This is a genomic window from Aliivibrio fischeri, from assembly GCF_009727955.1.
Taxonomy (GTDB): Bacteria; Pseudomonadota; Gammaproteobacteria; order Enterobacterales; family Vibrionaceae; genus Aliivibrio; species Aliivibrio fischeri_A.
Genome location: NZ_WOBR01000018.1, coordinates 1 through 47258 on the forward strand (window position 1 = coordinate 1; position 47258 = coordinate 47258).

At 39.0% G+C, this 47258-nt stretch carries 32 protein-coding genes; 21 read left to right on the forward strand and 11 right to left on the reverse strand.

What is annotated here, in order from left to right; all coding sequences use genetic code 11:
• The first annotated feature begins 282 nt into the window (after window positions 1-282).
• From mtnN to GNP81_RS18925, 4 genes are all read left to right on the forward strand, one after another.
• Complete coding sequence (gene mtnN, locus GNP81_RS18910; protein WP_155658488.1) at window positions 283-978, forward strand: 5'-methylthioadenosine/S-adenosylhomocysteine nucleosidase; 696 nt, start codon at window positions 283-285, stop codon at window positions 976-978.
• 66 nt (window positions 979-1044) lie between these two features.
• The gene (locus GNP81_RS18915) at window positions 1045-1998 is read left to right on the forward strand and encodes a cobalamin biosynthesis family protein (RefSeq protein WP_155658487.1); all 954 of its coding nucleotides are present in this window, start codon (window positions 1045-1047) and stop codon (window positions 1996-1998) included.
• Window positions 1999-2040: 42 nt separating this feature from the next.
• Entirely contained in the window at window positions 2041-2652 is a 612-nt protein-coding gene (locus tag GNP81_RS18920) for a TRIC cation channel family protein (RefSeq protein ID WP_012534152.1), read from the forward strand.
• A gap of 185 nt (window positions 2653-2837) precedes the next feature.
• Complete coding sequence (locus GNP81_RS18925) at window positions 2838-4148, forward strand: peptidoglycan DD-metalloendopeptidase family protein (RefSeq protein WP_336495342.1); 1311 nt, start codon at window positions 2838-2840, stop codon at window positions 4146-4148.
• Between the two features lie 41 nt (window positions 4149-4189).
• On the opposite strand, the gene GNP81_RS18930 is transcribed toward GNP81_RS18925, so the two are convergent.
• The 3 genes from GNP81_RS18930 to erpA all read right to left on the reverse strand — a co-directional run bounded on the left by GNP81_RS18930 (window position 4190) and on the right by erpA (window position 8886).
• Complete coding sequence (locus GNP81_RS18930) at window positions 4190-7288, reverse strand: efflux RND transporter permease subunit (RefSeq protein ID WP_155658485.1); 3099 nt, start codon at window positions 7286-7288, stop codon at window positions 4190-4192.
• Between the two features lie 9 nt (window positions 7289-7297).
• A complete protein-coding gene (locus tag GNP81_RS18935; protein WP_155658484.1) occupies window positions 7298-8410 on the reverse strand; it encodes an efflux RND transporter periplasmic adaptor subunit in 1113 nt (370 codons plus the stop codon).
• A 134-nt stretch (window positions 8411-8544) separates the two neighbouring features.
• Window positions 8545-8886, reverse strand: coding sequence for an iron-sulfur cluster insertion protein ErpA (gene erpA, locus GNP81_RS18940; RefSeq protein WP_005420796.1), 342 nt, complete (start codon window positions 8884-8886; stop codon window positions 8545-8547).
• Between the two features lie 226 nt (window positions 8887-9112).
• Between erpA and hemL the strand changes: the two genes are divergently transcribed.
• From hemL to GNP81_RS19010, 14 genes are all read left to right on the forward strand, one after another.
• Window positions 9113-10408: a glutamate-1-semialdehyde 2,1-aminomutase gene (gene hemL / locus GNP81_RS18945; protein ID WP_155658483.1), complete on the forward strand. Its 1296-nt coding sequence runs from the start codon at window positions 9113-9115 to the stop codon at window positions 10406-10408.
• A gap of 339 nt (window positions 10409-10747) precedes the next feature.
• Complete coding sequence (locus tag GNP81_RS18950; RefSeq protein ID WP_012533785.1) at window positions 10748-11833, forward strand: AI-2E family transporter; 1086 nt, start codon at window positions 10748-10750, stop codon at window positions 11831-11833.
• A 117-nt stretch (window positions 11834-11950) separates the two neighbouring features.
• Window positions 11951-12970, forward strand: a complete 1020-nt coding sequence (gene rsmC, locus GNP81_RS18955; RefSeq protein WP_155674937.1) for a 16S rRNA (guanine(1207)-N(2))-methyltransferase RsmC — start codon at window positions 11951-11953, stop codon at window positions 12968-12970.
• Window positions 12971-13135: 165 nt separating this feature from the next.
• The gene (locus GNP81_RS18960; protein WP_155674936.1) at window positions 13136-16516 is read left to right on the forward strand and encodes a hybrid sensor histidine kinase/response regulator; all 3381 of its coding nucleotides are present in this window, start codon (window positions 13136-13138) and stop codon (window positions 16514-16516) included.
• Between the two features lie 621 nt (window positions 16517-17137).
• Window positions 17138-18811 carry an ABC transporter substrate-binding protein gene (locus tag GNP81_RS18965; RefSeq protein ID WP_155672875.1) on the forward strand — a complete coding sequence of 558 codons (1674 nt, stop codon included), beginning with the start codon at window positions 17138-17140 and terminating at the stop codon, window positions 18809-18811.
• A gap of 148 nt (window positions 18812-18959) precedes the next feature.
• Window positions 18960-19946 carry an ABC transporter permease gene (locus GNP81_RS18970; protein ID WP_012534180.1) on the forward strand — a complete coding sequence of 329 codons (987 nt, stop codon included), beginning with the start codon at window positions 18960-18962 and terminating at the stop codon, window positions 19944-19946.
• 2 nt (window positions 19947-19948) lie between these two features.
• Window positions 19949-20974, forward strand: a complete 1026-nt coding sequence (locus tag GNP81_RS18975; RefSeq protein ID WP_012533828.1) for an ABC transporter permease — start codon at window positions 19949-19951, stop codon at window positions 20972-20974.
• Window position 20975: 1 nt separating this feature from the next.
• Window positions 20976-21959, forward strand: a complete 984-nt coding sequence (locus tag GNP81_RS18980) for an ABC transporter ATP-binding protein (protein ID WP_005420813.1) — start codon at window positions 20976-20978, stop codon at window positions 21957-21959.
• Between the two features lie 22 nt (window positions 21960-21981).
• Window positions 21982-22977, forward strand: a complete 996-nt coding sequence (locus tag GNP81_RS18985; protein ID WP_005420816.1) for an ABC transporter ATP-binding protein — start codon at window positions 21982-21984, stop codon at window positions 22975-22977.
• 48 nt (window positions 22978-23025) lie between these two features.
• Window positions 23026-24744: a glycoside hydrolase family 9 protein gene (locus tag GNP81_RS18990; RefSeq protein ID WP_155674934.1), complete on the forward strand. Its 1719-nt coding sequence runs from the start codon at window positions 23026-23028 to the stop codon at window positions 24742-24744.
• A gap of 2 nt (window positions 24745-24746) precedes the next feature.
• Window positions 24747-25622 (forward strand): glucosamine kinase nucleotide-binding domain-containing protein, encoded by an 876-nt coding sequence (locus tag GNP81_RS18995; protein ID WP_155674932.1) that lies wholly within the window; start codon window positions 24747-24749, stop codon window positions 25620-25622.
• 20 nt (window positions 25623-25642) lie between these two features.
• The gene (locus GNP81_RS19000) at window positions 25643-27547 is read left to right on the forward strand and encodes a beta-N-acetylhexosaminidase (RefSeq protein ID WP_196587443.1); all 1905 of its coding nucleotides are present in this window, start codon (window positions 25643-25645) and stop codon (window positions 27545-27547) included.
• 38 nt (window positions 27548-27585) lie between these two features.
• Window positions 27586-29991 (forward strand): glycoside hydrolase family 94 protein, encoded by a 2406-nt coding sequence (locus GNP81_RS19005; RefSeq protein WP_155674929.1) that lies wholly within the window; start codon window positions 27586-27588, stop codon window positions 29989-29991.
• Between the two features lie 80 nt (window positions 29992-30071).
• Window positions 30072-31484, forward strand: coding sequence for a phosphoglucomutase/phosphomannomutase family protein (locus GNP81_RS19010; protein ID WP_005420824.1), 1413 nt, complete (start codon window positions 30072-30074; stop codon window positions 31482-31484).
• An 84-nt stretch (window positions 31485-31568) separates the two neighbouring features.
• On the opposite strand, the gene GNP81_RS19015 is transcribed toward GNP81_RS19010, so the two are convergent.
• From GNP81_RS19015 to GNP81_RS19040, 6 genes are all read right to left on the reverse strand, one after another.
• Window positions 31569-32603, reverse strand: coding sequence for an ABC transporter ATP-binding protein (locus GNP81_RS19015; RefSeq protein ID WP_155674927.1), 1035 nt, complete (start codon window positions 32601-32603; stop codon window positions 31569-31571).
• Window positions 32603-34234, reverse strand: a complete 1632-nt coding sequence (locus tag GNP81_RS19020; protein ID WP_155674925.1) for an ABC transporter permease — start codon at window positions 34232-34234, stop codon at window positions 32603-32605. Before GNP81_RS19020 ends, GNP81_RS19015 begins: the two co-directional genes overlap by 1 nt.
• 67 nt (window positions 34235-34301) lie before the next feature.
• On the reverse strand, window positions 34302-35315 hold the full coding sequence (locus GNP81_RS19025) for a Fe(3+) ABC transporter substrate-binding protein (RefSeq protein WP_005420827.1): 1014 nt from the start codon (window positions 35313-35315) through the stop codon (window positions 34302-34304).
• A gap of 167 nt (window positions 35316-35482) precedes the next feature.
• Window positions 35483-36712, reverse strand: a complete 1230-nt coding sequence (locus GNP81_RS19030; protein WP_155674923.1) for an ammonium transporter — start codon at window positions 36710-36712, stop codon at window positions 35483-35485.
• 17 nt (window positions 36713-36729) lie between these two features.
• The gene (locus GNP81_RS19035; RefSeq protein ID WP_005420830.1) at window positions 36730-37068 is read right to left on the reverse strand and encodes a P-II family nitrogen regulator; all 339 of its coding nucleotides are present in this window, start codon (window positions 37066-37068) and stop codon (window positions 36730-36732) included.
• A gap of 162 nt (window positions 37069-37230) precedes the next feature.
• The gene (locus GNP81_RS19040) at window positions 37231-37599 is read right to left on the reverse strand and encodes a YacL family protein (RefSeq protein ID WP_155674921.1); all 369 of its coding nucleotides are present in this window, start codon (window positions 37597-37599) and stop codon (window positions 37231-37233) included.
• A 143-nt stretch (window positions 37600-37742) separates the two neighbouring features.
• Between GNP81_RS19040 and GNP81_RS19045 the strand changes: the two genes are divergently transcribed.
• The 3 genes from GNP81_RS19045 to GNP81_RS19055 all read left to right on the forward strand — a co-directional run bounded on the left by GNP81_RS19045 (window position 37743) and on the right by GNP81_RS19055 (window position 41424).
• A complete protein-coding gene (locus GNP81_RS19045) occupies window positions 37743-38888 on the forward strand; it encodes a sugar diacid recognition domain-containing protein (protein WP_155674919.1) in 1146 nt (381 codons plus the stop codon).
• Between the two features lie 127 nt (window positions 38889-39015).
• Window positions 39016-40281 (forward strand): GntP family permease, encoded by a 1266-nt coding sequence (locus tag GNP81_RS19050; protein WP_012533727.1) that lies wholly within the window; start codon window positions 39016-39018, stop codon window positions 40279-40281.
• 12 nt (window positions 40282-40293) lie between these two features.
• Window positions 40294-41424: a glycerate kinase gene (locus GNP81_RS19055; protein WP_155674918.1), complete on the forward strand. Its 1131-nt coding sequence runs from the start codon at window positions 40294-40296 to the stop codon at window positions 41422-41424.
• A 67-nt stretch (window positions 41425-41491) separates the two neighbouring features.
• Here GNP81_RS19055 and acnB read toward each other — a convergent pair whose 3' ends face one another.
• Entirely contained in the window at window positions 41492-44080 is a 2589-nt protein-coding gene (acnB, locus tag GNP81_RS19060) for a bifunctional aconitate hydratase 2/2-methylisocitrate dehydratase (protein ID WP_336495494.1), read from the reverse strand.
• 219 nt (window positions 44081-44299) lie between these two features.
• The gene (locus tag GNP81_RS19065) at window positions 44300-46570 is read right to left on the reverse strand and encodes a patatin-like phospholipase family protein (RefSeq protein WP_155674916.1); all 2271 of its coding nucleotides are present in this window, start codon (window positions 46568-46570) and stop codon (window positions 44300-44302) included.
• Between the last annotated feature and the right edge of the window lie 688 nt (window positions 46571-47258).

The following is a 47258-nucleotide window of genomic DNA, read 5'->3' on the forward strand; positions in this document are numbered from 1 at the left end:
CAGATTAATAGGTTTCTAATTTTTAAAGAGCTTACTAACAAAGTAGATTGTGATGCGAATCACTCTCTCCGTGTCAGTGGATGCGCAGTATAGGCGTATCAGATTTTGATGCAAGCATTTTTATTAAAAAAATAACCAACCGAACAATAAATAAACATAACGTTCAAAATACAAACAGAAACTCTTATTTATTTAAGAATAAACATCAAATTCCATATCTCCTAAGAACTATATACCTATGTTACAATCATCCACCACTCTAACTTTTATTGAGATATAAACATGAAAATTGGCATTATTGGCGCTATGGAACAAGAAGTTGCCATTCTTAAAGACAAAATTGAAGGTCTATCAACAGTAACTAAAGCTGGTTGTACTTTTTATACTGGTACATTAAATGGCGCTGACGTTGTTTTATTACAATCAGGGATTGGTAAAGTTGCAGCAGCAGTTGGAACAACTCTTCTTATTGCTGAACATAATGTTGATGTGGTTCTTAATACAGGTTCTGCTGGTGGCTTTGATTCATCATTAAATCTTGGTGACGTGGTAATTTCAACAGAGGTTCGCCACCACGATGCTGACGTAACTGCTTTTGGTTACGAAATGGGCCAAATGGCTCAACAGCCAGCTGCATTTATTGCTGACGAAAAGCTAATCACAACTGCTGAGCAAGCGTTAACTGAAATGAGTAATAAGCACGCTGTTCGCGGATTAATTTGTACTGGTGATGTTTTTGTTTGTACTCCTGAGCGCCAAGAGTTTATCCGCACTCACTTCCCTTCAGTAATTGCTGTAGAAATGGAAGCCTCAGCTATCGCGCAAACATGTCACCAATTCAATACCCCTTTTGTTGTGGTTCGCGCTATTTCTGATGTAGCAGATAAAGAATCACCAATGAGTTTTGATGAATTCCTTCCTCTTGCAGCGCAAAGCTCATCAGAAATGGTATTAAACATGGTTACTTTATTAAAGTAATCTTATTTTATTGAGCCAGTTCCTCTGGCTCAATTTTATCTTCTTTTATATATAAAGAATCACCTCATGCTAGATAAATTAACTCTCTTTATTTCAGATTACTCATTACTAGTTTTATGGGGGGCTTTAATTTTTCACCTCATTATTCCTATTTCAGCTCAGTTTCATCCAATGTCTTTCTGGCATAAATTTGCTTTAATCCTAGCTGAAAAGGTAAATACCTCTCGCCCTTATCAGCAACGACTACTTTCTGGCTCCCTTGCATGGGCATTGATGATTATTCCTGTAATCATTGTATATATTGCAGCAGTGCCTCTTATTTGGAACATTCCTCTTTTTAATCTTGGGTTATTATTGTTGTCATTAGAATGGCGCGGTGTTGAAAAACTATGCAAAGAGACCATTCATGCCCTAAATAAAGAGGATAAAAGCAAAGCAAAAGAAACCCTCAAACATTGGGTAAATAGAGATGTTGAACCTTTATCATTGTTAGGGTTAGGTAAAGCATCAAGTGAAACGATTATTTTGGCTTATGCGAGAACCGTAATTGGGGTCTTATTTTGGTATGGTATTGCTGGCGGTATTGGCGCTTTTGTTTATCGATTATCATTAGAATTAGCAAGAGCGTGGTCTCCATCTAGAGATTCATTTCGACCTTTTGGTATCACGGCTCTACGTATTCAGTATATTTTAGATTTTCTCCCACTTAAGCTTTTCACTCTCCTTTGTTTCATTGGCAAAAATATTCGTCATTCTTTTCAACAGTTACAATTACAGAAAAAAAGCTGGGCTAATAAAAATAATGCAGGGCTACTTATTATTATTGGAAAAAAGTTTGAGCTTTCTTTAGGTGGACCTGTTATTTATCAAGGGAAGAAAATCAACCGAGCAAAACTAGGTGGAAAAATAGCCCCATCAGCAATTCATTTAGCACAAATTCATCGCTTTTTAAGCTGGAGAATAGCCATTTGGCTTATGCTTCAAAGCACGATAATGGTCATATTAAAACAAGGTTTATAACCTTCTTTCTACAACATCATGCAGTAAGTCATAGAGGACAAGATGTTAATCTATACAATTGATATGTTTGGTACTGCCATTTTTGCCATTTCAGGAGTTTTATTGGCTGGACGGTTAAAAATGGACCCATTTGGCGTCACGGTTTTAGCAAGTGTTACCGCAATAGGCGGAGGCACTATTAGAGATATGGCCTTAGGTGCCACCCCTGTTTTCTGGATTAACGATACCAATTATTTATTGGTCATTTTCATTACTTGCATTTTAACTATGTTAATCATTAGAAAACCCAAACGCTTACCTTGGTATGTACTGCCAGTTTCCGATGCTATTGGATTGGCTGTCTTTGTTGGCATTGGTGTAGAGAAAGCACTTAATTACAACGCAGACCCAATGGTAGCCGTCATTATGGGAGTAATTACTGGTTGCGGTGGCGGTATTATTCGAGATGTATTGGCTCGAGAAGTCCCTATGGTGTTAAGAAGTGAAGTGTATGCTACTGCCTGTATCCTTGGTGGTATTGTTCATACTTCAGCTCTTGAATTTAATGTTCAAAGCTCGACCGCAATGCTACTCGGTGTCACTGCTACATTAATCATTAGATTAGCCGCTATTCGATGGCATTTATCATTACCAACCTTTGCTCTTAATAAATAATTTGTTAATAGGCCATAGCTATAAATCTTATGCTTGGCCTATTTTTTATTTATTTCTTTAAATTAATGAACTTTTTTTTATAAAAAGGTGACCAAACTACAAGTTCCTCACATAGTAGTTAACTTCAAAACACGATACACTTCTAGGTTGTTATTTTTATTCACTCTTTACTAACTAATCGAATGATATTATCTAAATTAACTCGCATTCCTGTAATCCATCGCATTCTGATTGGTCTTTGCAGCGCAGGGATTGTTGTAGCTATTGCAACAATCCCAGACTCTGTCGCCCCTGATTCAGGTTTTTATAAATTAGCAGTAGGTCAAACATACCCAATTGAGATAAGAAAAGAAGCGCTTGTTTCTCATGAAAAAAACGCTCAAAACCAGCAATTATCTTGGGAAACCTATACCGTAAAATCAGGGGAAAGTGCCTCTGTTTTGTTTAGTCGCATCGGTTTGGGATACAGCCAACTTCTAAAACTCACCAGTAGCGATAAAGAGATTGAAAACCAACTCACTCGCTTACGTCCTGGTGACAAATTAAAATTTGGTTTTAACCAAGATCAAGACATCGTTCAACTTATACGCCCTATCAGTAAATTTGAAACTTACCGTATTAGTAAAGTTGGTGACAGCTATATTGGTTTGTTTGAAAAACAAGATATTGAAACTCAGCTTAATTATACCAAAGCAACTATCACTTCAAACTTTTGGAATGCTTCAATTGGCGCGGGACTGAACCCTAATCAAATTATGGAGCTCGCAGGTATTTTTGGATGGGATATCGACTTTGCTTTAGATATTCGAGAAGGTGACAATTTTAAAGTTCTTTATGAAGAGAAGTATGTTGAAGGTGAATATGCTGGAAAAGGCAATATTATCGCCGCTTCTTTTACTAACCGTGGCGATACTTTCACCGCCATAAGAAACGATAAAAACGGCAACTTTTACGAACCAAATGGCCGAGCGATGAAAAAAGCTTTCTTACGCTCACCAATCAATTTTCGTTACGTTAGCTCTAATTTTAATCCTCGTCGTCTGCACCCAGTAACAGGACAAAGAAAAGCCCATAGAGGAACGGATTATGTTGCACCAGTTGGTACTCCTATTTGGGCTGCCGGTGATGGTGTAGTAGATAAAGCCGGTTATAACCAATTTAATGGTAATTATGTATTTATTCGACATAGCAATACTTATATAACGAAATACCTACACATGACTAAACGTTATGTACGTTCAGGCCAAAGAGTTAAGCAAGGTGAAACTATTGGTACTCTTGGTGGAACAGGTCGAGTAACAGGTCCACATCTTCATTATGAATTCTTAGTAAATGGTGTTCATAAAGATGCTCGAACAGTATCGTTACCACAGTCAAAATCCTTAACAGGTAAAGACAAAAAAGAGTTTGAAGTTGTGGCTAAAGAACGCTTAAAACAATTAGATCAATATAGTCAGTTTATTGTTGGTAATCATCCAGTAATTAATCATGAATAACTAAAATTAAAGCCCTAATTAGAGATAATTAGGGCTTTTTTTTAATCAAGTAATTCTTTTACTTTTTTATCTCTTCCAAGCATTAACAAGCAAGGTGTCAGTACTAATGTTAGAACGGTTGCAAAGGCTAATCCTCCAGCAACAGCAGTGGCTAATTGTGACCACCACTGAGTACTTGGTGCACCAAACTCCACTTTTTGATTAACTAAATCAATATTCATCTCTAACACCATTGGCATCAATCCCAAAATGGTTGTTACCGTCGTTAGCATAACAGGACGTAAGCGCTGCACGCCTGTTCGCAAGATAGCATCTACTTTTTCAATGCCTTCTTTACGTAAAGTGTTATAGGTATCAATCAGTACAATATTATTATTAACAACGATTCCTGCTAACGAAATCACACCAATGCCTGACATAATAATTCCAAACGGACGCTGGAAAATAAGTAAACCAGCAAACACCCCTACGGTTGAAAAAAGAACTGCACTTAAGATTAAGAATGCCTGATAAAAACTATTAAATTGAGTAACTAAAATAATTGCCATAACAGCAAGTGCTACAAGAAAAGCATTCTGCAAAAATGCGGCTGAGTTATTTTGCTCTTCATTTTGCCCTCTTAATTTAAATTCAACGCCCTTAGGTAATTCTAAATTTTTTAGTGCCTCCTCAACTTTAGGAAGCTCAATACTCAGGTTATACCCTTCACTCATGTCGGCTTTTACCGATAAAATTCGGTGTCCATCTATTCGGTGAATAGTATCTTGTTTGTGCGTAGGAATAATGCGCGCAAAATTAGTAATTGGAACAAGTCCATTATTCGTCTTCACTCTAAGCTCATCAAACCGCCCGATATCTCGATGTTCTTCAGGAAAACGAACAAGAATATCGACCTGTTCATCATTATCATCAGGTAGATAGTCACCAATTTTTAAACCATTAGTGACAAACTGAACGGTATTACCAACTAATGTAGCATCTGCACCAAACCTTGCAGCATCATCTCGTCGAATATCAATTTTCCAATCAATACCCTGTTTATTAGAGGTATCACTGACATTAGTAAATGCTGCATTTGAATCCACCCACTTACGCACCTGAGTGATGGATTGATTTAACAGTTCTCCATTTTTTGCACTGAGTTCGACAATCAAATCATGCTCGCTAGGAGGCCCTGCATTTGGTGTACTGAACTCCAATTCGACGCCTGCAATATCTTTCGTTTTCACTCGAAGCTCTTCAATTATCTCTTTTACAGGTCTTCTGTTTTGCCAATCAATTGGAGTAATCTGGATACGTCCTATTTCATCATCGCCACCCGTTCGAGTATAAATACTGTCTAGCTCTTGCATTCCTAATATTTGGTTTTGAACCTGAACCATAATTTTATCTTTCTCATCAATAGAAAGATCACCATGAGAACGAACTTTTACGGTTAAAAATGGAGGATCGACATCAGGAAAGAAAACAACACCAAGTCCCGCTTTTGCGTAAGTAAACCCAATACCAACAGCAAGCGATATTGCTAATAATAAAATCTTAAAGGGGTGCTTTAATGAAAATGAAAGCGTTTGATAATACAGCTTAGTGAACCCTTCTGCTTGAGTATAGTCACCTCTACTTAGCGCCTGTAATTTCACTCTTTTTTTAGGAAGGACTTGTTGCGGTTTACCAAACAAACTCCCTAGAACGGGAACAAATAGCAGAGCCATAACTAAAGATGCACTTAACGTCGCTATCAAAGTTAATGGCAGATACTTCATAAATTCTCCCGTAATATCAGGCCAGAATAATAATGGAGCAAATGCCGCTAATGTTGTCGCGGTTGATGCAATAATTGGCCATGCCATTCGTTGTGCAGCCTCTCTATAAGCTTCCACACGATGTGCCCCCTCTTGCATTCGACGATCAGCGTATTCAGTTACAACAATGGCGCCATCAACTAACATACCTACCGCCATAATTAATGAAAATAGTACGACAATATTGATGGTGAGCCCTGAAACAGCAAGTAAAAGTAGACCAGTAAGAAAAGAGCCAGGAATTGATATTCCAACTAAAAGTGCAGTTCTTGCTCCTAAAATTGCAATAATAACGATAACAACCAATAAAATAGCAGAAAGAATATTATTCTGAAGATCATTAAGCATGATCTTTACATCTTTAGATTCATCCCACGTGTATTTAACTAATAAATTATTTGGCCAATCCTCAAGTTGCTGAGCCCCTGATAATACCGCTTTTACAATCTCAACGGTTTCAATGATATTTTCACCTGAACGTTTTTTTATATCGAGAACAATGGCTTTTTCACCATTTAATCGCGCATAACTATTAGGGTCTCTAAATGCTTTACGAACCGTCGCAATATCACCAAAAGTGACTACCTGTTTTCCATCGACTTTGATTGGTAGCTCCAGTACATCTTTTAACGATTCAAAAACAGAAGGGACTTTTACTGAAAATCGGCCATAACCTGTATCAACAAAACCAGCAGCCACGACACGATTATTTAATGCAATTAGATTATAGATGGCCGCCTGATCTAATCCATAACTCTCAAGTAAAAGAGGGTCGACAATAATTTCAACCACATCTTCCCTATCTCCCGCAATATCAACTTCAAGTATCTGTTTGTAACTTTCGAGTTTATCTTGCAGCTTTCTTGCAATTTGAACCGCGGTTCGCTCAGGGACGGTACCATATAAAACAACGGATAATACGGCTTGCTCAGCCGCTAATGTAACCTCATGAACCGTTGGCTCATCACTCTCTTCTGGAAGGTTTGGCTTAACTAAATCAACCGCCTCTCTCACATCCGTTAATGCTTTATCTAGATCGACACCAACACTAAACTCTAATGTCACCGAACCATGTCCTTCCCCTGCAACCGCAGTCATTTCCTTTATCCCTTCAATAGAGCGTAATTCTTGCTCCATTGGGCGCACGAGCAAACGCTCAGAATCTTCAGGAGAAATACCTTGGTGACTCATAGAGACATAAATAATAGGGATCGTTATATCTGGATTTGATTCTTTTGGTATAACGAGATACGTCGACACACCAGCAATAAGTAATAAAACCAACAGCATCAACATGGTACGAGAGCGACCCAATGCCGCATTAATAATAGCTAGCATATAATGTCCCTATTTACGCTGAATATGAATGAAGTCACCATCACGAACAAATCCTTGTCCAACAGTAATAATATCCACTTCATTCCCAAGTCCTGTTAACCAAACACCATCATCTTCAGCCTTAACTAACTGAATAGGAACAAACTTAACTTTATGATCCGTCTCACTATGTCCTTCAGCTTCTATCGCTGTTTTTACTCCTAAATCCCCACTTTCATTTAATGCGAGCATTGCAGGTGTCACTTTTATTGCTGGTTGAAGCGCTAAATTAATAGCGACTTCAGAACTCACACCTGCTGGGATCTTTCCACCAATATTGGGAATTTCAATTTCTACTGAAAATGTATTGGTTGATGAGGATGATATTTTCGAAATATAACGAACATAACCTTCAATTGAAGCGCCATTAATAAAACTAACATCTGCTTTTTGTTGTTTTGTTATTTGACTTATATGTCTTTCACTTACATTAACATCAATAACCAGTGGATCGAGAACAACTACTTTAGCAACAGGATCACCGCGACTAACAAAGTCACCGACTTCAATAAATAAATGTTCAACAATGCCATCAAATGGTGCTGTGATCGTAGTATTTTCTAATATCAACTCAGCATTACGAACTCTTGCTTTTGCTTCAGCAAGTGAGGCTTGTGACTGGCTAAACGCAACTTCTCCTTGTAAGCCTTTACGTTTTAATTCTTTTGCTGCATTAAACTCTTTCATTCGAACTGAGTAGATGGCTTTAGCTTGGCTTAATTGCAAATCAAGATCGGCCATATCCAAACGAGCGATGGGTTGCTCTTTTTTGACTCTAACGCCTTTATTTACTAACAGTTCTTCAATCTGAGCTGCAACTTGAGCTCCTAATATGGCTTGTTTATCAGGACTAGTTCGTCCATACAAAGAAATGGATTTATGAGTAGGGATAGATTCAAAACGTTCAACAACCACGTTAGCTAATGGTATGGTAAGAGGCGAGTTCTCTGTTTCTGTTGATGATTCTTCAGCATTTGAAGGTCCACTCATGACCCATAAAAACAAACTTAAGAATAAAAAAGAAGAGATAATCCAAGGTCTATGGATAAGATAAGAAAAAAAAACAGATGTAAATTTACCCATAGCAACAATCCTTAGCGCTTAGGAGATAGGAACTAACAGTAATACATCTGAACTTACTGTTACTCAAAAATTATGATTTTTTTAGAATATAAAAGGTAAGTAAACTCCTCTACTTACCTTAAAATATTCAGGGCTTATACACTGAATGATGCACCACAACCACACGTTGTCGTTGCATTTGGGTTATCAATGAAGAAACGTGAACCTTCTAAACCTTCGGTATAATCAACTTTACCGCCAATCAAATATTGTAAGCTCATTGGATCAACAACTAATGTAACGCCATCGTTTTCAATTGTCATATCACCTTCATTTACGTCTTCATCAAACGTAAAGCCGTATTGGAAACCACTACAACCACCACCAGTAATATAAACTCGTAGCTTTAGATTTGGGTTTTCTTCTTCTGCAATTAACGTTTTTACTTTTGCTGCTGCAACATCAGAAAACGTTAACGGCACAGATACATCACTCATTTAAACCTCTCAGGATTGGTTTCCAATTCTATTTTATAGGCGATTATCTAATACCTGACTGTTTCATTCAAGTATTCAATCGCTCTTCTCTGCGTTCTCATAAAATGAAGATCGCATTTATCAGTACTATTTTACTATTAGATGGGGATTAATACGATCAACTCAAGCTTTTTTAGGTACAATAGCGCCCAACTGGTCCAAATTAATTACTATGAGGATATAAGTAATGACCAAATCAGCAGAACTATTTGCAAAAGCGCAAGATAAAATCCCTGGCGGTGTAAACTCTCCTGTTCGTGCTTTTGCTGGCGTTGGTGGCTCACCAATTTTCGTTGAGCGTGCCGATGGCCCTTTAATTTTTGATGCCGATGGCAAAGCTTATATTGATTATGTTGGTTCTTGGGGTCCAATGATCCTTGGTCATAACCATGCTGCAATTCGCGAAGCAGTTATCTCTGCAGCACAACGTGGTTTAAGTTTTGGTGCACCAACTGAAACTGAAATTACTATGGCTGAATTCGTTTCTGAGCTCGTTCCATCTATGGAGCAAGTTCGTATGGTTAGTTCTGGTACAGAAGCAACAATGAGCGCAATTCGCCTTGCTCGTGGTTACACTGGTCGTGATAAAATCATGAAGTTTGAAGGTTGTTACCATGGTCATGCCGATAGCTTACTTGTTAAAGCCGGCTCTGGCGCATTAACTCTGGGTCAACCAAGTTCTCCAGGTGTTCCTGCTGATTTTGCTAAATACACATTAACAGCAACATTTAATGATTTAGATTCTGTTCGTGAACTATTCGCTGCAAATAAAGGCGAAATCGCTTGTATTATCGTAGAGCCAGTTGCAGGTAACATGAACTGTATTCCACCAGTAGAAGGGTTCCACGAAGGACTTCGTCAAATTTGTGATGAAGAAGGTGCTCTATTAATTTTTGATGAAGTAATGACAGGTTTCCGCGTGGCTGAAAACTGTGCTCAAGGGTACTACAACATCAAACCAGATCTAACAACATTAGGTAAAGTAATCGGCGGTGGTATGCCTGTTGGTGCATTTGGTGGTCGTAAAGATGTAATGCAATACATTGCACCTACTGGCCCGGTTTACCAAGCTGGCACACTTTCTGGTAACCCTGTAGCGATGGCTGCTGGTTTTGCATGTTTAAAAGTATTAACTGAAGAAGGCAATGAAAAACGCCTTGCAGATACAACGAAACATCTAGCTAATGGTTTTAAAGAGTTAGCTAATAAACACGGTATCCCAATGGTTGTGAACCAAGTTGGTGGTATGTTCGGTTTCTTCTTTACCGATCAAGAAACAGTAACTAGCTACGCTGATGTTGCTAAGTGTGATATTGAAAGATTTAAACGCTTCTTCCACCTAATGCTAAAGAAAGGGGTATACCTAGCACCTTCTGCATTTGAAGCAAGTTTCACTTCTTTGGCTCATGGGCCAAAAGAAATTGAAGCTACATTAGAAGCAGCTGATCAGTGTTTCGCTATCATTGCTTCTGAAGCTAAATAAGATCTATTTTAATGAGATAAAGGCTTTCATTATTGAGAGCCTTTTTTCATATAATATAGCCATAATAACTCAGTAACAGTTTAATCACTCCACATGAAAAAGTGATAATACTTAATTAGTAGTTATTGCCAAAAATACACAACGGCCACCAATAACCCGATAACTATCACAGGAATAATTGGAAAACTTTTTTTCTTACTTACCGTGCATGTCTCTTTATCACAACAGCCCATCGTTACTCTCCATTAATCTTGCTATGATGATCAACTAGCTATATAACTATCTAAATTGCTATCATCTTAATTTTATAAACCGACAATCGCATCATAAGGGAATAATGTGTCTCATTTCAATAAACTGAACTCCAGTCATTGGGTTTTAATTGCTGCTTTGCTTGCTGCTGGTTACGCATGCTTCCTTTTAATTGAACCCTACTTAAACCCAATCATTCTTGCTTTTATTATGTCGTTATTATTTGCGCCTTTACATAATAAAATCAGTGATCGACTCCCTAACAGCCCAAATAGTGCAGCAATACTTTCTTGTATGGCATTAACTTTTATTATCGCTATTCCTCTATTCTTTGTTTTTATTGCTATTGTTCAACAAGGTGCAACATTCTCAAAAGACGCTTACCACTGGGTTATTGATGGTGGAATACAAACTTTATTCCAACACCCGTTTGTCGCAAAAGCATTATCTTTTATTAATAAATACCTGCCTTTTGATGCCATAGACCCTGCAGAGGTCACTCAAAAAGTAGCGCAACTCGCATCGCAGATAGGTACTCGAATTGTTGGAATGAGCGCTCAAATTGTTGGTGATGTAACTAATGTTCTAATGAACTTCTTTTTAATGTTATTTGTTTTGTTCTTTTTACTTCGTGACCAAGACAAAATCATCTCAGCATTTCGCCATGTATTGCCTCTTTCACGCAGCCAAGAAGATCGTTTATTAGATGAAATTGAACAAGTATCGAAATCAGCTGTTCTTGGTTCATTTTTGACAGCAATAGCACAGGGTATTGCCGGTGGTTTTGCTATGTGGCTTGCAGGTTTCCCAGGTCTATTTTGGGGAACAATGATGGGGTTTGCTTCTTTTATTCCAGTTGTAGGAACCGCTTTAATTTGGGTTCCGGCAACCATTTATCTATTACTTACTAATCAATGGGAATGGGCTATCTTCTTAACAGCATGGGGTGTATTAGTTGTAGGTTCTATCGATAACATCGTACGACCACTCTTAATGCAAGGAAACTCTGGTATGAATACCTTACTGATTTTCTTCTCATTATTAGGCGGCATACAGCTTTATGGTTTAATTGGATTAATTTATGGTCCAATCATTTTTGCTCTAACATTGGTTTTATTTAATATGTACGAAACTGAATTTAAGACTTTTTTAGATCAACAAGATAAGAACTAAACCAATTTAAAACCATTTAAGGCCACTGATTTTTCATCATCTTCAGTGGCCTTTTCTTTTCCTTCCTATCACTTTGTGGGACAATCCTGCCAGTTTTTATATTATTTCGAGGCCATAATGTCTTACTCTGCACCAAGTCAAATTACTCAACGCCAACTTGCTTATTTTGAAGGCAAGCATGTTCTCATTGCTGGTGAGTTAATCGATGACTTTCCTTTTGAGCTAGCAAAGCATTGTAAATCGACCTCAATTTTCACGACCAACTATTCATACTACAAGCAATTTGCTGATCATGATCCTATTCACTGCTATTTTGGTTCTGAATTAACAGAAACAATCAATGCCGATATGATCTTACTCTACTGGCCTAAAGCGAAAGCAGAAGCTGAGTACTTACTAACAATGCTGCTAGCAAAACTTGGCAAAAACACCGAAATTGTTGTTGTTGGTGAAAATCGAAGCGGCGTAAAAAGCATTGAAAAAATGTTTGCTGATTTTGGCCCGATAAATAAATTTGATTCAGCTCGTCGTTGTAGCTTTTATTGGGGTCAGTGCACTGAAGAAGTGCCAGCATTCAATCAGCAAGATTGGTTTAAAGAATACCAAGTTGAATTTGAAAACCACACTATCGAAGTAAGAAGCTTACCTGGTGTATTCAGCCATGGCGAATTTGATAAAGGTTCTGAGCTTTTACTACAAACTTTACCAGCACTACGAGGCCATGTACTTGATTTTGGGTGTGGGGCTGGTGTTATTGGTTCGGTAATGAAAACAATCAACCCTAAAATTCACTTAGATATGGTTGATATCAGTGCACTTGCTATAGCCTCTTCTATTGAAACATTAAAAGCCAATAACCTTGAAGGTAATGTATTTGCGAGTGATGTGTATTCTGATACTAAAGAGAATTACCAATTTATTGTCAGTAATCCTCCTTTCCATGCAGGTCTAAAAACACATTACTCTTCAACAGAAGAACTATTAGAAAAAGCACCACAAAATCTAACTCATGAAGGGCAATTAATTTTAGTAGCCAATAGTTTTTTACAGTACCCACCAATCATTGAAAAAGCCTTTGGTGAGTGTTTAACGTTAGCTAAAAATAACAAATTTAAGATCTATTCAGCTCAAAAATAATTCTTGCCTCCCGCCGCACTTTATTACTCTGCTGCTTGATTTTTAACATGAATTAAGTATAAGAAGCAGCAGAGTTTCTCGTTAAAATCAAACTCAATAAAACTTACTGACACGTTAAATATGTCAATTTCGCTGAATGGATAACAGTGTGGACTAGGCCTTCAAATGGATAAAAAACAACACTTTAAACGTCTACAAAATACGTTGATGATTGCGTTTCTTGTTTTAAGCATAACGCCATTGTCACTTATTGCAATTTTCTTTCTTCACTCTCACAGCCAAGATCTTGCAACACAAAGTACCGCGCATCTTGTGTCATTACGAGATAACAAAGAACAACAAATTACAAACTACTTTAAAGGGCGTAAGTCCGAAGTATTAGGGTTTGCTCGTTCTGAGCTAGCTAATGCAAGTGGTGGTCGATTTTATGGTTTAGTTAGTGCGTTTCCACACTTAGGTATATCCATAGAAGACGCACGTAAAAATGCGCAACTGCGATATATCACAGGCTCTGGTGATAAAATTAGAACCAGCGTCCTTCCCGAATCAGACTCTTATATTGGTAGTGAACGCTATCGCCTTCTACATAAACGTTATCATTGGGCATATTTAGAACTCTTAAAACGTTCCGACTTTAGTGATGTTCTATTAGTTGATATTAATGGCAACGTCGTGTATTCCAAAGCCAAAGAAGACAATTACGGTACAAATTTATTAACAGGTAAGTACAAAGACAGCACATTAGCGGATACATATAAAAAAATCAGAACATTGATGAAAAAGCCTGAAAGTGAAGATAATATTCCTATCATTTTTTCTGATTTCAATACCATAAATAACGAAACAGTAGCATGGTTTGCCGCTCCAATAGTACAACAGGGTTACTTACATAGTTTTGCCCTATTCAAATTACCAAACACTGGTCTAATTGAATTGATTGGAGGTAATACCAATACGAGTTCCATCAAAACCTACTTTGTAGGCCAAGACTCTTATTCCCGTATCAGTAATGAAGACATTGAAAAAAATCTCTCTGAAAATATGAAATTGGCGCTATCTGGTGAATCAAGCGTCGGTAGCTTTGTTGATAAGCACGGAGAAAAAGTACTTGCCGCATTTACTTCTATTAATGTTGATGGACATTTATGGGGGCTATCACTTGAACTGCCAGAAAAGGAGGCTTTTGCTCGCATTCAACAACTTGAGCAAATCTTTGTTATTGCAATGATAATAGCCATTGTCTGTGTTGTTATTGCTTCGCATTTCTTATCTAACTCAATTACAGCACCACTTTTACGTTTAACATGGGCGGCAGAACGAGTATCTGCAGGTGATCTTGATCAAGAGATGATCAGCACGGATAGAAAAGATGAGATAGGTCGCTTAGCGGTTAGTTTTGCACGAATGCAACGCTCAATAAGAGAAAAAATCCAACTAATTAAAGATCAAAATGAAGCGCTTGAAGCTAACTTAGCAACCATTCAATTAAAGAATAGCGAATTGGAAGCCGCTGATAAATTAAAGGATGAATTCTTAGCAACCACATCACATGAGTTAAGAACACCATTACATGGAATGGTTGGCATCGCAGAAGCCTTATATACAGGAGCCAACGGCCCAATATCGGCATCTCACCGCCATCAATTAGAGATCATTATTAACAGTGGCCAACGATTAACAAGCCTAGTTAACGATTTACTTGATTACCATAAAATGCGTCATGGTAACCTTGATATAAATAAGCATGTTACTGATTTATCCTCAGCAACCAGCTTAGTTCTTGAATTATCACAGCATCTCCTTGGAAATAAATCTATTCGTATTATTAACCAAGTAGATAAATCTCTTCCTGCCGTTTATGTGGATGAGCAGCGTCTTGAACAAGTTCTCTATAACCTTATTGGTAACGCAATTAAATACACCTCAGAAGGTAAAATTGTCATATCTGCAAGTGTTGTGGACCAATTCTTACGAGTACAAGTTGTCGATACAGGACATGGAATCCCCGCAGATGAATTAGAACATATTTTCGAACCATTAATTCAGGCAGGCCATGATTCAAACCGCTACCGTCAAGGCTCAGGTCTTGGTTTATCAATCAGTCGACAATTAATTGAATTAATGGGTGGCTCTTTATATGTAAGTAGCCAACCAATGGTAGGAGCGACATTTAGCTTTACCCTTCCTCTTGCAACTAAAGAACAAATTCAACAACACAAATTGCTTGCTCAAGAAGGTATTACTCACTATCAAACACCTGAAAAACTTGAATATAATTTAGATGAGATTGATGAGGAATTACCAGAAAACCCTGAGGGCCCACTTTTATTAGTTGCGGATGATGAGCCCGTCAATCTACAAGTACTTACTAGTTTCTTAAAACTTGAAGGGTACCGAGTGAAAGTGGCTAATGATGGACCTGAAACATTAAAAGTATTTGAAGAAGAAAAGCCTGAATTATTATTGCTTGATGTCATGATGCCAGGAATGAGCGGCTATGAAGTATGCCAATCACTAAGAGAGACTTATAGCCACTCTGAACTACCTATTATTATGTTAACAGCCTTAAATCAAACTCAAGATAGAATTCGAGGTTTTGAGTCAGGCGCTAACGACTATTTAAGTAAGCCTTTTAATAAACAAGAGCTAGCAGCTCGAATAAAAGCGCACCTTAAAGCAAGTAAGGCTGAATTATTCTTAAGTGAAAATGATCGCCTACAGCAGGAAATTCGCCATAGAGAAAAAGTAGAAGCCAGTTTACTTGAGACACAGGCTCATATATTAGAGCAACTTAATCATGCACAAGAAGCCATTATATGCGCAAAGAGTGATGGAAAAATTAAGTATGTAAATAACTCTGCTGCAAAACTATTTCAAAGAACAGAAGAACAACTTTCACGTTATTCTATTGATGAGCTAATAGCTAAACGTAGCCTTATTGAAAGTAAACAAAACCACCGTGGCAATATTGATGTTTATATTGATGGCGAAATAACACAAATAAACGCTGATTTATTACATCTTCCTGCAGAGTCCGGGCTATCCCTTATTCTTGTGGTTAGCCATAAACACGAGGCAAGCGAACAACGAATTCATGACTTAGAAAGTGCAGTAGAAGCACTATCTGCATTTGCATTCGAAGGCGATAAACAAAAGCTAAACTCGCTATCGCTAGTTGGTGGGGATATTGCTCAACTAGCCACTAAGGCCAATGAAAATAAAGAAGACAAAGGCACTATCATGCGAGAACTCATTGTTGACGGCATGATCTCAGGCCTTTCTTATTGGGAAGAGTCTACAGGGCAAACCAAATACACTCTCGCAGAAGAGAGTGGATTATGGCGAGTGTATTTAGATAGAAGCACACTACAAACACGTACACTTGATAAATACTTACGAGTAGAAACTCTGCCAAAAACACCACGCTGGAGAACCGTAATTAGTACTTTAGAGTACATTTTAGAACATTGTGAACAATACAATGACCAACGTGACAAACTGGTTAGAATTAAAGATAGACTACAAATGCTAATATCCAGCAATTAATATTTACCATCATAATTCAACCTAAAAGCCCGTAATAATTGCGGGCTTTTTTTTCATCACAACCAAATTCACGATTCAAAAAAAGCGCTTAATAAACACAATAATTAGTCTGTATTTAGCTATTTTTTAGCGGTAAAAACTCATCTATTATATATTTGTCATAATAATGAGAAGCGACTCACAACAAACCTTGTTCAATAATTTTAGCAATAAAATTAACGATAGAGATCACAGGTGATCAAAATCACCACTATAGAAATATGAAAAACAACTCATAAAATAAAAGCGCCAAAGAGTAAGTAGTCACTAACTTAGTATTATATAGAACAGCGTATATGAGACAAGTATCACACAAGCGAAATAGAGTAAAAAATACACACAATTACAGAAAATAACGTTTTTGACGTTAAAAAAAGTTATTTTGCCGTTTTTAACGGTAATGCAAATTGACGTTTTAAGCCGAAAACGGTTTCCTATACATGCCCAAGGCCTACAGACCACTCAAAAACCATTAGAAAGGCAATTTGGAAAAATGGATTTGAGGTAAGCCTTTAATGTGTGTTTATCAAGTTGATAAAGACGTATATATCGTGAAACTAAAGCAAAGAGTAAGGAACAGCTATGCTTGCCAATATTAAAAAAACTACATTAGCTGCTGCAGTACTTGCAGCAACAACGGGTTTTGCTGCTACAGATGCAGCGGCACGAAGTGAGCTAACAGTGGTACCAGATTTCTACCCTACAATGATCCAAAACTTTAACCCATACCTTGCAACTAACCTTCGTACAACAACAGATTTTGTGTACGAACCACTAGTTATCTTCAATGAAATGCATGGTAACAAACCAGTTATGCGTCTTGCGGAAGATTTCCGTATGTCTGATGACCTTATGAGTGTAACTTTTGACATTCGTAAAGGTGTTAAATGGTCTGATGGTGAGAAATTCACAGCTGACGACGTAATTTACTCTTATAAACTACTAAAAGATAAGCCAGAGCTTGATCAACGTGGTATCAATAAGTGGGTTACAAACGTTGAACGCGTAAATGAATATCAAGTTAAATTCAGCTTATCTGAAGCTAACTCAAACGTTCCATACGAAATTTCATTAGTACCAATCGTTGCTGAGCACATTTGGTCAAAAGTGAAAGATCCAACAACGTTTACTAACGAAAACCCAGTAGGTACAGGTCCATTTACTGAGATCGATACTTTTACACCTCAACTTTACATTCAGTGTCGTAACCCTAATTACTGGGATAACGATAACCTAGATGTGGACTGTTTACGTGTACCTCAAATCGCGAACAACGACCAATTACTAGGTAAGATTGTTAACTCTGAACTAGACTGGACATCTTCTTTCGTTCCAGATATCGATCGTACATACGCTTCAGCAAATCCTAACCACCAATACTGGTACCCGCCATCAGGTACACAAGCATTCATGGTTAACTTCAAAAACCCTGATGCAGCTAAAAACGAAGCACTAACAAATGTTGAGTTCCGTCGTGCTATGGGTATGGCTCTTGACCGTCAAACAATCATTGATATCGCATTCTACGGCGGCGGTACAGTGAATGACTTCGCATCTGGTCTTGGTTATGCATTTGAAGCATGGTCTGATGAAGGTACTCATAACAAGTATAAGAAATTCAACACATACAACGTTGAAGGCGCTAAAAAGCAACTAGCTAAAGCTGGCTTTAAAGACGTAAACGGCGATGGATATGTTGATACTCCATCTGGTAAGCCTTTCGAGCTTCTTATCCAATCTCCAAACGGCTGGACTGACTTTAACAACACAGTTCAACTTGCTGTAGAGCAATTAGATGAAGTTGGTATCAAAGCGAAAGCTCGTACTCCTGAGTTCGCGGTATACAACCAAGCAATGCTAGAAGGTACTTATGATGTAGCTTACACAAACTACTTCCACGGTGCCGATCCACACCTATACTGGAACAGTGCTTACAACTCAGCACTTCAAGAAGGTGATGGTATGCCTCGTTTCGCAATGCACTACTTTAAAGATGCGAAACTGGATGCTCTACTTGATAGCTTCTACAAAACAGCTGACCGTGATGAGCAATTAGAAATCGCTCATGGCATTCAGAAAATCATCGCTGAAAACCAAGTAACACTTCCTGTGATGTCTGGTGCTTACATGTACCAATACAACACAAAACGCTTCAGCGGTTGGTGGAACGAGAAGAATCCTAAGGGCCGTCCAAACATCTGGGCTGGTATCCCTGAGCGTCTTCTACACGTTCTTGACCTAAAACCTGTTAAGTAATATGTAACTGTCTTTGCGGTGCACCCTTTGTGCACCGCCTATTCCCCCCCTTCCCTACTAGCTAAAGGAATGGCGCTCGTCGTCAGGGGATTTTATGTCCTGATTTCCAGGTCAGGCAAACAATATCTGGATGAGTAAGGTGTGAGTTATGGGATTTTTTCTAAGACGTTTATCGTTCTATTTTATTGCGTTGGTCGTTGCTGCAACGATTAACTTTATCATTCCGCGAGCAATGCCAGGTGACCCTGTTGTCATGATGTTCGCTAATGCAACCACTCAGGTAACTCCTGAGCGTATTGAAGCAATGAAACAATTGCTTGGCTTTGTTGATGGCCCTCTATATGAGCAATACTTTATCTACATCAAAAACATCCTAACTTGGGAATTAGGTACTTCTATCAAATTCTATCCGCTAAGTGTAAATGATTTACTTGGTGGTGCATTTGGTTGGTCATTATTCCTAGCAGGTACTGCGGTAATTTTATCATTCTCTCTAGGTTCTATTCTTGGCATCTTTGCAGCATGGAAACGCGGTAGTGCTTACGATACATTCATCTCTCCAGGGATGTTGGTTATCCAAGCTGTACCTCAGGTCGTTATTGCAATGTTAGCTATGTTTACCTTTGCTGTCGGTTTGAAATGGTTCCCTACTGGCTACGCCTATACTCCAGGTACAATTCCTGACTGGACAAGCTGGGCATTCATTAAAGATGTTGCTTATCACGCTATTCTTCCACTGTTCTGTGCGGCTATCGTTCAAATTGGTGGCTTCCTAATTAACATGCGTAACAACATGATTAACCTACTTGGTGAAGACTACATCACCATGGCTAAAGGTAAAGGCCTAAGCGAAAACCGCGTTGTATTTAACTATGCAGCACGAAACGCAATGCTTCCAAGTGTTACCGCTCTATCAATGTCATTAGGTATGGCAATTGGTGGTCAGTTAATCGTTGAAATTATCTTCAACTACCCAGGTCTTGGTTCTGTACTATTTAACGCAATCACTTCTCGTGATTACCAAGTTCTTCAAGGTCAGCTACTTATCATGACTCTGTTCATGCTGTTCTTTAACCTTCTTGCTGACATGTTATACGTTGTTCTAGACCCTCGCCTACGCAAGGGAGGAAAATAATAATGAAAGGCTTAATTAAACTACTTTCAGGTAACCCTAAATCTCTGTTTGGTTTAGGCATCCTATTCATGTTTATCTTTATTGCTGTATTCGCTCCATTTCTTAGCGACCATGCTCCAGATAAACGCACAGGTAAACCACATGAATACCCAGGTTTTGTTGTAAACGCAGCTGAGAATAACCCTGAAGGATGGGTTGCCGAAAACCTAGCAACCGATCGCCGTACATTACTGATGTCTAAAAAAGCAGACCACGTAATGGGAACAACTCGTATGGGTCGTGACGTATGGTCTCAACTTGCTCACGGTGCTCGCGTATCACTTGCTGTAGGTTTTGGTGCTGGTGTTGTTGTTTGTTTCTTAGCAACCATCATTGGTGTTTCTGCTGGTTACTTTGGCGGTAAAGTTGATGACGTACTAACAGCAGCAATGAACATCATGCTTGTTATACCTCAATATCCACTACTATTCGTTCTTGCAGCATTTATTGGTGAGGCAGGGCCAATGACCATCGCCCTCATTATCGGCTGTACTTCCTGGGCTTGGGGTGCTCGTGTAATTCGTTCTCAAACTTTAGCTTTGCGTGAAAAAGAATTCGTTAAAGCAGCAGAAGTTCTAGGTGAATCAGCATGGCGCATCATTTTTGTTGAGATTCTTCCAAACCTTATCTCTATCGTTGGTGCAAGTTTCATCGGTTCAGTGATGTACGCAATCATGATGGAAGCAACTATCTCGTTCTTAGGTCTTGGTGACCCAAGCACAATCAGTTGGGGCATCATGCTTTACAACGTACAAACATCATCATCAATTCTAATTGGCGCTTGGTGGGAACTGATTGCACCTTGTATGGCACTGACGCTACTAGCAATTGGCCTAGCAATGCTTAACTTTGCTGTCGATGAAATTGCTAACCCTCAACTACGTTCTCATAAAGGAATGAAACGCTGGAAGAAAATGGCATCTCAAGACACTGAAGAACGTAAGCCAGATTTAGGTAAACCAGAATTAAATTGGAACAGGGAAGATTAATATGACTGACCCACAAATTTCTATCCGCAATCTATGTGTGGATTACATTACTGACGCAGGTGATGTACGTGCTGTAAACAATGTGAGTTTTGACATTGGTAAAGGTGAAGTCTTTGGTCTAGCAGGCGAATCTGGTTGTGGAAAATCAACCGTAGCATTCTCTTTAATGCGTCTGCATAAGCCGCCAGCATTCATTACCGGTGGTGAAGTGTTCTTCGATGGTAAAGATATTTTAAAGTACAGCGATGCTCAAATGCAGGCATTCCGTTGGAGTGAAATGTCAATGGTATTCCAAAGTGCCATGAACGCATTGAACCCAGTACTAACAATGGAAGAACAATTTTGTGACGTAATTATGCGTCACACAACCATGACTCGTGAGCAAGCGATTTCTCGTGCACAAGGTTTACTTGAAATTGTTGATATTCACCCTAGTCGTTTGACTGATTACCCGCACCAATTCTCTGGTGGTATGCGTCAACGTTTGGTTATTGCAATTGCGTTAGCGTTAAACCCAAAAATGATCATTATGGATGAACCAACTACTGCTCTTGATGTAGTTGTTCAACGTGAGATCTTACAAAAAATCTATGCGCTTAAAGAAGAATTTGGTTTCTCTATTCTATTTATTACGCACGATTTATCGTTAATGGTTGAGTTCTCTGATCGTATTGGGATCATGTATTCAGGTGAATTAATCGAAGTTGCTTCTTCTAAAGAAATCTTAACTTCACCTTATCACCCATATACAAAAGGCCTTGGTAGCTCATTCCCACCGTTAACGGGACCAAAAACAAAATTAACAGGGATCCCAGGAAACCCTCTTAACTTACTAGAGGTTCCACAAGGCTGTCGCTTCCAAGCTCGCTGTGATCGTGTACATGAAGCATGTCGTTCGATTCCAACACAGCTTCGTCAGATCGAGCCTGGACACTTGTCAAACTGTCACCTTTACGGTGAAACCATTGCACAAGTAAAAGCATAAAACGGATTTTCTGGAGTAAATTATGAGCAAAGAATTTGGCGAATTACTGATTGAAGGCAAAAATCTGGTTAAAGATTTTCCTGTAAGCAGTAACGCACTTAAAAACCCAATGATGCGTGCTATTAATGACGTATCTTTCAAAATGTACAAAAGTCGTGGTCTTTCTGTTGTAGGTGAATCTGGTTCAGGTAAATCCACCACTGCAAAAATGATAGCAAAAATGTATGCGCCAACAGATGGCGTAATTGAATACAAAGGTCGTGATATTCAAACCATCGTTAAGAAAAACGATTTAATGACTTATCGCGAAGGTGTTCAGATGGTATGGCAAGACCCATTTGGTTCTTTAAACCCTACTCATAACATTTTCCATCATATTGCTCGTCCTCTTCTTATTCATAAGAAAGTGACTCCTGGCAATAAAAAAGAATTAGAAGAACGCGTTTACGATCTTCTAGAACAAGTTGGCTTAATCCCACCTAAAGAAACGGCGGCAAAGTTCCCGCACCAACTTTCAGGAGGCCAACGTCAACGTGTAAACCTTGCAAGAAACATTGCTGTTGGTGCTGAAGTGGTATTAGCTGACGAACCAACCTCAATGCTTGATGTGTCGATTCGTGCTGGTGTCCTAAACCTAATGGAAGAGATGAAGTTTGAGAAAAAAATGTCTCTTCTTTACATCACTCACGATATCGCAACTGCACGTTACATTGCAGAAGATCTTGCGGTTATGTATGTCGGTCACATGGTTGAATGGGGTGATACGGATGAGATCATCCACGATCCACAACACCCATATACCCAATTACTTGTATCAGCGGTACCCGATCCAAGTAAGTCGATCCATACAGAACTAAAAGGCAACAAAGGTGAAATTCCATTATGGACACCTGAATCAGTAGGCTGTCCTTTTGCTGGCCGCTGTCTTCACGCAAGTGCTAAATGTAAAGAACAAATGCCTGGCGTAACAAAACTGTCAGACAACCATTTTGTTCGTTGTTACTTATACGAAAATTAATTTCATTTGTAATTCTGAACAGCAGTAATTGGTATTTTGGAGAAATAGATGCAACTGTTAACTAACCATATTGGATATGAAACAAACGGACCGAAATCAGCAGTATTATTGGCTACCACTGCCCTTACGCAGCCAATATTAGGTCATATTGTTTGTACTCAAACACAAGAGGTCAAATACCGTTTTTCTATTTCTTCATCAAACCAAGTCGCTCATTGGCATCAAGGTTATTTTGCTGAGATAACATTTACTGATTTTACTGAAGAAGGTGAATTCATGCTTGTTGTCGAAGGAGCAATGTCTCATTCTTTTATTATCAAAAACAACTTATTAATGGCGCACACATTTTCTGATGTTATGCACTATTTTAAATCCCAACGATGTGGTGGGATTTTCGATAAACAAGATAAACAAGCTCCTTTATTAAATAGCAATGAAACCGTGGATGTTCATGGCGGTTGGTATGATGCATCAGGTGATGTGAGTAAATACCTTAGTCATTTATCTTATGCTAATTACCTTAATCCTCAGCAAATTCCGATGGTTGTTTGGAATATGCTTAAAGGATTAGAACTAACACAAAACCTATCGGATTTTGCCGCTTTCTCTCGCACCCGTCTTACGGAAGAGGCGTTATTTGGTGCAGACTTCCTAGTTCGAATGCAAAATCCGGCAGGTTTCTTTTATATGACCGTTTTTGATAAGTGGAGTAAAGATATCAATCAACGTGATATTTGTGCTTATGCCACTCAAGAAGGTCATAAATCTGATGATTATCAAGCTGGATTCCGTCAAGGTGGCGGCGTCTCTATCGCAGCTCTTGCCGCTGCATCTCAGTTAACACTTGATGGCGAATTTACTCGCGAAGAATACCTAGCCGCAGCTGTAAAAGGCTACTGGCACTTAAAAGAAAATAACCTTAATTATTTAAATAATGGCGAAGAAAATATTATTGATGAATATTGTGCTCTTCTTGCTGTTATTGAACTGTTTAAAGCAACACAAGAAAATACATTCTTAATTGAAGCTCGGATCTGGGCAGATAAACTTTCTGCACGTCAACAAAGTGATGATAATTTCTCTCACTTTTGGTCTGCGACAAGTCATGGTGAACGTCCGTATTTTCACGCTGCTGAAGCAGGACTTCCTGTTATTGCTCTCTCTCAATACTTAGTGATTGAAAACGATAATAGCCGCAAAGCTCATACTCAATTAGTTATCAATCAAGCCATTGAGTTTGAACTAACAATTTCAGCGGAGACATTCAATCCATTTGGCTACCCAAGACAATACGTTAAAGCCGTTAATGGTCAAAAACGCAGTGCTTTCTTTGTTGCTCACGACAATGAGTCAGGCTACTGGTGGCAAGGCGAAAATGCTCGACTAGGATCTCTAGCGAGTATGAGCTACCTTGTGTTACCACACCTAACATCAGACGAGCTAAAACAAAAACTAACCGCATTTGCTCAACATAACCTGAACTGGGTACTAGGTCTAAATCCTTATGACATGTGTATGTTAGATGGTCATGGCCACAATAACCCTGATTACCTTCCTCATCTTGGTTTCTTTAATGCCAAAGGTGGTGTTTGTAATGGCATAACAGGTGGTTTTGAAGATGAAGAAGACATTGCATTTAATCCAGCGCCACATGGCGATGATATGTTACAAAACTGGCGTTGGGGCGAGCAATGGATCCCTCATGGCGCATGGTATCTGTTAGCGATTATGTCTCAATTCGCTTATTACTCAGAGCAAGGAGCATAATCATGACGCATTTATATGTCGGTATTGATGGTGGCGGTACGTCTTGTCGAGCTCGTATTCGTAATGAACAAGGTGAATTATTAGGTGAAGCAAAAAGCGGAAGCGCTAATATCCTACTTGGTGTTGATGTAGCAATGAATTCAATCATTGATGCCATCACTCAAGCCGCTGCACAACATAATTTAACGGATGCAGATTTCTCTCGCATGCACGTTGGCTTGGCTCTTGCTGGTGCTGAACAAAAATCAGCTTGGCATAACTTTATGCAACAAGCTCACCCTTTTGCCTCAATAGTTCTTAATACCGATGCCTATGGTGCTTGTCTAGGTGCTCATAACGGTGAAAATGGCGCGATAATGATCGCAGGCACAGGCTCTTGTGGCATCTATATTAGCAACGGCCAACAACATGTGGTTGGTGGGCGCGAGTTCCCTATTTCAGATCAAGGCGGTGGTGCCATTATGGGGCTTCGTTTAATTCAATACACCCTATTGGCCTCCGATGGTATTAAACCTACTACAGCTCTTACCGAGCACGTATTAACTCATTTTGAAAATGATATAGACCGTATTGTAGATTGGTCTAAAACGGCACGTCCTTGTGATTATGGTCAGTTCTCACCTGTTATTTTTTCTCTTGCATTAGAAGGAGACACGCTTGCTATCGATATGCTGCAACAAACAGCAAGCGATATTGAAATGTTTTTAACCGCACTAAACAAAAAGGGAGCCACAAAAATCGCTCTTATGGGAAGTATTGGTGAACGCATTGTTGAATGGCTATCGCCTTCTATTCGTCAGTATTTAGTACAACCGCAATTTGATGCCATTGAAGGTGGCATTATGATGGCAAGAAACAAAGAACATAACCTGTTCTAGTCTTTTATAAGGAAAAGATGATGGATTATCGTGTAGACCTTGTTGTCTTATCAGACAAAGAAAAGTTAAACCGTTTTGGCTTAACCTTACATAATTTAAGCGATGTGGATCTTCATCATTGGCAATTACAATTTACTATTGATCGTTTTATTGCACCTGAAAGTAATTCCCAAGGAACATTAGAACAAGTCGGTAGTTTTTGTAAATTAACTCCAGATGCAAACCAAATACTAAAGGCAAACAATCACTATTATGTAGAATTTAGCATTGGTACTGCACCTTTTCGCTTTATCACTGATGGTTTGGATGATGCAACTATTTTAGTTGATGACGGTAAAAGCCCTCGCTTTTTAGATGTATCTATCTCACCGATTGTTTTGGCTTCACCTTACTCAGAAAGAACCGTTATCCCTAGAGTGGCTCCTTCTGAACTGTCTCTTATTCCAAAACCAGAATCAGTACAACGTCTTGATGGCCTATTTAATCTAAAGGATAAAATATCTCTAGAAACACAGACCCATTTAGCACAAGGTGCAGCGCAGTGGTTAAGTGATGAATTAGAAAGCATGACTTCTTTGAAGTATCCAATTAAATCACAAGGTCAAATTCAATTCATAGCTAATCCAACATTAGATAAAGGTGCATATCAACTCTCGGTATCGAAAGATATCATCACTCTTAATGCTGGCTCTAATGAGGGATTCGTTCACGCATCTGCGACGCTTTTACAATTAATAAATGAAAATACACACTTGATCCCATGTGCAAAAATCAAAGATCAACCACGCTTTCACTATCGTGGAATGATGCTAGATTGTGCAAGACACTTCCATCCACTAGAGCGTGTAAAACGTTTAATTAATCAATTAGCTCATTATAAATTTAACACTTTCCATTGGCATTTAACGGATGACGAAGGATGGCGAGTAGAAATAAAAGCCTTTCCTGAATTAACACAAATTGGTGCATGGCGTGGGCCAGAAGAAGTGATTGAGCCACAATACACTCATATAGCTGAAAAGCATGGTGGTTATTATTCTCAAGAAGAGATTAAAGACGTCATTGCTTATGCAGAACAACGTGGAATAACAGTAATACCTGAAATCGATATTCCAGGTCATTGCCGTGCAGCTATTAAATCATTACCTCATTTGTTAATTGATTCTGACGATAATTCGGTTTATCGCAGTATTCAACACTACACAGATAATGTGCTATCACCAGCAATCGAAGGTACCTACCAGTTTATTGATACCGTGCTCGAAGAAATTGCAGATCTTTTCCCTGCTCCTTACGTTCATATTGGTGCCGATGAAGTTCCAAAAGGCGTTTGGACTGATAGTAAAAAATGTCAAAAACTGATGGAAGAGCAAGGTTATAGCGACCCTGTTGAACTACAAGGTCATCTACTTCGTCATGCTGAAAACAAATTAAAACAACTAGGCAAACAGATGCTTGGTTGGGAAGAAGCTCAACATGGTAATAAAGTCAGCAAAGATACCGTTATTTACTCTTGGTTGAGTGAAGAGGCTGCATTAAATTGTGCCAAACAAGGTTTTGATGTCGTACTCCAACCCGGTCAAACGACCTATTTAGATATGGCACAAGATTATGCTCCTGAAGAACCTGGAGTAGATTGGGCAAATGTTCTTCCTCTTGAAGAGGCTTATAACTACGAACCTCTTGCTGAATTAGCTGATAACGACCCTATTCGTAAACGCATTCTCGGAATTCAATGTGCACTTTGGTGTGAAATCATCAATAACCAAGAGCGCATGGATTACATGATTTTCCCACGTCTTTTAGCAATATCTGAAGGAATGTGGACACAAAAACAACACAGAAACTGGACAGACTTTTTAGCAAGGTTAAATGGACGATTACCAACCCTAACACGTCAGGGTATTAATTTCCGTCAACCATAAGTCACCCATTTATTAGTATTTTAGTTAAGGATAAAAAAATGAAATACGGTTTTTTCGATAACGACAATCGTGAATATGTCATCACACGCCCTGACGTACCAGCACCATGGACTAACTACTTAGGTACAGAAAAGTTCTGTACGGTTATTTCTCACAATGCTGGCGGTTACTCTTTCTATAACTCTCCAGAGTACAACCGTGTTACTAAGTTCCGCCCAAACGGCACATTTGATCGCCCAGGACATTATGTTTACTTACGTGATGATGAAACTGGTGATTACTGGTCTATCTCATGGCAACCGGTAGCAAAAAGTTTAGACGAAGCAAACTATGAAGTTCGCCACGGCCTTTCATATTCAAAATTCAAATGTGATTACAACGGTATTGAAGCAACAAAAACGTTATTCGTACCAAAAGGTGAAGATGCTGAAGTATGGGATGTCGTGATTAAAAATACGAGCGATAAACCACGCACTATCTCAACGTTCTCATTTGTTGAGTTTTCATTTAGCCACATTCAATCTGATAACCAAAACCACCAGATGTCTCTTTACTCTGCGGGTACAGAATACAAAAATGGTGTGCTTGAATACGATCTTTATTACAACACTAATGACTTTGAAGGCTTCTACTACCTAGCTTCAACGTTTGACCCTGATTCATATGATGGCCAACGTGATACATTCCTTGGTCTATACCGTGATGAAGCAAATCCGATTGCCGTTGAAAAAGGACGTTGTTCAAACTCAGCGCAAACGTGTTATAACCACTGTGGTTCTCTGCATAAACAATTCACGATTCAACCAGGTAAAGAAGTGCGTTTTGCTTACGTACTAGGTATTGGTAAAGGCAATGGCGAACGTCTACGTGAAAAATACCAAGACGTAGCAAATGTGGATGCGGCATTCCAAGAAATTAAAAATCACTGGAATGAGCGCTGCGAAAAATTCCAAGTATCATCGCCAAACGAAGGGTTAGATACGATGATCAACACATGGACGCTATACCAAGCTGAAACGTGTGTTGTATGGTCTCGCTTTGCTTCTTTCATTGAAGTGGGTGGTCGTACAGGTCTTGGTTATCGTGATACTGCTCAAGATGCGATTTCTGTACCTCACGCTAACCCAGCAATGACTCGCAAACGTATTGTGGATTTACTACGCGGACAAGTAAAAGCAGGTTACGGTCTACACCTATTCGATCCTGATTGGTTTGATCCAGAAAAAGCAGATGTTAAACCATCTAAATCACCGACAGTGGTTCCAACACCATCTGACGACGACAAGATCCACGGTATTGAAGATACGTGTTCTGATGACCACTTATGGATCGTTCCTACTATTATCAAATACGTAATGGAAACCGGTGAGCATTCTTTCTTTGATGAAGTGATCCCATATGCTGATGGTGGCGATGCTACGGTTTACGAACACATGAAAGCTGCGCTAGATTTTTCTGCAGAATATGTTGGTCAAACAGGTATCTGTAAAGGTTTACGAGCTGACTGGAATGACTGTCTAAACCTAGGTGGTGGTGAATCATCAATGGTTTCATTCTTACACTTCTGGGCACTTCAAGAGTTCCTAGATTTAGCTAAATTCCGTAATAACGATGCTGACGTAACAAAATATACAGAAATGGCAGCAAATGTTCGTGAAGCATGTGAAACACACCTTTGGGATGACGAAGGCGGTTGGTACATTCGTGGCCTAACAAAAGATGGCGACAAAATTGGTACAGCACAACAAACTGAAGGTCGAGTGCATCTTGAGTCAAATACATTAGCGGTACTTTCTGGTGCGGTATCTCAAGAACGTGGCGAGAAAGCGATGGATGCGGTTGATGAAAACCTATTCTCTGAATACGGTCTTCACCTAAATTCACCATCATTTGCAACACCAAATGATGATATCGGTTTTGTTACTCGTGTTTATCAAGGTGTAAAAGAAAATGGCGCAATCTTCTCTCATCCAAACCCATGGGCTTGGGTAGCAGAAGCAAAACTTGGCCGCGGTGACCGTGCGATGAAGTTCTACGATGCACTTAACCCATACAACCAAAATGACATCATTGAAAAACGTATTGCTGAACCATACTCATACGTTCAATTCATTATGGGTAAAGATCACCAAGATCATGGTCGTGCAAACCACCCTTGGTTAACTGGTACATCTGGTTGGGCTTACTTTGCAGTAACTAACTTTATCTTAGGTGTTCGTACTGGTTTTGATGGATTAACGATTGATCCATGTATTCCAACAAACTGGCCTGAATTTACCGTTACTCGTCAATGGCGTGGCGCTACTTACCACATTCAGGTGAAAAACCCGAATTCTGTAAGTAAAGGGGTTCAAAGCATTACGCTTAATGGTACAGAAGTTGTGGGTTCAGTACCGGTTCAAGCCGAAGGTTCTATTAACGAAGTTGTCGTAATTATGGGCTAAGCTCGTTTAATGATGAGCTCAGTTTTATAGACAAAAGTAAGGCACCTTATTCTGGTGCCTTACTATAAAAGGAATTTACTATGATTCAATTTGGTACCGGTGGTTGGCGCGCATTTATTGGTGAAGAATTTACCAAAGACAACGTACGTCTTGTTGCTCAAGCACTATCAAATATTATGATTAACGAACAAGTCCAAGATAAAGGGTTTGTTATTGGTTTTGACCGTCGTTTCTTATCAGACAAAGCAGGAAAATGGTTTGCAGAAGTTGTTGCAGCCAATGGCATTAAAGTAAGTTTTATTGATAAGTTTGTTCCAACCCCTATCGTTATGTTCCAAACAAAAGAGATGGGTTGTATCTATTCAGCTTGTATCACTGCATCTCACAACCCTGCAGATTACAACGGTGTGAAAGTGTTCATCGAGGGTGGTCGTGACGCCGATGAAATCATTACCCAAAAAATCGAACAACAAATTGCTCATTTAACTCAACAAGATGTTAATGCATTAGAATTTGAAGAAGCAGTTACTGCGGGAAAAATTGAAATCATTAACCCAATGAACGCATTTGTTGACTCAATCATCGACTTTATTGATATCGAATCAATTAAAAAAGCCAACTTACGTGTACTTATCGACCCAATGTTTGGTGTAGCAAAAAATGCGCTTCAAACGGTTTTAATTAATGGTCGTTGCGATGTTGACGTTATCAACGATGGTGAAAACCCTGCATTTGGAGGCTTAATGCCATCGCCAAGTGCCGCTACGTTGTATCGCTTAAAACACTTAGTTGCACACGAAGGTTATGACATTGGTATTGGTACTGATGGAGATGCTGACCGTCTAGGTATTATCGATGAAAAAGGTAATTTTATTCACCCTAATGAAGTTCTGATTCTCCTTTACTACTACTTACTTGAGTACAAAGGCTGGAAAGGGTCAGTGGTTCGTAACATTGCGACGACCCACTTACTTGATAAAGTCGCTGCAGATCATGGTGAAAAATGCTTTGAGGTTCCTGTAGGCTTTAAGCACATCAGCTCTCAAATGGAAGCGGATGACTCTTTAATCGGTGGTGAGAGTTCTGGTGGTTTAACCATTCGTGGACACATTAAAGGTAAAGATGGCGTATTCGCTTCTAGCTTATTAGTTGAAATGATCAGTGTGACAGGTAAAAAACTATCTGAAATGCTTGATGAGATTTACGCTAAATACGGTTACGCCTATACAGCGGAAGGCGATTGCACCTTTAAACCAGCAGAAAAAGAAGCCCTATATAATAAAATTTATGTAGAGAAGCAACTGCCTGAATTTGAATATGAAATAGAAAAAGTAAGCTATGAAGATGGTGCTAAAGTTTACTTTAAAAATGGCGGTTGGGTCATTGCTCGCTTCTCTGGTACCGAACCATTACTACGTATTTTTGCTGAAATGGAAGACAAACCAACGGCAGAAAAAGTACTTAATGAAATGAAAGCTTTCCTTTCTCTTTAGTTTCTACGTTTTAATTAAAACAAGAGCTCTAAAGAATTAACCCAGCTAATATAAGAGTCTGTTAGCTGGGTTCTTTTTACACTATTAATCCTGAACAAAAACAATTGGGCAATGTGGTTTGATTTCAAACTTCACTTTTTCACCTATCGTTAATGAATCATTAGAAACGGCGATTAATTCCACACCTTCACTATCAATAACATAACGACACGTATCTCCCATAAATTGCAGCTCTTTCACTGTAGCTTCACCATTTACATCACGATATAACGTAATATTTTGTGGTCGTAATAACACTTCCGCTTTTTTATCGGCTTCCGTCGTACTTCTACCACAAGAGATGAAACCAACTTGAGTATCTATATTTCCGTTTTGGTTAATCGTACCTGATACGTAAGATCCACCACCTAAAAAATCAGCTACGAAGCGACTATTAGGGGAGTAATATAAATCGTTAGAGCTACCAAACTGTTCAATCACACCATGATTCATTACTGCTAATTTATCTGAAAAAGCGAAGGCTTCTTCACGGCTGTGAGTAACAAAAATAGCCGTCACACCTTGTGCCTTAAAAATTCGACGGATCTCTTTAATCAAGTCATGGCGTACTTGAGTATCAATATTTGAAAATGGCTCATCAAGTAAAAGTAAATCAGGCTCACTCGCCAACGCTCGCGCAATCGCAACACGCTGTTGTTGTCCACCAGACAATTGATGAGGATAACGATCACCAAACCCACTCAAATGAACGAGATGCAGCATCGACTCAACTTTATCGTCAGCTTTTTTCTTATCCCAATCTTTTAAGCCAAAACCAATATTTTGATTAACCGTCAGATGAGGAAAAAGAGCATAGTCTTGAAATATCATACCGATATTTCTTTGCTCTGGTGGTAACCAAGTATTGTTATCCGTTATCACCTTACCATTTAAGTTCATCTCTCCAGACGATAAAGGCAACAAACCCGCTATGGATTTTAGTAACGTCGTTTTTCCACAACCACTTGCACCAAGTAAACAAACGATCTCACCTTGTTCAACATTTAATGAAAGCTGAGATAAGATATCTTGATCGTGATAGCGACAAGTCAAATTTGAAATAGATAATGCAGATTTCATTAATGATGTTGCTCCAAAGAACGGTTAACGATAATTAATGGAATTAACCCCACTAAAACCAATAGCACCGCAGGCATCGCTGCGATTTCCAGTTGCTCATCAGAAGCAAAATTAAACACATAAGTTGCCAGTGTTTCAAAATTAAATGGGCGTAATAATAACGCCGCATTAAGCTCTTTCATTGTTTCAATGAAGACCAAAAGACCGGCAATTAAACAGCCACGACGAATCAGTGGAAAGTGCACTCGACGCAGCATTGACCAAGTCCCACATCCTAGTGTGCGAGAAGCCATATCTAATGATGGTGGGATCTTATTTAGATTACTTTCAATAGAGCCGATAGCCACCGCTGAAAATCGAGTAACTGAAGCAAAAATTAACGCAAAAATAGAGCCAGAGAAAACCAGACCAATAACGCCAAAGCCAAGTTGTTTTGATACATCATTAATAAAATGATCCAAACCAATCATGGGTAACATCACCCCAATAGCTAGAACGGTTCCCGGAACCGCATAACCTAATGAAGCCAAACGCATAGGAACAACGCTCCATTTACTAGCAGGTTGCAAACGACGTAAGAAGTTCACCACAACGGCTATAATTACGGCAATAACGGCAGAAACACTAGACACGTATAAACTATTGATGGCGTATTCTTGAAACTCAGCAGTCCAACTTTGCTCAAAGTAATCAATTGCATAACTGATTAATTGCATTAATGGAAAAATAAAAGCTATCGACACAAGCCCCCAGCACCAAATTAATGCCCCCCACTTTTTCCAACCATGCAATTGATATTGGAATTCCTCGCTAGTATTAAATTTTTCTTGGAACATTTTTTGTTTACGGCGGCTATAACGTTCACCACTGATCAACAATAAAATACCCATCAGCATAAAAGCAGAAACCTTAGCTGCCGCATTCAAATTTGAATAACCAAGCCAAGTATCATAAACAGCCGTCGTTAACGTATTAACCGCAAAGTAGCTCACAGTACCAAAGTCCCCTAATGCCTCCATTGCAACTAATGACAGTGCAACAGCAATCGATGGTCTAGCAAGAGGTAAAGAAATACGTTTAAAACTTTCCCAAGGTGTACATTTTAGTAAGCGTGCTGATTGTAACAAACTGATGTTTTGTTCCATAAAAGCTGCGCGAGCTAATAAATATACATAAGGATACAAAACTAAAGACATCACTAAGATGGCTCCAGTTAATGTACGAATATCTGGGAACCAATAATCGCTATAAGACTGCCAGCCAAAGATATCCCGTAATAACACTTGTATTGGGCCTGCAAAATCTAACCAATCCGTATAGATGTAACCGACGATATACGCTGGCATTGCAAGAGGCAAAACCAAAGCCCATTGCAAAATGGAAGAACTGGGAATACGACACATAGCCATAAACCAGGCAGAAGGGACACCTAAAATAAGAGAGAAGAACATCGCACCAAACACTAATAAAACGGTGTTGAGCGTGTATGTAGGAAGCACGGTATCAAACAAATGAGTAAATATATCATCCGTATTACCGAGTGCTGTATATAGGATCGCTAAGATCGGCAAAACCAGTAATAGAGAAAGACTCCAGCTACTGGTTTTCCAGAATAATAATTTTTCTTTCATTGCCTAAACTGCAAGGCTCTTATAAAAATGATGAGGTATTGTTACCTCACCATTATTAAATATCAAATTAAAGATCGAATTTAACTTCATCTAAAAGCTTAATCGCTTTTGTATGGTTATCTGCGATTTCATCTAAAGACAGTGTATCTGCTTTAAAGTCACCCCAAGAGGCTACTAATTCTGAACGCTTCACACCTGGTTTTACAGGGTATTCATAGTTAACTTCAGCGTACATACCTTGTGCTACATCACCAGTTAAGAACTCCATTAATTTTAATGCGTTATCTTTATTTGGTGCGTATTTTGCCATCGCCATACCACTCACATTCACATGTGTACCATCAGTATTTTGATTTGGGAAGTTAATGTATACCGACTCAGCCCAAGAAACTTGTTTTGGATCGTTAACCATTTTGCCTAAATAGTAGCTGTTACCTAAAGCAAGATCACAAAGACCTTCTTTAATCGCTTTCACTTGTGCACGGTCATTGCCCTGAGGCTTACGAGCAAGATTCGATTTTACGCCTTCTAACCACGTTTTCGCTTCTGCTTCACCATGATGAGCAATCATTGAAGAAACAAGAGAGACATTGTAAGGATGCTTACCACTACGAGTACAAATCTTACCTTTCCATTCTGGCTTAGCTAAATCAGCATAATCAAAATCAGCGCCTAATTTACCCACACGATCACGAGATGAATAAACATTACGAGCGCGAAGTGTTAGAGCAAACCATTCATCTTCAGCATCACGATATTGTGCAGGAACATTTGCATCGATAACTTTACTATCAACAGGTTGAACCAGATTTTTATTTGTTAATTCAGCTAAACGACTAATATCAGTTGTTAAAATAACATCAGCAGGGCTTAATTCCCCTTCTTGAGCCAATTTCTCAGCTAGACCTTTTTTAGCGAATTTAACATTAACCTGAATACCGGTCTCTTTTGTGAACTCTTTAAACATAGGCTCAACTAAGAAAGGTTGGCGGTAAGAGTAAACGTTAACTTCTTCAGCAGCCATAACACTTGGTGCAAACATACCTGCAATTAAAGCAGAAACTGATAGTAATTTTTTCATGTTATTCCTTTAAAATCTTTACTTATAAATGCTAATAAGAATAATTATCAATATCGACATTATACGAAGAGATTTTAAAATGGCAATGATCCAATTTCATTTTTATTAAAAAAAGCCCTAATACGTTCGCATTAGGGCTCTTGAATTTGTAAGGAAATATTAAATGTCTATTTCACACTAACAAACTCAGGATAAGCATCGATACCACAATCATGTACATCCATACCTTCAAGCTCCTCTTCCTCAGTTACTCGAATACCAATGGTTGCTTTCAGCACTGCCCACACAGCTAAACTTGCACCAAATACCCATGTAAAAATCACGACCGCGCCAAGTAATTGAGATCCAAATGTGGCATCAGAATTACTTAAAGGAACCACCATTAAACCAAAGAAGCCACACACACCATGAACAGAAATAGCACCTACAGGATCATCAATTTTAATTTTATCAAAACCAACAATACTAAATACAACCAGTGCTCCAGCTACTGCACCAATACTTACAGCTGCTAATGGTGATGGCGATAACGGATCTGCTGTTATAGCGACTAAGCCTGCTAATGCTCCATTTAATACCATAGTTAAATCAGCTTTACCCCATGTGCTCTTACATACAAATAGTGCCGTAATTGCACCAGCCGCCGCCGCTGCATTTGTATTCAAAAAGATCTGACCAACCGCAGTTGCATTCTCAAAATCAGAAACCATTAACTGAGAGCCGCCATTAAAACCAAACCAACCAAACCATAAGATAAAAGTCCCCAGTGTAGCTAAGGGCATATTTGAACCAGGAATTGGATATATTTGACCTTTCTTACCGTACTTACCTTTGCGAGCCCCTAGTAATAGAACCCCAGCAAGCGCAGCAGATGCACCAGCCATATGAACGATACCAGAGCCAGCAAAGTCACTGAATCCTGCTTCTGATAGGAAGCCACCACCCCATGTCCAATACCCCTCCATTGGATAAATAAAAGCAGTTAAAATCACTGAAAAGATAAGGAATGACCATAACTTCATACGCTCTGCAACAGCTCCTGAAACCACTGACATCGCTGTGGCAACAAACACCACTTGAAAGAAAAAATCTGATTCTAATGAATGATCTGCACCTTCAGCCTGTGTACCGATTAAGGTTCCTATAGAAGGTAAAAAACCACCAGAACCGTTATCAACATACATAATGTTATAACCAACCACTAAATACGTTGTACAAGCGATGGCATATAAACAAATATTTTTAGTTAGAATCTCTGTTGTATTTTTTGAACGAACTAAACCTGCTTCTAGCATGGCAAAGCCTGCTGCCATCCACATAACTAATGCACCTGACATCAAAAAGAAGAAGGTATCTAACGCATAACGAAGTTCTGATACTGTTGTTGAAAGTTCCATAATATTGTCCTCTATCCTTAAAGTGCTTCGGTATCGGTTTCACCAGTACGAATACGCACAGCTTGCTGAAGGTCATAAACAAAAATCTTTCCATCACCAATCTTACCTGTGTGCGCCGCTTTGCTTATTGCTTCAACAATACGGTCAACCCCTTCCGCTTGAACGGCTATTTCTAATTTTACTTTTGGAAGAAAATCGACTTGATACTCAGCCCCTCGATATAACTCAGTATGACCTTTTTGACGTCCAAACCCTTTCACTTCTGAAACGGTCATTCCATCCACTCCTGCATCGGCAAGCGCTTCTCTAACATCGTCTAATTTAAATGGTTTAATGATGGCGTTAATTATTTTCATAGCTCAATCCCTTGAATTTATTTGTTACTTATTCTTAACAATTCAATCAGTATGCCAATATTAAAAATAATTATTATTCAAAGAGATAGAAGTAAGCAGGGTAAAAAAACAAAAAAGGCCGCACTAATATAGTGCAGCCTTTCCCTATCAATGAGCATTAGATTAAAAACGATTAATAAATGCTTCCCAACTTTGAAGCATGATTTCAAAATCTTCTAATCCACATACTGATATACATTCATCATCATACATATGAATGTCTTCTTCGAACTCTTCATCAGATTGTTCAAACAATGCGTTCTCTTGAACAATGACTTCTTGATCACTCAATACTAATGTCATCACCTTGCCTGATAATGTCCACTCATCCTGTGTATTTTTAATTAAAGCAATTTGCTTATATATTTCTGCGAGTAAATCCGTATTTTTCGCTACATCTTCAACTAACCAACGTCCCATGGCTTCATGCCCCATAGAAAAATTCGCATGGTATGTACCCTCAAGGGTATTTTTCTTAAATTCGTAATCCATCGGATATCCTAACAATTATATCGGCGTTAACTCACACGTTTTGGATCAAAGGCAATGCCGTTCTCTTTTACTCCAGTATAATCTTATCCCTATTTTTTTTATAGCTAACTCCCTCCTTTCTTAATAGCTAAAAAGGTTTAAAGATGCAGTTAACCACAATGATCGCCAAACAAATTGTTGAGCGTTCAATGAAAATTATCAAGCACTCTGTCAATGTGATGGATGAGTATGGTGTGATTATTGGTTCAGGAGATCCATCAAGATTAAACTGTCGCCATGAGGGGGCGATACTTGCTATTAATGAAAATCGAGAAGTTGAAATCGATTACTCTACAGCCCAACAATTACGTGGTGTAAAGGCTGGAATTAACTTACCCATTGTGTTTCAAAATAAGGTTATTGGGGTTGTTGGTATTTCAGGAAAACCTTCAGAGATCCAGCAATACGGTGAGTTAGTAAAAATGACCGCTGAACTTATCATTGAGCAAGCCGCTTTAATGACTGAAATTCAATGGTCTAAACGTCACAAAGAAGAATTAGTTCTACAATTAATTCAACCATCAGACTTAAATACACAGCAACTTTATTCTATTGCTGAACGACTAGAGCTCGATCTTAATCAACCACGAATCGCAACCATCATTAAGGTAGATTCTTTTAATGGTGAAAACCTTTCTCTCAGTCATCTTCAAAAATTAGTTCATTTATTAGAATATCCAGAGCGCGATAATTTAGTGGCAATCAGCTCCGTGACCTTAAACGAAGTTGTGGTATTAAAACCAATTACATTAACGGATACCGGATGGAATAGAAGCCATGAAGAAAAAAGGATCCGCCAATTATTTCAACGCATCTCTCACGATGAAAAATTCACAATAAAAATAGCGCTGGGGGATTACTTTCCAAATCTCGAAGGGTTAGCACAATCTTACATGACAGCAAAAGCGACCATGAGTACAGCTAATACTAAACATCGCATTTTATTTTTCCAAGATAACAAGCTACCCGTTTTAATTAATGGACTAAAATCCGATACTTGGCGCATGGAGCAATTAAAGCAACCTATCGTTAATCTTCAAAAATCAGATCCTAAAGGGATATTACTCAAAACCCTTAAAGCCTTTTTTAATCATAATTGTGATTCAGCTCAAACCTGTAAATCATTACATATTCATCGGAATACTCTTCGCTACAGGCTGGATAAAATAAACAAAGAAACAAGCTTAGATATCAATAAGATAAATGATTCTACCTATTTATACCTTGCTTCATTAATGAGTAATAAATAACACTCATTTTGTGCAATTGCACAATAATTTAAATATTTAACCCATGAAATTTGGGCATTCGACTAAAGCATATTGATAACGATAACGTTAGATTACCGACATCTTAATTATTAAATGGAACGTTAATATGATCGAAGTATCTACCTTAGGCGCTATTTCAGCGCTCGTTGTTGCTATCGCCCTCATCCTTAAAAAGGTCCCGCCTGCTTATGGCATGATAATAGGTGCTTTAATTGGTGGTATTGTCGGTGGCGTTTCATTAACAGATACAGTTAACTTGATGATCGGTGGTGCTCAAGGAATTGTTACCGCTGTTTTACGAATTCTTGCTGCTGGTGTTCTTGCTGGTGTATTAATTGAATCAGGTGCCGCAACCTCTATTGCAGAAACCATAGTAAAAAAAGTAGGCGAAACCAGAGCACTGTTAGCATTAGCAGTTGCAACTATGATCTTAACGGCTGTGGGTGTTTTCGTAGACGTTGCTGTAATTACTGTTGCACCTATTGCACTTGCGATTGCTCAGCGTGCTGACCTATCTAAAATGGCTATCTTATTAGCTATGGTTGGCGGCGGTAAAGCTGGTAACGTAATGTCGCCTAACCCAAATGCGATTGCGGCAGCCGATGCTTTTAATGTGCCTTTAACTTCAGTGATGGCAGCTGGTGTTATTCCTGGATTATTTGGGTTAGTCTTTGCTTATTTCATCGCTAAAAAACTCGTTAATAAAGGCAGCAAAGTCCAAGCTCATGAAGTAGTTTCTGTTGATCATTCTCGCCTACCTAGTTTTACGACTTCTATCGTGGCTCCTCTTGTTGCTATCAGTCTTTTAGCCCTGCGCCCAATAGCAGGTATTAATGTCGATCCTCTCATTGCACTTCCTTTAGGTGGCCTACTAGGTGCTGTTGCAATGGGACGCTTTAGAGATACCAATCATTTTGCAGTATCAGGTTTAACTCGTATGGCACCCGTTGCAGTGATGTTACTTGGTACAGGTACATTAGCCGGCATCATTGCAAACTCTGGATTAAAATCAGGTCTTATCGATATTTTAACGGCTTCTGGTCTTCCATCTTATCTACTTGCTCCGATTTCCGGTGCAATGATGTCTCTAGCAACAGCATCAACAACCGCAGGTACAGCCGTTGCTGCGAGTGTATTTAGTCACACAATTTTAGAGCTTGGTGTTCCCGCACTTGCCGGTGCAGCAATGATTCATGCTGGTGCTACCGTATTAGATCACATGCCGCATGGTAGTTTCTTCCATGCAACTGGTGGCGCTGTACACATGGATATTAAAGAACGTTTAAAACTTATCCCATACGAATCAGCGGTTGGTCTCATGATCGCAACTGTTTCAACTCTCATCTTTGGCGTCTTCGGTTTATTTGTTTAATAAGGCTATATTATGAAAATCGTTATTGCTCCTGACTCTTATAAAGAAAGTTTAACAGCGATGGAAGTCGCTACGGCCATTGAAGCTGGATTTAAACAAGTATTACCTCATGCTGAATACATAAAGTTACCTATGGCCGATGGTGGCGAAGGTACGGTTCAATCACTGATTGATGCCACTGGAGGCTCTATTATCGAGCACACAGTGACAGCGCCTCTTGGTGAACAAGTTACCGGTTTTTATGGATTATTTGGCGATGGACAAACGGCCATTATCGAAATGGCAGCAGCATCAGGTTTACATCTTGTTGACCCAAGTTTACGTAACCCTCTAAATACCACCACTTATGGTACTGGCGAGCTAATCAAAGCCGCACTCGATAAAGGCGTAAAACACATAATTGTAGGTATTGGTGGCAGTGCTACGAATGATGGCGGGATCGGTATGGCCCAAGCGCTTGGTATTAAGTTACTGGATCAAGATGGTAACGATCTTGTTTTTGGTGGCGGTTCATTAGCACAGCTTGCAACGATCGATACATCAAATAAAGATCCTCGTCTTGACAAAATTACACTTGAAGTTGCATGCGATGTTGATAACCCACTGTGTGGACCTAAAGGTGCCTCTTTCGTATTTGGCCCACAAAAAGGGGCAACTCCTGAGATGGTTAGCACGTTAGATAACAACCTAAACCATTATGCCGATATAATGAAAGCTCAACTTGGTAAAGACGTAAAAGATACAGCCGGAGCTGGCGCTGCTGGTGGGCTTGGTGCAGCCTTACTTGGTTTATTTAATGCAACCCTGCGCCCTGGTATAGAAATCGTAATGGATGCCGTAAACCTATCAGATGTAGTATCGAGCGCCGATCTTGTTATCACAGGAGAAGGTCGAATCGATAGCCAAACTATTCATGGAAAAACACCGATTGGCGTAGCAAGAACAGCGAAAAAATTTGATTTACCTGTTATTGGTATTGCTGGTTGTTTATCTGATGATTGTGCAATTGTTCATGAGTATGGTATTGATGCGGTATTTAGTGTTGTACCTCGCTCAGTTTCTCTTGAGCTTGCATTAAAAGAGGCCGCTATTAACGTAGAAAATACCGCTCGTAATGTTGCAGCAATATATTCAATGAAATAGGTAAGCATCCAGCCCTATAAATAAAAAAGCAGCCAATTGGCTGCTTTTTGTATTTATGAAGATAAGGTTAAGCAGGTTCTTGGAAAATAACCGTATCCGCTTTCTCTGTATATGCTCCCATCTTATGGAAATTCAGGTAACGATAGGTATCCGCTGCGGTTGCATTAATCTTATCTGCGTACTCTAGGTACTCTTCCTTAGTTGGAATACGACCAAGAATCGCACCAACAGCCGAAAGTTCAGCAGATGCTAGGTAAACATTAGCACCAGTACCTAAACGGTTAGGGAAGTTACGAGTAGACGTAGACATAACAGTCGACTTGTCTGCAACACGTGCTTGGTTACCCATACACAATGAGCACCCCGGAGTTTCAATACGTACTCCAGCACGACCAAAGATCCCATAATACCCTTCTTCAGTCAGTTGATCTTTATCCATCTTAGTTGGCGGAGCCACCCATAGACGAGTACTTAGAGAACCGTTAAATTCTTCAAGCATCTTACCAGCTGCACGGAAGTGACCGATGTTAGTCATACAAGAACCGATGAATACTTCTTGAATCTCTGTACCTTGAACGTCAGAAAGAAGACGAGCATCATCTGGATCATTTGGTGCACATAGGATTGGCTGATCGATGTCGGCAAGGTCAATTTCGATAACGTGAGCGTATTCAGCATCAGAATCAGCAGACAGTAATTCAGGGTTAGCTAACCACTCTTCCATTGCTGTAATACGACGCTCGATCGTACGAACATCACCGTAACCTTCAGCAATCATCCACTTAAGCATAACGATGTTTGAATTCAGGTATTCTTCGATAGACTCTTGAGACAGTTTAACTGTACAACCTGCTGCTGAACGCTCAGCTGATGCATCAGAAAGCTCAAATGCTTGCTCAACAGATAAATGTTCAACACCTTCAATTTCTAGTACTCGACCAGAGAATTCGTTGATCTTACCTGCTTTCTCTACCGTTAGTAGGCCTTGCTTGATGCCGTATAACGGAATCGCATGTACTAAATCACGTAACGTAATGCCTGGCTGCATCTCACCTTTAAAACGAACCAAAATAGATTCAGGCATATCAAGAGGCATAACACCTGTTGCTGCCGCAAATGCGACTAGACCAGACCCAGCAGGGAACGAAATACCTAAAGGGAAACGAGTATGCGAGTCACCACCTGTACCTACAGTATCAGGTAGAAGCATACGGTTTAACCATGAATGGATAACACCATCGCCCGGACGTAGTGAAACACCTGCACGGTTCATGATGAAATCAGGTAGTGTGTGATGGGTGTTTACATCAACTGGTTTCGGATATGCTGATGTGTGACAGAAAGATTGCATCACTAAGTCAGCAGAGAAGCCAAGACATGCAAGATCTTTAAGCTCATCACGCGTCATAGGACCTGTCGTATCCTGAGAACCCACCGTTGTCATCTTAGGCTCACAGTATTGACCAGCACGAACGCCTTCAACACCACATGCTTTACCAACCATCTTCTGAGCTAATGTATAACCTTTATCAGATGCGGATGGATCAATTGGCTTAGCGAATAGATCCGTCTCTTCTAGACCAAGAGAAGTACGCGCTCGACTTGTTAACCCACGACCAATAATCAGTGGAATACGGCCTCCAGCACGAACTTCATCAAGTAATACTTTCCCTAGTTTAAAACTAGAAATCTCTTCATTATTTTTACGAACAACACCTTCATAAGGGAAAATATCAATAATATCTCCCATATTCATGTTTTGAACATCAAGCTCAATCGGTAGTGCGCCAGAATCTTCCATCGTATTATAGAAAATTGGAGCGATCTTACCGCCTAAACAAACACCACCAGTGCGTTTATTTGGCACGAATGGGATATCTTCTCCCATAAACCAAAGCACTGAATTTGTTGCGGATTTACGAGAAGAACCTGTACCAACAACATCACCAACGTAAGCCAGTGGAATGCCATCTTTTTGCATTTCTTCAATTTGATTGATTGGACCAACGCTACCCTGTTCATCAGGAGTAATGCCATCACGTTCCATTTTTAACATCGCTTTTGCGTGTACGGGAATGTCTGGACGCGACCATGCATCAGGTGCAGGAGATAGATCATCGGTGTTTGTTTCACCTGTAACCTTAAATACTTTAACGGTAATTTTTTCTGCAACTTTTTCTTTTGATGTAAACCATTCAGCATCCGCCCATGATTGGAGTACTTGCTGCGCAGAAACATTACCTGCTTTTGCTTTTTCTTCTACATCATAAAAAGCATCAAACATCAAAAGCGTATGCGATAGTGCTTTAACTGCAATAGGTGCAAGTTCAGCATCATCTAATAAAGAGACAAGAGGTTCTATATTATAACCCCCTTGCATTGTACCAAGTAGTTCTGCTGCTTTTTCTTTACTAACAAGTGGAGAAGATACTTCGCCTTTAGTGATTGCAGTCAAGAAGCCCGCCTTAACATAAGCCGCTTCATCAACACCCGGGGGAATACGATTTTCTAGTAAATCAAGAATGACTTCTTCTTCACCTTGTGGCGGATTTTTAACTAATTCAACTAATGCTGCTACTTGCTCAGCATCCAGTGGTCTTGGGACCACACCTTCTGAAGCACGTTCTTCGACGTGTTTACGATAAGCTTCAAGCACGACTTAATTCCTCACATTTTGGCCAACTTTTGATAAGTTAGCATCCTTGGAAACGATTCAGTTTATATCCGTTAACTTTTTAATTCTGTTATAAATCTCAATAAAACAAGAGAATATGTATCGGCATAGACTAAATTTGTGGCGAGATGATATCAAATTTAACTTAAAATTAAAATCTACCCACAACAAACAACATACGACTTATGGCGCACTTTTGAACTATAAAACAGCTCCAATACTTAAATATACTGATTCATGATTCTGCTCTGTTCGACCATAAGCCAAAACAATAGGACCTATCGGACTATCAACTCCGATAAAAGCAGACCCAGCAGTATAAAGAGGAGCATCTTTAATACTATCTTGATTCCAAAGACCACCATTTTCTAATGAAGCCCCTAAATAAATAGGCGATTGGAACAAACCAAAGTCGTTATCCATTAATCGATAACGATAAACTAAACTACCAAAAACCAAGTTTTGTCCGGTTAAACTGTCTTTAGGTGTACCAGATAAGCGTAAAAAACCACCAAGAGATTTAGGTTCTAACTGTAAATCTCCCTTTTTATTCTCAACAACACCATATTCAAAATTACCGACGAAAGTATGACGTGAATAAGTCCATGCAGCTCTTGTGTTTAATGATATTTCTATAACAGAATCTTTAGTTGCTTCAATATCAACAACACTATCTTCAACATTATCATGCGAATATAGATATTCAGCATTTACGTAAAAGCCTTTGGTTGGGAAGGTAAAATTATCTAAGGTATCGAGTCTATATTGTGCGAACACTCCCTCACGACTATAACTTGCATTCAAATCTCTCAAACTTGTAAATGCGACTTCACCTTTTGTATAACGGCCACCAACACGAAAATCACTCCATAAATGACCTTGTAGACCAACTGCAGCCTCAAAAACTAAATCACTGTATTCCAATGGAAAGTCATTATCTATTGACCCTAATTCGTTACCTGATAGAGAGAATTTCTTTTGCTCAACACTATAAACAGATTTAATCGATGTGAATAAAAGTTGGTTAACTAAAAATGGAGTATACAGCTCAGCTGAAACCAATTTATCAGTACCTAATTCAAAGTTTGTTCGTAATTCAGAACGATTATCTCTCAACCCCGTTAATTCAATATCTGTAAAATTGATCGACATTCCAAGAGAGTATTTACTTTGATTATCAAAATCATCTTCTAAAGCAAAACGAAAATCCAAATAATTAGGGCCCCAACTTTTTTCTTTAACTTCAATAACTAAGTCATGGGTGCCTTCATCATTTTCTTTATAGTAATAATCCACTCTCTCAAAGCGATCAATCACATAAAGATCACGAATATGCTCTTCTAGCTCATCGGCACTATAAGACCGCCCTTCTTTTAAATTTAAACGATCTAACAGCATATTCTCTGTATATAAACTATCGTTTTTTATCTTTATTTTATTTACATACAGCTCATCACCTCTAAGTAAACCAGAAGCTTTTTGCTGTTTCTGTTTTAGGTATTCTTGGTATTTTGATTTTGATAATACTAATTTATCTAATGCTTTATGCTTTTCGTAAGCGATGTCATAACCTTTACCATAAGCAAACGGCATTTTATCAAACTCCGCCGTTTCCATTTTCCCCACATGTGGCGCAAGTAAAATGTCTTTATCATCAAGAAGCTTTTCTTGCTGTTTGGTGCTATTTTTCACCATAAAGTTCGTCAACTGCCCCATGACAGAAAGGTAACTAGAAATATCATCAGCTTCTAAATAATCAGAACCAATATCTACAGCAATGACTATATCTGCTCCCATTTCTCTGACAACATCAACAGGCATATTGTTTACAACGCCACCATCAACAAGAAGTCGGCCTTCATATTCAGCTGGTGGAAGTGCGCCAGGAACTGACATACTTGCCATCATGGCTTCTGCTAAGTTACCTTTATCTAAAACAACAGGTTCAAGTTTTTCAATATCTGTTGCAACAGCACGAAAAGGAATCGGTAATTCATCAAAGGAATTTAAATAAGGAATATTATCTGATGTGGTTCTAAGTATTTTGGCCATTGTTTGGCCTTGTACAAAACCTTTTGGGGCTTTTAGTTCTGTAAATGAAAAACCTATATCCGTACCTATTTGATAACGGTCTTCATATTCTTTATCTCTGATCTGTCTTTCACTACGCTCAACTTTATCAACAAAGCCGCTATTCCAATCAACAGTATCAATAAATGCTTCTATTTCATCTGCACTCATTCCTGATGCATATAAACCACCAACATAGGCCCCCATACTTGTACCAGTAATGTAATCAATAGGTATGTGCATCTCTTCCAATGCTTTTAATACACCAATATGTGCAGCCCCTTTGGCTCCACCGCCAGCAAGAACAAGTCCGATTTTTGGACGAGATTCATCACTAGCAACAGCAATAGAAGAAAATAGATAGAGAAATACAGAAGAAAACATGAATGGCTTAAAGCGCATAATATCATCCTTGAAATATTGATATAAAAAGAATACAGGATGATGAGAGAGATAAAAAGCCTAACTAGCAAGAACTGACAATGAGCAAACTCTATTTTCACATTCAATTTTCTACAGACGTAAAAAAGCCCTAATCTTTCGATTAGGGCTTCTTCAAATAAGTGGCTACGTTAACGGGACTTGCTATCAACCTTGAAAGAGACACGTCCCCCGACGTGACTGGCCACTAAGCTCTCCAATAAAAAGTCTAACCAACTGAGCTACCACTTCGCAGTGTTCTACTTTCACTCATCCATTTTCTACAAACATAAAAAAGCCCTACTCTTTCGATTAGGGCTTTTTTAAATAAGTAGCTACGTTAACGGGACTTGCTATCAACCTTGAAAGCGACACGTCCCCCGACGTGACTGGCCGCTAAGTTCTCCAATAAAAAGCCTAACCAACTGAGCTACCACTTCGCAGTGTCTACTTTCACTCATCCATTTTCTACAGATGTAAAAAAGCCCTACTCTTTCGATTAGGGCTTTTTTAAATAAGTAGCTACGTTAACGGGACTTGCTATCAACCTTGAAAGCGACACGTCCCCCGACGTGACTGGCCGCTAAGCTCTCTAATAAAAAGCCTAACCAACTGAACTACCACTTCACAGTGTCTACCTTCACTCATCCATTTTCTACAGACGTAAAAA

Bases quoted from the DNA above. Each gene is read 5' to 3' on its own strand.
- GNP81_RS19040 (WP_155674921.1), bottom strand. From the start codon at position 37,599: ATGGATTACGAATTTAAGAAAAATACCCTTGAGGGTACATACCATGCG.
- GNP81_RS19025 (WP_005420827.1), bottom strand. From the start codon at position 35,315: ATGAAAAAATTACTATCAGTTTCTGCTTTAATTGCAGGTATGTTTGCA.
- GNP81_RS18930 (WP_155658485.1), bottom strand. From the start codon at position 7,288: ATGCTAGCTATTATTAATGCGGCATTGGGTCGCTCTCGTACCATGTTG.
- GNP81_RS19050 (WP_012533727.1), top strand. From the start codon at position 39,016: ATGATCGAAGTATCTACCTTAGGCGCTATTTCAGCGCTCGTTGTTGCT.
- GNP81_RS18915 (WP_155658487.1), top strand. From the start codon at position 1,045: ATGCTAGATAAATTAACTCTCTTTATTTCAGATTACTCATTACTAGTT.
- GNP81_RS18980 (WP_005420813.1), top strand. From the start codon at position 20,976: ATGACTGACCCACAAATTTCTATCCGCAATCTATGTGTGGATTACATT.
- GNP81_RS18990 (WP_155674934.1), top strand. From the start codon at position 23,026: ATGCAACTGTTAACTAACCATATTGGATATGAAACAAACGGACCGAAA.
- GNP81_RS19065 (WP_155674916.1), bottom strand. From the start codon at position 46,570: ATGCGCTTTAAGCCATTCATGTTTTCTTCTGTATTTCTCTATCTATTT.
- GNP81_RS19000 (WP_196587443.1), top strand. From the start codon at position 25,643: ATGGATTATCGTGTAGACCTTGTTGTCTTATCAGACAAAGAAAAGTTA.
- GNP81_RS18935 (WP_155658484.1), bottom strand. From the start codon at position 8,410: ATGGGTAAATTTACATCTGTTTTTTTTTCTTATCTTATCCATAGACCT.
- erpA (WP_005420796.1), bottom strand. From the start codon at position 8,886: ATGAGTGATGTATCTGTGCCGTTAACGTTTTCTGATGTTGCAGCAGCA.
- GNP81_RS19005 (WP_155674929.1), top strand. From the start codon at position 27,586: ATGAAATACGGTTTTTTCGATAACGACAATCGTGAATATGTCATCACA.
- GNP81_RS18970 (WP_012534180.1), top strand. From the start codon at position 18,960: ATGGGATTTTTTCTAAGACGTTTATCGTTCTATTTTATTGCGTTGGTC.
- GNP81_RS19030 (WP_155674923.1), bottom strand. From the start codon at position 36,712: ATGGAACTTTCAACAACAGTATCAGAACTTCGTTATGCGTTAGATACC.
- mtnN (WP_155658488.1), top strand. From the start codon at position 283: ATGAAAATTGGCATTATTGGCGCTATGGAACAAGAAGTTGCCATTCTT.
- GNP81_RS18995 (WP_155674932.1), top strand. From the start codon at position 24,747: ATGACGCATTTATATGTCGGTATTGATGGTGGCGGTACGTCTTGTCGA.
- GNP81_RS18920 (WP_012534152.1), top strand. From the start codon at position 2,041: ATGTTAATCTATACAATTGATATGTTTGGTACTGCCATTTTTGCCATT.
- GNP81_RS18965 (WP_155672875.1), top strand. From the start codon at position 17,138: ATGCTTGCCAATATTAAAAAAACTACATTAGCTGCTGCAGTACTTGCA.
- GNP81_RS18975 (WP_012533828.1), top strand. From the start codon at position 19,949: ATGAAAGGCTTAATTAAACTACTTTCAGGTAACCCTAAATCTCTGTTT.
- hemL (WP_155658483.1), top strand. From the start codon at position 9,113: ATGACCAAATCAGCAGAACTATTTGCAAAAGCGCAAGATAAAATCCCT.
- GNP81_RS19010 (WP_005420824.1), top strand. From the start codon at position 30,072: ATGATTCAATTTGGTACCGGTGGTTGGCGCGCATTTATTGGTGAAGAA.
- GNP81_RS19035 (WP_005420830.1), bottom strand. From the start codon at position 37,068: ATGAAAATAATTAACGCCATCATTAAACCATTTAAATTAGACGATGTT.
- GNP81_RS19020 (WP_155674925.1), bottom strand. From the start codon at position 34,234: ATGAAAGAAAAATTATTATTCTGGAAAACCAGTAGCTGGAGTCTTTCT.
- GNP81_RS18960 (WP_155674936.1), top strand. From the start codon at position 13,136: ATGGATAAAAAACAACACTTTAAACGTCTACAAAATACGTTGATGATT.
- GNP81_RS19015 (WP_155674927.1), bottom strand. From the start codon at position 32,603: ATGAAATCTGCATTATCTATTTCAAATTTGACTTGTCGCTATCACGAT.
- GNP81_RS19045 (WP_155674919.1), top strand. From the start codon at position 37,743: ATGCAGTTAACCACAATGATCGCCAAACAAATTGTTGAGCGTTCAATG.
- GNP81_RS18985 (WP_005420816.1), top strand. From the start codon at position 21,982: ATGAGCAAAGAATTTGGCGAATTACTGATTGAAGGCAAAAATCTGGTT.
- rsmC (WP_155674937.1), top strand. From the start codon at position 11,951: ATGTCTTACTCTGCACCAAGTCAAATTACTCAACGCCAACTTGCTTAT.
- GNP81_RS19055 (WP_155674918.1), top strand. From the start codon at position 40,294: ATGAAAATCGTTATTGCTCCTGACTCTTATAAAGAAAGTTTAACAGCG.